At 61.9% G+C, this 57,406-nt stretch carries 50 protein-coding genes (1 of these 50 cut by a window edge); 39 read left to right on the top strand and 11 right to left on the bottom strand.

The window, feature by feature from the left end; translation table 11 throughout:
• On the top strand, positions 1 to 824 hold the 3' portion of the coding sequence (locus tag ACYZGB_RS14910; protein WP_462389395.1) for a M48 family metallopeptidase. 133 nt of this gene lie to the left of the window's left edge; only the last 824 of its 957 coding nucleotides appear in the window; its start codon lies off the left edge, out of view; the stop codon is at positions 822 to 824.
• A 137-nt stretch (positions 825 to 961) separates the two neighbouring features.
• Positions 962 to 1,384, top strand: coding sequence for a rhodanese-like domain-containing protein (locus ACYZGB_RS14905; protein WP_462389333.1), 423 nt, complete (start codon positions 962 to 964; stop codon positions 1,382 to 1,384).
• A 76-nt stretch (positions 1,385 to 1,460) separates the two neighbouring features.
• Here ACYZGB_RS14905 and lysM read toward each other — a convergent pair whose 3' ends face one another.
• Positions 1,461 to 1,949 (bottom strand): peptidoglycan-binding protein LysM, encoded by a 489-nt coding sequence (lysM, locus tag ACYZGB_RS14900; protein WP_462389332.1) that lies wholly within the window; start codon positions 1,947 to 1,949, stop codon positions 1,461 to 1,463.
• A 180-nt stretch (positions 1,950 to 2,129) separates the two neighbouring features.
• Between lysM and ACYZGB_RS14895 the strand changes: the two genes are divergently transcribed.
• Positions 2,130 to 2,897: a type III pantothenate kinase gene (locus tag ACYZGB_RS14895; RefSeq protein WP_462389331.1), complete on the top strand. Its 768-nt coding sequence runs from the start codon at positions 2,130 to 2,132 to the stop codon at positions 2,895 to 2,897.
• An 88-nt stretch (positions 2,898 to 2,985) separates the two neighbouring features.
• On the opposite strand, the gene ACYZGB_RS14890 is transcribed toward ACYZGB_RS14895, so the two are convergent.
• From ACYZGB_RS14890 to ACYZGB_RS14880, 3 genes are all read right to left on the bottom strand, one after another.
• Entirely contained in the window at positions 2,986 to 3,759 is a 774-nt protein-coding gene (locus ACYZGB_RS14890) for a tetratricopeptide repeat protein (RefSeq protein ID WP_462389329.1), read from the bottom strand.
• A 52-nt stretch (positions 3,760 to 3,811) separates the two neighbouring features.
• Entirely contained in the window at positions 3,812 to 4,474 is a 663-nt protein-coding gene (locus tag ACYZGB_RS14885) for a TetR/AcrR family transcriptional regulator (RefSeq protein ID WP_462389327.1), read from the bottom strand.
• A gap of 237 nt (positions 4,475 to 4,711) precedes the next feature.
• Positions 4,712 to 5,308 carry a phasin family protein gene (locus ACYZGB_RS14880; RefSeq protein ID WP_462389325.1) on the bottom strand — a complete coding sequence of 199 codons (597 nt, stop codon included), beginning with the start codon at positions 5,306 to 5,308 and terminating at the stop codon, positions 4,712 to 4,714.
• Between the two features lie 229 nt (positions 5,309 to 5,537).
• Between ACYZGB_RS14880 and ACYZGB_RS14875 the strand changes: the two genes are divergently transcribed.
• The 20 genes from ACYZGB_RS14875 (at position 5,538) to ACYZGB_RS14780 (ending at position 27,407) form a co-directional block, all read left to right on the top strand.
• A complete protein-coding gene (locus ACYZGB_RS14875) occupies positions 5,538 to 7,526 on the top strand; it encodes an SDR family oxidoreductase (protein ID WP_462389324.1) in 1,989 nt (662 codons plus the stop codon).
• Between the two features lie 111 nt (positions 7,527 to 7,637).
• Positions 7,638 to 8,726, top strand: coding sequence for a dTDP-glucose 4,6-dehydratase (rfbB, locus tag ACYZGB_RS14870; RefSeq protein WP_462389322.1), 1,089 nt, complete (start codon positions 7,638 to 7,640; stop codon positions 8,724 to 8,726).
• On the top strand, positions 8,723 to 9,613 hold the full coding sequence (gene rfbD, locus ACYZGB_RS14865; RefSeq protein ID WP_462389321.1) for a dTDP-4-dehydrorhamnose reductase: 891 nt from the start codon (positions 8,723 to 8,725) through the stop codon (positions 9,611 to 9,613). The genes rfbB and rfbD overlap by 4 nt, the downstream gene beginning before the upstream one ends.
• A gap of 13 nt (positions 9,614 to 9,626) precedes the next feature.
• Positions 9,627 to 10,511: a glucose-1-phosphate thymidylyltransferase RfbA gene (rfbA, locus tag ACYZGB_RS14860; protein ID WP_462389319.1), complete on the top strand. Its 885-nt coding sequence runs from the start codon at positions 9,627 to 9,629 to the stop codon at positions 10,509 to 10,511.
• Positions 10,512 to 10,517: 6 nt separating this feature from the next.
• Entirely contained in the window at positions 10,518 to 11,063 is a 546-nt protein-coding gene (gene rfbC, locus ACYZGB_RS14855; RefSeq protein ID WP_462389317.1) for a dTDP-4-dehydrorhamnose 3,5-epimerase, read from the top strand.
• A complete protein-coding gene (locus ACYZGB_RS14850) occupies positions 11,060 to 12,238 on the top strand; it encodes a DUF1972 domain-containing protein (RefSeq protein WP_462389315.1) in 1,179 nt (392 codons plus the stop codon). Before rfbC ends, ACYZGB_RS14850 begins: the two co-directional genes overlap by 4 nt.
• Entirely contained in the window at positions 12,207 to 13,205 is a 999-nt protein-coding gene (locus ACYZGB_RS14845) for a glycosyltransferase family 2 protein (RefSeq protein WP_462389313.1), read from the top strand. Before ACYZGB_RS14850 ends, ACYZGB_RS14845 begins: the two co-directional genes overlap by 32 nt.
• Before the next feature lie 38 nt (positions 13,206 to 13,243).
• The gene (locus tag ACYZGB_RS14840) at positions 13,244 to 14,971 is read left to right on the top strand and encodes a GspE/PulE family protein (protein ID WP_462389311.1); all 1,728 of its coding nucleotides are present in this window, start codon (positions 13,244 to 13,246) and stop codon (positions 14,969 to 14,971) included.
• Positions 14,964 to 16,214, top strand: coding sequence for a type II secretion system F family protein (locus ACYZGB_RS14835; protein ID WP_462389309.1), 1,251 nt, complete (start codon positions 14,964 to 14,966; stop codon positions 16,212 to 16,214). Before ACYZGB_RS14840 ends, ACYZGB_RS14835 begins: the two co-directional genes overlap by 8 nt.
• Positions 16,215 to 16,242: 28 nt before the next feature.
• Entirely contained in the window at positions 16,243 to 16,665 is a 423-nt protein-coding gene (gene gspG, locus ACYZGB_RS14830) for a type II secretion system major pseudopilin GspG (protein WP_462389394.1), read from the top strand.
• A gap of 24 nt (positions 16,666 to 16,689) precedes the next feature.
• Positions 16,690 to 17,139 carry a GspH/FimT family pseudopilin gene (locus tag ACYZGB_RS14825; protein WP_462389307.1) on the top strand — a complete coding sequence of 150 codons (450 nt, stop codon included), beginning with the start codon at positions 16,690 to 16,692 and terminating at the stop codon, positions 17,137 to 17,139.
• Positions 17,136 to 17,546, top strand: a complete 411-nt coding sequence (locus tag ACYZGB_RS14820) for a type II secretion system protein (protein ID WP_462389306.1) — start codon at positions 17,136 to 17,138, stop codon at positions 17,544 to 17,546. Before ACYZGB_RS14825 ends, ACYZGB_RS14820 begins: the two co-directional genes overlap by 4 nt.
• Positions 17,543 to 18,217, top strand: a complete 675-nt coding sequence (locus ACYZGB_RS14815; RefSeq protein ID WP_462389305.1) for a prepilin-type N-terminal cleavage/methylation domain-containing protein — start codon at positions 17,543 to 17,545, stop codon at positions 18,215 to 18,217. The genes ACYZGB_RS14820 and ACYZGB_RS14815 overlap by 4 nt, the downstream gene beginning before the upstream one ends.
• On the top strand, positions 18,217 to 19,083 hold the full coding sequence (locus ACYZGB_RS14810) for a type II secretion system minor pseudopilin (protein WP_462389304.1): 867 nt from the start codon (positions 18,217 to 18,219) through the stop codon (positions 19,081 to 19,083). The genes ACYZGB_RS14815 and ACYZGB_RS14810 overlap by 1 nt, the downstream gene beginning before the upstream one ends.
• Before the next feature lie 5 nt (positions 19,084 to 19,088).
• Positions 19,089 to 20,291: a PilN domain-containing protein gene (locus tag ACYZGB_RS14805; protein WP_462389303.1), complete on the top strand. Its 1,203-nt coding sequence runs from the start codon at positions 19,089 to 19,091 to the stop codon at positions 20,289 to 20,291.
• A 3-nt stretch (positions 20,292 to 20,294) separates the two neighbouring features.
• A complete protein-coding gene (gspM, locus tag ACYZGB_RS14800; RefSeq protein ID WP_462389301.1) occupies positions 20,295 to 20,873 on the top strand; it encodes a type II secretion system protein GspM in 579 nt (192 codons plus the stop codon).
• An 807-nt stretch (positions 20,874 to 21,680) separates the two neighbouring features.
• Positions 21,681 to 23,954, top strand: coding sequence for a type II secretion system secretin GspD (gene gspD, locus ACYZGB_RS14795; RefSeq protein WP_462389299.1), 2,274 nt, complete (start codon positions 21,681 to 21,683; stop codon positions 23,952 to 23,954).
• A gap of 24 nt (positions 23,955 to 23,978) precedes the next feature.
• Positions 23,979 to 24,398, top strand: a complete 420-nt coding sequence (locus ACYZGB_RS14790; protein WP_462389298.1) for a hypothetical protein — start codon at positions 23,979 to 23,981, stop codon at positions 24,396 to 24,398.
• An 80-nt stretch (positions 24,399 to 24,478) separates the two neighbouring features.
• Complete coding sequence (locus tag ACYZGB_RS14785) at positions 24,479 to 25,312, top strand: sterol desaturase family protein (RefSeq protein ID WP_462389393.1); 834 nt, start codon at positions 24,479 to 24,481, stop codon at positions 25,310 to 25,312.
• 259 nt (positions 25,313 to 25,571) lie between these two features.
• Entirely contained in the window at positions 25,572 to 27,407 is a 1,836-nt protein-coding gene (locus ACYZGB_RS14780; protein WP_462389297.1) for an ArnT family glycosyltransferase, read from the top strand.
• A 32-nt stretch (positions 27,408 to 27,439) separates the two neighbouring features.
• Here ACYZGB_RS14780 and ACYZGB_RS14775 read toward each other — a convergent pair whose 3' ends face one another.
• From ACYZGB_RS14775 to ACYZGB_RS14745, 7 genes are all read right to left on the bottom strand, one after another.
• Positions 27,440 to 28,117: a lysophospholipid acyltransferase family protein gene (locus ACYZGB_RS14775; RefSeq protein WP_462389295.1), complete on the bottom strand. Its 678-nt coding sequence runs from the start codon at positions 28,115 to 28,117 to the stop codon at positions 27,440 to 27,442.
• 239 nt (positions 28,118 to 28,356) lie between these two features.
• A complete protein-coding gene (locus ACYZGB_RS14770) occupies positions 28,357 to 29,631 on the bottom strand; it encodes an ABC transporter ATP-binding protein (RefSeq protein WP_462389293.1) in 1,275 nt (424 codons plus the stop codon).
• A complete protein-coding gene (locus ACYZGB_RS14765) occupies positions 29,632 to 30,432 on the bottom strand; it encodes an ABC transporter permease (RefSeq protein ID WP_462389291.1) in 801 nt (266 codons plus the stop codon).
• A gap of 76 nt (positions 30,433 to 30,508) precedes the next feature.
• The gene (locus ACYZGB_RS14760) at positions 30,509 to 31,471 is read right to left on the bottom strand and encodes a peptidylprolyl isomerase (RefSeq protein ID WP_462389290.1); all 963 of its coding nucleotides are present in this window, start codon (positions 31,469 to 31,471) and stop codon (positions 30,509 to 30,511) included.
• A 95-nt stretch (positions 31,472 to 31,566) separates the two neighbouring features.
• Positions 31,567 to 33,177 carry a cell surface protein gene (locus tag ACYZGB_RS14755; RefSeq protein ID WP_462389288.1) on the bottom strand — a complete coding sequence of 537 codons (1,611 nt, stop codon included), beginning with the start codon at positions 33,175 to 33,177 and terminating at the stop codon, positions 31,567 to 31,569.
• 282 nt (positions 33,178 to 33,459) lie between these two features.
• Complete coding sequence (locus tag ACYZGB_RS14750) at positions 33,460 to 35,331, bottom strand: glycosyltransferase (protein WP_462389286.1); 1,872 nt, start codon at positions 35,329 to 35,331, stop codon at positions 33,460 to 33,462.
• Positions 35,332 to 35,488: 157 nt separating this feature from the next.
• Entirely contained in the window at positions 35,489 to 39,142 is a 3,654-nt protein-coding gene (locus ACYZGB_RS14745; protein WP_462389285.1) for a methyltransferase domain-containing protein, read from the bottom strand.
• A 156-nt stretch (positions 39,143 to 39,298) separates the two neighbouring features.
• On the opposite strand from ACYZGB_RS14745, the gene ACYZGB_RS14740 reads away from it, so the two are divergent.
• The 16 genes from ACYZGB_RS14740 to ACYZGB_RS14665 form a co-directional block, all read left to right on the top strand.
• Complete coding sequence (locus ACYZGB_RS14740; protein ID WP_462389284.1) at positions 39,299 to 40,402, top strand: glycosyltransferase family 4 protein; 1,104 nt, start codon at positions 39,299 to 39,301, stop codon at positions 40,400 to 40,402.
• Entirely contained in the window at positions 40,402 to 42,261 is a 1,860-nt protein-coding gene (locus ACYZGB_RS14735) for a hypothetical protein (protein ID WP_462389283.1), read from the top strand. Before ACYZGB_RS14740 ends, ACYZGB_RS14735 begins: the two co-directional genes overlap by 1 nt.
• Before the next feature lie 65 nt (positions 42,262 to 42,326).
• Positions 42,327 to 43,217 (top strand): acetylglutamate kinase, encoded by an 891-nt coding sequence (gene argB, locus ACYZGB_RS14730; protein WP_094288851.1) that lies wholly within the window; start codon positions 42,327 to 42,329, stop codon positions 43,215 to 43,217.
• A gap of 37 nt (positions 43,218 to 43,254) precedes the next feature.
• Positions 43,255 to 43,947, top strand: coding sequence for a response regulator transcription factor (locus tag ACYZGB_RS14725; protein ID WP_462389282.1), 693 nt, complete (start codon positions 43,255 to 43,257; stop codon positions 43,945 to 43,947).
• Between the two features lie 85 nt (positions 43,948 to 44,032).
• Positions 44,033 to 45,484 carry an ATP-binding protein gene (locus ACYZGB_RS14720; protein WP_462389281.1) on the top strand — a complete coding sequence of 484 codons (1,452 nt, stop codon included), beginning with the start codon at positions 44,033 to 44,035 and terminating at the stop codon, positions 45,482 to 45,484.
• Between the two features lie 231 nt (positions 45,485 to 45,715).
• Positions 45,716 to 46,390 carry a nucleoid occlusion factor SlmA gene (gene slmA, locus ACYZGB_RS14715; RefSeq protein ID WP_462389279.1) on the top strand — a complete coding sequence of 225 codons (675 nt, stop codon included), beginning with the start codon at positions 45,716 to 45,718 and terminating at the stop codon, positions 46,388 to 46,390.
• Between the two features lie 182 nt (positions 46,391 to 46,572).
• Positions 46,573 to 47,316 carry a TetR/AcrR family transcriptional regulator gene (locus ACYZGB_RS14710; RefSeq protein WP_462389277.1) on the top strand — a complete coding sequence of 248 codons (744 nt, stop codon included), beginning with the start codon at positions 46,573 to 46,575 and terminating at the stop codon, positions 47,314 to 47,316.
• A gap of 5 nt (positions 47,317 to 47,321) precedes the next feature.
• Positions 47,322 to 49,118 (top strand): acyl-CoA dehydrogenase C-terminal domain-containing protein, encoded by a 1,797-nt coding sequence (locus tag ACYZGB_RS14705; protein WP_462389276.1) that lies wholly within the window; start codon positions 47,322 to 47,324, stop codon positions 49,116 to 49,118.
• Between the two features lie 44 nt (positions 49,119 to 49,162).
• Positions 49,163 to 49,600: a DUF2147 domain-containing protein gene (locus ACYZGB_RS14700; RefSeq protein ID WP_462389275.1), complete on the top strand. Its 438-nt coding sequence runs from the start codon at positions 49,163 to 49,165 to the stop codon at positions 49,598 to 49,600.
• A gap of 67 nt (positions 49,601 to 49,667) precedes the next feature.
• Positions 49,668 to 52,070, top strand: a complete 2,403-nt coding sequence (locus tag ACYZGB_RS14695; protein WP_462389273.1) for a 3-hydroxyacyl-CoA dehydrogenase/enoyl-CoA hydratase family protein — start codon at positions 49,668 to 49,670, stop codon at positions 52,068 to 52,070.
• Between the two features lie 32 nt (positions 52,071 to 52,102).
• Entirely contained in the window at positions 52,103 to 52,612 is a 510-nt protein-coding gene (locus tag ACYZGB_RS14690) for a DUF4442 domain-containing protein (protein ID WP_462389272.1), read from the top strand.
• A 12-nt stretch (positions 52,613 to 52,624) separates the two neighbouring features.
• The gene (locus tag ACYZGB_RS14685; protein WP_116748882.1) at positions 52,625 to 53,824 is read left to right on the top strand and encodes an acetyl-CoA C-acyltransferase; all 1,200 of its coding nucleotides are present in this window, start codon (positions 52,625 to 52,627) and stop codon (positions 53,822 to 53,824) included.
• A gap of 282 nt (positions 53,825 to 54,106) precedes the next feature.
• Positions 54,107 to 54,988 carry an alpha/beta hydrolase family protein gene (locus tag ACYZGB_RS14680; RefSeq protein ID WP_462389271.1) on the top strand — a complete coding sequence of 294 codons (882 nt, stop codon included), beginning with the start codon at positions 54,107 to 54,109 and terminating at the stop codon, positions 54,986 to 54,988.
• A gap of 30 nt (positions 54,989 to 55,018) precedes the next feature.
• Positions 55,019 to 55,867: an acyl-CoA thioesterase gene (locus ACYZGB_RS14675; RefSeq protein WP_462389270.1), complete on the top strand. Its 849-nt coding sequence runs from the start codon at positions 55,019 to 55,021 to the stop codon at positions 55,865 to 55,867.
• Between the two features lie 68 nt (positions 55,868 to 55,935).
• Positions 55,936 to 56,712: an enoyl-CoA hydratase gene (locus tag ACYZGB_RS14670; protein ID WP_462389268.1), complete on the top strand. Its 777-nt coding sequence runs from the start codon at positions 55,936 to 55,938 to the stop codon at positions 56,710 to 56,712.
• Between the two features lie 282 nt (positions 56,713 to 56,994).
• Positions 56,995 to 57,406: helix-turn-helix domain-containing protein (locus tag ACYZGB_RS14665; RefSeq protein ID WP_462389266.1), on the top strand; the 412-nt coding region annotated here is incomplete at its 3' end.

Here is a 57,406-nt window from a genome sequence, read left to right as displayed (position 1 = left end):
TGATAGCTCCTGAAAAGATAGTAACTAGCCCTGCAGCGCCAGCCGTGCCGCTGCCTTCTCTGCTGTCCCCCGCCGAATTTCGCCACCCCCAGGCCAACCGCGAGCTGCTGCTGGGCGATGCCGTGGTGGCCTACGCACTGCAGCGCGCGCGGCGGCGCAGCATCGGCTTCACGGTGGGGGCCGATGGGCTGTCGGTGCGTGCGCCGAGCTGGGTCACGCTGGGCGCGGTGGATTCTGCGCTGCGCGAAAAATCCGACTGGATCCTGCGCAAGCTGGGCGAGGCGCGCGAGCGCCAGCAGCGCATGGAGGGCGGCCGCATCGTCTGGGCCGACGGCGCCGTGCTGCCTTATCTGGGCGAGCCACTGACGGTGGTGCTGGACCCGAGCCACGGCTTTGCAGGCAAAGGCGGGGCACTGGTGGTGGCGGCAGGGCAGGGCGACAGCCTGCACATCGGCCTGCCCCACAGCGCCAGCCCCGCGCAGATCCGCGACGCCGTGCAGGCCTGGCTCATGCGCGACGCGCGCCGCCACTTCACCGAGCGGCTGGATCACTTTGCCCCGCTCTTGGGCGTGCGCTGGGCCAGCCTGCGGCTGTCCAGCGCCAACACCCGCTGGGGCAGCGCCAAGGCCGATGGCTCCATCCGCCTGAACTGGCGCCTGCTGCACTACCGCCCGGCCATCATCGACTACGTGGTGGCACACGAGCTGGCCCACCTGCGCGTGATGGACCACAGCCCCCGCTTCTGGGACACCGTGGCCACCGTGATGCCGGACTATGCGCAGCTGCGCAGCCGTTTGCGCGACGAACCCGCCCCTTTATGGTGAACCCCCCTGAGTCGCCTGCGGCGCCTTCCCCCGAGGGGGACGACGCCATCGCTGCGGGGCGGCCCTTGCTCGGCGTCCCTCGCACTGGCCGCGCTTGATTCAAACGTTTTGCCCAATGCCTTGAAAGGATCGACACCATGACAACCACGCTCCCCCCTGTTTCCCCCGCCGACGGCTATGCCGGTGATGTGACCCCCCAGCAGGCCTGGCAGTGGGTGCAAAACGGCCAGGCCGTGCTGGTGGACGTGCGCAGCGACGCCGAGCGCGAGTGGGTAGGCCGGGTGCCTGGCGCCGCCGCCGTGGCCTGGAAGCAGTGGCCCGGCATGGCCATGAATGCGGACTTTGATGCGCAGATGCGCGCCGCCGTGCCTGCGGGAATGCCGGCCGTGCTGCTGTGCCGCAGCGGGGTGCGCTCCATTGCCGCCGCGCGCCGCGCCACCGAGCTGGGGATCACCGCGTACAACATCCTCGAAGGCTTCGAGGGCGACGCCGATGCGCAGGGCCAGCGCGGCAAGCGGGGTGGATGGCGCTTTCACGGTCTGCCGTGGAAGCAGGGCTGATTCACTATCAAAAAAAGAGCTGCTAGCGCTTGATAAACAAGCGCTAGCAGCTCTTTTGGCTTGTAATCCTGGGGGCTTACTTGGCCAGGGGCGGGATGCGCAGCTTCTGGCCGGGGTAGATCTTGTCGGGGTGGCTCAGCATGGGCTTGTTGGCCTCGAAGATCACGGGGTATTTGTTGGCATCGCCGTAGAACTTCTTGGCGATCGCGCTGAGCGTGTCGCCGCGCACCACGTCGTGGTACTGGGCTTCAGGCTCGGGGTTGGTGACATCCATCAGGTTCTCGACGCTGGTCACGCTGGCCACATTGCCGCAGCACAGGGTGACTTTCTCCTTGGCGGCCTGTGTGGGGGCGGTGCCCTTCACGGTGACCTTGCCTTCGGGGCCCTGGAAGGCCACCTGCACGTTGCTGGCGCCCAGGTTCTGGGCGGCGATGTAGGTCTCGATGGCCTTGCCCGCCTTGGCGTTGAGTTCATCCTGCGTGGGGGCGGCGGCGGTGGCAGCCTGCGCTTCTTTGCCGCCAAACAGCTTTTCGCCGGCTTCCTTGATGAAACTGAAAAGACCCATGTCGTACCTCCTGATGTTGCAGAAAAAGGAAGGACCACTGTAGCGGCAATGGGCGGCTGCGTCGTGTCGGACATGGGCGCGACACGATTTTTCACAATTTGGGGACGGGCAGGCGTGGTGCAGCTGGGGGCTGTCGCCCTTGGGCAGGGGCACATCGCAAAACTCGGGATAATCCGCCGCATGACTTTTCTGGCCATCGACGTCGGTAACACCCGTCTCAAATGGGCGTTGTACGACGCTCCCCGCACTGGGGCTGCGCTGATGGCGCATGGCGCCGAGTTCCTCGACCACATCGACCGCCTCGCTGAAGGCAGCTGGGCATCGCTGCCGCATCCCACGCGCATGCTGGGCTGTGTGGTGGCGGGCGATGCCGTCAAGCGCCGGGTGCAGGAGCAAATGGAACTGTGGGACGTGGCGCCTTCCTGGGTCGTGTCATCCGCGCAGGAGGCGGGTCTCACCAACGGCTACGACCACCCCTCACGCCTGGGCTCGGACCGCTGGGTGGCCATGATAGGCGCGCGCCACCATGTGCTGGCCCAGGGTCCCGCGCGGCCGTTGATCGTGGTGATGGTGGGTACGGCCGTCACGGTCGAGTGCATCGACGCCGAAGGCCGCTTCATGGGCGGCCTCATCCTGCCCGGCCACGGCATCATGCTGCGCGCGCTGGAAACCGGCACCGCCGGGCTGCATGTGCCCACGGGCGAGGTACGCCCGTTCCCCACCAACACCAGCGACGCACTGACCAGCGGCGGCACCTATGCCATTGCCGGAGCGGTGGAGCGCATGTACCAGCACCTGCTGCAACACTGCGGCCAGGAGCCCGCGTGCATCATGACCGGCGGCGCGGGCTGGAAGATGGCGCCCAGCATGACCCGGCCTTTCGAGCTGGTGGACAACCTGATCTTTGACGGCCTGCTGGAGATTGCCGCGCGGCGGTTTGGGGGCTGAGGCTTCAAGCCTGCCCGCGCAGGCTGGGTCGGTCCCGCAGAGCTGCTGCCTCCTGCGGCTGCACCGAGGCGCGAAGCGCCTCAGGGGGTTACTCTTCTAGTTCCGCCCGTGCCATTTCCACATCCAGCCGCTCCATGGCGTCCATGGGCTCTGCGGCGGCGGCCTTTTCGTAGAGCGCGGTGGCTTCCTTCATCTTCTTGTCGCCTTCCAGCATCACGAGTGCGTTGGCGTACTCGATCATGGCAATGGCCGAGCCCGGGTTGAGCTTGAGAGCCTCCTGGAACAGCTTGAGGCCCGCGTCCTTCTTGGCGCCATAGGTCATGCCGCCAATCAGCGAGCCCACCTTGTCGATCACCTCGGCGTGGAAGGCACCCAGCGCAATGCGTGCGTCGGCGTGCTTGGGGGACAGCGCAATGGCCTTTTCCAGCGACTCCTTCACCTTGCCGCCCAGGCCTTGCGCCAGCGCCTTGGCCACGCTGATGCCCTGGCTGTAGCGGCCCAGCGCATAGGCATGCCAGTACCAGGCGTTGGCGTCGTTCGGGTCCTCTCCCGCCTGGGCCTCGGCACGCTCTGCCACCTGGGTGAACAGGTCCAGGCGCGTCTTTTCCTTGGGTTCCAGGTAGTTGGCGTAGATGGACGTGGCCTTGTTGGCCACGGTGATGCCCGCGCCACCGGCGGCCAGGCCTGCGGCGGCGGCCTTTTCAAAGTCGCCGTTGTGGAACAGTGCCCAGGCTTCCAGCACGGCGGTGTCCTTGGGGCAGGGTTCGGCGTCGCCGCCATGCAGCCGGGCCCAGTGCTTCTTGACGCTTGCGGCGTCAAAGCGGTAGTCGCCCGCGTGGGGGAAGGGGGTCCATTTGGCCATGGTGTGTCTCCGGAAGTTCTTGTTGGTGGATGTCTGTGGCGGGTGGGCGGTATCAGCCTGGCGCTGCTGCATAAGCGCCAACCAGCTGCAGCAGGTGGGCCCGCTGGCCGCTTTCGAGGTAGGGCATGAGCAGGTTCAGCACATGGTGGGCACCACGCAGCAACGCGGCCTGGGCGCTTTCGGGCTCTAGCGCGCGGCGCGGGTCGCGCACGTATTCAAAGCTGAGCCAGTAGGTCAGTACCACCACCATGCTGGTGGCGGTGGCCTCCAGCTCGCGCGAGTCGATGTGCAGGGCTTCGGCGCGGCCCATGCCATCGAGCATGGCGCGCACGGCGCGGGTCTTGTTCTTGAGGATGGCCTGGAAGTGGGTCTCCAGGCGCCGGTTCTTGGACAGCAGGTCGTTGAGATCGCGGTACAGAAAGCGGTACTGCCAGATCAGCTCGAACAGCGAGTGCATGAAGAACCAGGCGTCCTCCACATTGCGCACGCCATCTGCTGCGGCCAGCAGCTCAGTGAGCGAGCCTTCGTAGCGATCAAACAGCGCGTTGATCAGCTCGTCCTTGGCGGGGTAGTGGTAGTAGAGATTGCCAGGGCTGATGCGCAACTCGGCCGAAATCAGGGTGGTGGAGACGTTGGGTTCGCCGAACCGGTTGAACAGGTCCAGCGTGACTTCCAGAATGCGTTCTGCGGTGCGGCGTGGCGCTTTCTTCACCATGTGTGCAGGCCCTTCGCGTCGTTGTGCTTCGTTGTTTCGGTGTCTCTGATGCCTACTCTAACCCACGCAGTCATGCTGCAGTGCGGCATGCCGTCTTGCGGCAAACCCATGCTGCAGTTGCTTTTAACGCACTTCATGGGTTTCAGCAAAAAAAGAAAAGCGGCCAGCGCGCTGTTGCGCGTGGGCCGCTTTCAGCGGGCGGACTGCTGCCCGCCTGCGCCAGTCAGTGGTGAGCGATCAGCTGGCCGATGGGGTGCTGGCGCCAGTGTCGGCTGCGGCACGGGCTGCGGGCTTCTTGGCCGCAGCCTTCTTGGCAGGGGCCTTGGCGGCTGGCTTGGCCGCAGCCTTGGCAGGGGCTGCCTTCTTGACTGCGGGGGCCTTCTTGGCAGGGGCCTTGGCGGCTGGCTTGGCTGCAGCCTTGGCGGGTGCGGCCTTGCTGCCCTTGGCCAGTGCGTCCACGCGAGCGCTCAGGGCTTCCAGGTCGCGGGCCGAGGGCACGCCCAGCTTGGCCAGGGCCTTGGCCACGCGGTCTTCGAAGATGTTTTCGAGCTTGTCCCACTGGCCCTGGGCCTTGGAGCCGATGTCGCTGGCCATCGTGGTCACGCGGCTGGTGGCTTCGGTGATCTTCTCTTCGGCCACGGCCTGGGTCTTGCGCTGGATGGTCAGGCCTTCCTTGACCAGGGCTTCAAACACCTTGCCGCCTTCTTCCTGTGCCTTGGAGAAGGCGCCCAGACCTGCCAGCCAGATTTGCTGTGCGGAGTCCTTGACGGTGCTGGACAGTTGAGCGTTGCTCTTTTTCTTGTCAGCGCTGAGTTTCTGCAGTTTCTTGACCATAAGGCCTCCGTGGTGCGGTTGGTTGGGGTTGCCGGGGGCGATTTTGCCTTCGACGCATGGCCGCACTGTACGCCGCACGGTGCGCAAGGTGTAGGCGCGCGCTCCTAAAAATGTAGAGCGTGCCATCTAGCGGGGGCGTTCGCTGGCCGCCTAGTATCGGCGCGGGTTTCTGCTGAATCGGGGTGCGCAGGCCTTGCGCAAGAATGAAGCTATCTCATAGGAGTTTTCCATGCAGTATTTCGTGACGGGGGCAACGGGGTTCATTGGCAAGCGGCTTGTAAAAAAGCTGCTGGAGCGCAAGGGCGCTGTGGTCCACTTCCTGATTCGCAAGGAGAGTGCTGACAAGGTCGCCGACCTGCGCAGCTTTTGGGGCGTAGGGCCCACGCGTGCGATTCCCGTGTTTGGCGACCTCACTGCCAAGAAGCTGGGCGTGGCGGCGGAAGACGTCAAGAAGCTCAAGGGCCAGATCGACCACTTCTACCACCTGGCCGCTGTGTACGATCTGGGTGCGGACGAGGAAACCCAGGTGGCCGTGAACATCGAGGGCACGCGCAATACCGTGGACCTGGCCAAGGCCATCGATGCGGGGCACTTCCACCATGTTTCCTCCATCGCAGCCGCAGGCCTGTACGAAGGCGTGTTCCGTGAGGACATGTTTGAGGAGGCCGAGGGCCTGGACCACCCGTACTTCCAGACCAAGCACGAGAGCGAGAAGATCGTGCGCCAGGACTGCAAGGTGCCCTGGACGGTGTACCGCCCCGCTATGGTGGTGGGCGACAGCACCACCGGCGAGATGGACAAGATCGACGGGCCCTACTACTTCTTCAAACTCATCCAGCGCCTGCGCCAGCTGCTGCCGCCCTGGATGCCCACCGTGGGCCTGGAGGGCGGGCGCGTGAACATCGTGCCAGTGGACTTTGTGGTCAATGCGCTCAACGTCATCAGCCACCAGGCGTCCATCGCCAAAAAATGTTTTCACCTGGTGGACCCGGTGGGCTACCGCGTGGGCGACGTGCTCGACATCTTCAGCCGCGCGGCCCATGCGCCGCGCATGAACCTGTTCATCAACGCTGCGCTGCTGGGTTTCATTCCCAAGGGCATCAAGAAAAGCCTGATGGCCATGGCCCCCGTGCGCCGGGTGCGCAACGCTGTCATGAAGGACCTGGGCCTGCCCGAGGACATGCTCACCTTCGTGAACTACCCCACGCGCTTTGACTGCCGCGAAACCATGGCAGTGCTCAAGGGCTCGGGCGTGGCTTGCCCCAACCTCAAGGACTACGCCTGGCGCCTGTGGGACTACTGGGAGCGCAACCTGGACCCCGAGCTGTTCATCGACCGCAGCCTCAAGGGCACGGTGGCGGGCAAGGTGGTGCTGATCACGGGCGGCTCATCCGGCATTGGCCTGGCCGCCGCACACAAGTTTGCCGAAGCGGGCGCCACCACCATCATCTGCGGGCGCGACCAGGACAAGCTCGATGAAGCCTGTGCCGAAGCCAAGGCCAAGGGTTACCAGTTCATCGCCTATTCGGCCGACATTGCCGACATGGCCGACTGCGACCGTTTTGTGCAGCTGCTCATCGACAACCATGGCGGCGTGGATTTCCTCATCAACAACGCGGGCCGTTCCATCCGCCGCGCCATCGAATCGAGCTACGACCGCTTCCACGACTACGAGCGCACCATGCAGCTCAACTATTTCGGCTGCCTGCGCGTGACCATGGGCTTTCTGCCCGGCATGGTGGAAAAGCGCAAGGGCCATGTGGTCAACATCAGCTCCATCGGCGTGCTGACCAACGCGCCGCGTTTTTCGGCCTACGTGGCCAGCAAGGCGGCGCTGGACGCGTGGACGCGCTGTGCATCGAGCGAGTTTGCCGACCAGGGCATCACCTTCACCACCATCAACATGCCGCTGGTGCGCACGCCCATGATTGCGCCCACCAAGATCTACAACAACGTGCCCACACTGAGCCCCGAGGAGGCGGCGGACATGATTGCCCAGGCCTGCATCTTCAAACCGGTGCGCATCGCCACCCGCCTGGGCATCACCGGGCAGCTGCTGCATGCGCTGGTGCCGCGCGTGGCGCAGATCACCATGAATACCAGCTTTCGCATGTTCCCGGATTCCAACGCCGCCAAGGGTGGTGGCAAGGACGCCAAGCCGCAGCTCTCGGCCGAGGCGGTGGCGCTGCAGCAGATGATGCGTGGTATTCACTTTTGATGACCATCCGGCCCGCGCAGAAACCCCCGCGTTGAACTCTGTTACCGGGGGGCCGGGCAGGGTGGGATAATCGTAGGTTCTGCCGAGCTGGCATTTCACACAGCCCTCCCTATGATTCTGGTTACCGGCGGCGCAGGTTTCATTGGCGCCAACTTCGTTCTTGACTGGCTCGCTGCCACCAGCGAGCCCGTGGTCAACCTCGACAAGCTCACCTACGCGGGCAACCTGCACAACCTGGACAGCGTGCAGGGTGACGCGCGCCACATCTTCGTGCAGGGCGACATCGGCGACACCGCCCTGGTGGCCCGCCTGTTGGCCGAGCACAAGCCCCGCGCCGTGGTCAACTTTGCGGCCGAATCGCATGTGGACCGCTCCATCCACGGGCCTGAGGACTTCATCCAGACCAACATCTTCGGCTCGTTCCGCCTGCTCGAAGCCGTGCGTGCCTACTGGAGCGCACTGCCCGAGGGCGAACGTGCCGCCTTCCGCTTCCTGCACGTCTCCACCGACGAGGTCTACGGATCGCTGGCACCCACCGACCCGGCCTTCGCCGAGACGCGCGGCTTTGAGCCCAACAGCCCCTACAGCGCCAGCAAGGCCGCCAGCGACCACCTGGTGCGCGCCTGGCACCACACCTACGGCCTGCCGGTGCTGACCACCAACTGCAGCAACAACTACGGGCCGTACCACTTCCCCGAAAAGCTGATCCCGCTGATGATCGTCAACGCCCTGGCCGGCAAGAGCCTGCCGGTGTATGGCGACGGCATGCAGGTGCGCGACTGGCTGTACGTGAAGGACCATTGCAGTGCCATCCGCCGCGTGCTGGAGGCCGGCGCCCCCGGTGAAACGTACAACGTGGGCGGCTGGAATGAGAAGCCCAACATCGAGATCGTGAACATGGTCTGCAGCCTGCTCGACGAGCTGCGCCCCCGCGCCGACGGCCAGAGCTACCGCACGCAGATCACCTACGTGAAGGACCGCCCCGGCCACGACCGCCGCTACGCCATCGACGCGCGCAAGATCGAACGCGAGCTGGGCTGGAAGCCTGCCGAGACCTTCGACACCGGCATCCGCAAGACCGTGCAGTGGTACCTGGACCATGCGGACTGGGTGGCCAACGTGCAGACCGGCGCGTACCGCGACTGGGTGGAGACCCAGTACGAGCAGCAGCCCGCAGCCGTGGCGGACGCTCGCGCATGAACATCCTGCTCTTCGGCAAGGGCGGCCAGGTCGGTTGGGAGCTGCAGCGCAGCCTGTCGGTGCTGGGCAACGTGACCGCGCTGGACCACGACAGCACGGAGCACTGTGGTGACTTTGCCAATCCTGCCGGAGTGGCAGAGACGGTGCGCGCCCTTCGCCCCGATGTGATCGTCAACGCCGCCGCCCACACCGCCGTGGACAAGGCCGAGAGCGAGGCCGACTTCGCCCGCACGCTGAACGCCACCACCCCCGGCGCCATCGCTCAGGAGGCGGCCAAGCTGGGCGCCTGGCTGGTGCACTACAGCACCGACTACGTGTTCGACGGCAGTGGCAACCGGCCCTGGGTGGAGACCGACACGCCCGCCCCGCTGAGTGTGTACGGCCGCACCAAGCTCGAAGGCGAGCGGCTGATCGCCCAATCCGGTGCCAAGCACCTGATCCTGCGCACCAGCTGGGTCTACGCCGCACGCGGCGGCAACTTTGCCAAGACCATGCTGCGCCTGGCGCAGGAGCGCGAACGCCTGACGGTGATCGATGACCAGTGGGGCGCCCCGACCGGCGCCGATCTGCTGGCCGATGTGACGGCCCACGCCATCCGTTATCTGCAGCAGCACCCCGAGCACGCGGGTCTGTACCACTGCGTCGCTGCCGGTGAAACGACCTGGAATTTTTATGCAAAATACGTGCTGTCGCGCGCCAGTATTGAAAATTCAGCTATTAAAATTATAGCAAACGAGGTGGCGCCCGTGCCCACCAGTGCTTTCCCGACCCCGGCGGCCCGCCCGCACAACTCGCGCCTGAACACGGCCAAGCTGCAGACTACCTTTGGCCTGCAGATGCCGCACTGGCAGGCCGGTGTGGCCCGCATGCTGGCTGAAATTCTCTGAACGGCACCCACACATGACGCAACGCAAAGGCATCATCTTGGCCGGAGGCTCCGGCACCCGGCTGCACCCTGCCACCCTGGCCATCAGCAAGCAACTGCTGCCGGTGTACGACAAGCCCATGATCTATTACCCGCTGAGCACCTTGATGCTGGCGGGCATCCGCGACATCCTCATCATCAGCACCCCGCAGGACACGCCACGTTTTGCGCAGCTGCTGGGCGATGGTAGCCAGTGGGGGCTGAACCTGCAGTACGCGGTGCAACCCAGCCCGGACGGCCTGGCGCAGGCGTTCGTGATCGGCGAGGCGTTTCTGGATGGCGCCCCTAGCGCATTGGTGCTGGGCGACAACATCTTCTACGGCCACGACTTCCATGAGCTGCTGGGCAATGCCCGGCAGCGCACAGAGGGTGCCAGCGTGTTTGCCTACCATGTGCAAGACCCTGAGCGCTATGGTGTGGCCGAGTTTGATGACCAGGGCAAGGTGCTGTCGCTGGAGGAAAAACCCAAGCAGCCCAAGAGTAGCTATGCGGTCACGGGCCTGTATTTCTACGACGGCCAGGTGGTTCAGATGGCCAAGGACCTCAAGCCTTCGCCACGCGGAGAACTGGAAATCACCGATCTGAACCGGCTGTACCTGGAGCAGGGGCAGCTGAATGTCGAGATCATGGGGCGCGGCTATGCCTGGCTGGACACCGGCACGCATGAAAGCCTGCTCGAAGCGGGCCAGTTCATTGCCACGCTGGAGCATCGCCAGGGGCTCAAGATCGCTTGCCCCGAGGAAATTTCCTGGCGGTCCGGCTGGATCGACAGCGAGCAGCTGGCCCGCCTGGCACAACCCCTGTCCAAGAACGGCTATGGCCAGTACCTGCAGCGCCTGCTGAACGACAAAGTCTATTGATCCGCCATGCAAGCTATCCGGCAATCCATTCCCGATGTCGTGCTGATCGAACCCAAGGTGTTCGGGGACAGCCGAGGTTTTTTCTACGAGAGCTTCAACCAGCAAGCCTTCCAGGCGGCCACGGGTGTGCAGTGTGACTTTGTGCAGGACAACCACAGCCGCAGCAGCCAGGGCGTGTTGCGCGGCCTGCATTACCAGCTACCGCCCCGGGCACAGGGCAAACTGGTGCGCGTGGTGCGTGGGGCGGTGTTCGATGTGGCGGTTGACATCCGCAAGGGCTCGCCCACTTTTGGCCAATGGGTGGGGGCGCTGCTGACGGAAGACAACCACCGCCAGCTCTGGGTGCCTCCAGGCTTGGCCCATGGATTTCTGGTGCTCTCCGAGTCGGCCGACTTCCTCTACAAGACCACGGATTACTACAGCCCCGAGCACGAGCGCTGCATCCGCTGGGATGACCCGCAGCTGGCCATTGCCTGGCCCTCTGTGGAGGCGGCCATCCAGCTGTCGGCGAAGGACCAGGCCGGGCGCTGGCTGGCCGAGGCAGACCTTTGAGCGCTACTGCGGTGCGGGCGACCAAGGCATGCGGCGCCGATGGGGCTCCCGCCACGCTTCGGATCGCCATTCTGGGCGCGCGGGGCATCCCCGCAAGCTACGGCGGGTTTGAGACGTTTGCCGAACAGCTGGCAACCCGCCTGGCATCGCGTGGGCACCAGGTCACGGTCTATGCGGAATGCGGCGATCAGCCGGTTGCCGACACCGTCTACCAGGGGGTGCGGGTCCGCTCGCGGCGTCGGCCCCGCTGGGGGGCGGCATCGGTGCTGGCCTACGACTGTTCCTGCCTGTGGGATGCGCGCCGTGGATACGACCTGGTCTACATGCTGGGCTACGGTGCCGCATGGGCCTGCTGGTGGCCCCGGGTGTTCGGGGTGCCCGTCTGGATCAACGTCGATGGGCTGGAATGGGCCCGCAGCAAGTGGGGTTGGGGCGCCCGCACTTACCTGCGCTGTATGGAGTGGATGTCCACCAAGGTGGCCACGCGCTTAATTGCAGACGCCGAGGCCATCGCCCAACGGTTCCGCCAGAACTACCCGTCGGGTGCTCCGACCAGTTTTGTTGCTTATGGCGCTGAGCTGGTTCCGGCCGAAGCGGCCGACCCCTCGGTGCTTGCCAACTGGGGCCTGCAAGCCCACCGCTACATGCTGGTGGTGGCCCGGCCGGAGCCGGAGAACCATATTCTGGAGATCGTCCAAGGGCATCTGCTGCATGGGGGCGACTGGCCGTTGGTGGTGGTGGGGGACGTATCTGGCGCCACGCCATACCAGAAGCAACTGAAGGCGCTGGCCAGCGAGCGGGTGCGGTTTTTGGGGGGCATCTACGATGTCGCCCAGCTCCAGAGCCTGCGCGTGCATGCGGCCTGCTACCTGCACGGCCACTCGGTGGGGGGGACCAACCCCTCATTGCTGGAGGCATTGGCCTGTGGAAACTGGGTCATCGCGCATGACAACCAGTTCAATAGCGAGGTAGCCCGGGACGCCGCCGATTATTTTCGTACGTCGCAGCAACTGGCTGCTTGCTTGCAGGACTGGTTCCATCGCACGCACGAAGAGCGGCAGAAGCGCGCTGAGCTTGCTCGGCAAGTCGTGCAATCGTTCTATGACTGGGAGCAAATCACTGATGCCTACGAATCGCTCATGTATGAGCAGTGCGCCCGTCATCATGAGAGTTGAGGCGCAGCATACGTTGGGAGGCGGAGAGCCTTTGGTTGATGTTCTATTGGCTACCTACAACGGCGCTCGGCACGTTGAAGCGCAACTGGAGTCTTTAGCCGCTCAAACCTATCCCAATATACGGATACTGGTGAGTGACGATGGATCGAGCGACGCAACTGTCTCTGTCGTCCAGGCATTTGCTCGGCGAATGACGGCGGGTCGGGTCCAATGGGTGTCCAACCCTCATCCTGGTCGAGGAGTGGCACGCAATTTCGAGGCACTCATGGATGCTTCGGCGAAGGATGGGGTCGCGCGCTGGATAGCTTTCTGTGATCAGGATGACGTCTGGCTACCTCATAAAGTTGAGAGTCTTGTTCAAGCTATGACAGAGCTTGAACGCGATGACAGCATGTTTCCGTGTCTCGTGCATTCCGATTTACGTGTTGTTGATGAGAGCCTTCGCACTGTTGCTGCCTCGTTTATTCGGCAGCAGCGCATCAATGTCTCTTCTATGGCGCTGCCCGTTTTGCTTGGTGTCAACCACGTCACTGGCTGCGCCACGATGGTGAATCAGGCTCTATTGAACCTAGCATTGCCTCTGCCCCCCCGGGTTGTGATGCATGACTGGTGGTGTGCTTTGCTGAGTTGCCAGGGGCGACGGCATTTTCTGACTGATCCGCTTGTTTTGTACCGCCAGCATGGAGGCAACCAAGTGGGGGCAAGAAGTAGAGCGATCAGTGACAGACTTCTGCGGGTAGTGCGCGATGGTCCTCGAACCATGGCTCGAATCCGATGGCTGGGGCTGGAGACTCTGGCCCAAGCCCAGGCACTGCAGGAGCGACTACATGAGCGTGGCTTGAACGATCTGCAGGTCCGTGACTACTTGCATTGGCGGAGATTGCCTGTCTGGAGGCGTCTCGCGGGCTATGGCAAGTACTACAAGGGGCCAATGTTGGACAATTTTTGCCGTCTATTTCTGTGGTAGCGGCACAATGGCGGCGCAACGTGTTTCCAGAGAATCTCATGACCATATCGATATTGGATGTGCAAACCTCATCGCAAAGAGGGGTGCATGAAGAGCGCACGCGGCTGGGAGAGTTGCTGGTGCAAGGCGGTAAGCTCACAGTCCGAGATCTTGAGCGTGCGTTGTCCGCGCAGAGTGAAATGGGGGGCATGCTGGGCCGTGTGTTGGTTCGCCTGGGGCTCGTGTCCGATGGCGACGTGGCGCAGGCTATCTCAAAGCAACTGGGCATATCGTTCGTGTCCGCACAGGAGTTGCCGGATTCCATGCCAGAGGTGGAGGGGTTGTCGCCGGAGTTTTTGCGTGCGCATGCGATCTATCCTCTCCGCGTAGAAGGTTCGGATCTCCATGTTGCTATGGCTGTTCCTCAGGACGCGTTCTTGCTCAAAGCGATGCAGTTGGCGTCCGGATGCAGGATTCAGCCCTACTTGGCGTTGGAGAGCGACATTGAGAAGGTGCTTGCTGAGTCCATTGAAGATGTCTCCGAGGACGGTGATATTTTCGGGGACGGATCTGATGGCATCGATTTCATCGAGCACCTCAAGGATTTGGCGAGTGAGGCGCCCGTTATCCGGCTGGTCAACAGTATCGTGGGTCGTGTGATTGACCTCAGAGCCTCCGATATCCATCTGGAGCCATTTGATGATGGGCTCCACGTCCGTTACCGTGTTGACGGAGTGATTCATCACGGTGAGCTTGTGCCGCCGCGGCTCTCAGCCGCTGTCAGCTCTCGCGTGAAGTTACTTGCGCATTTGGACATCGCAGAGCGTCGTCTTCCGCAAGACGGTAGGATCAAGACGCGTGTAAAAGGACGAGAACTGGATCTTCGCGTCTCCACTGTACCTACGGTGTACGGTGAAAGCGTGGTCATGCGCGTACTTGATCGTGCCAGCGTGCGTCTGAACCTCGAGACCATGGGCTTTGAGCAAGACACGCTTTCGCGATTCAATGAATTGCTGGTCAGGCCCCATGGCATTTTGCTGGTCACCGGTCCTACAGGCTCGGGAAAGACAACCACTCTTTACGCTGCGTTGTCCAAAATCGATTCCGATGCCAATAAAATTATTACTGTAGAAGATCCGGTCGAGTATCAACTCGAAGGCATCAATCAGATACAGGTCCATCCCCAAATCAATCTGACTTTCGCCAACGCCCTGCGCTCCATACTGCGCCAGGATCCAGACATCATCATGATTGGCGAAATGCGTGACGGCGAGACCGCGCAGATAGCCGTCCAATCTGCCCTTACTGGTCACTTGGTCCTCTCTACGCTGCATACCAACACGGCATCGGGTGCCGTGATTCGCATGCAAGACATGGGCGTCGAGAGTTACCTCATTACCTCGTCTGTAAACGGTGTACTCGCTCAGCGGCTAGTGCGTTCTTTGTGCAGCCATTGCAAAGAGCCTTACGAACCTGGCATGCAGGTGCGTGAGCAGACGGGGCTCGCTCGCTTCGCTGACCCTGGGCGTCCGATCTATCGTGCTGTTGGTTGTGTTGAGTGCCGCCAGAGCGGTTATCGAGGGCGTATTGGTATTCACGAACTGTTCGTGCTGGATGAGACGATGCGTCGTGCCATCATCGACGGCGCTGATGCGAACGTGCTGCACTCACTTGCCTCGCAGGGCGGCATGCTCAGTCTGTATGAGGATGGGCTGCGCAAGGTTGCCGCAGGCGTCACCACGCTCGACGAAGTAGCGCGTGTAACGCAGGACCAGACCGATGCCTGATTTCGTTTGGAGAGCCGCCACGGCGGCGGGCAGCATTGAGCAAGGTTGTTTGTCCGCATCCAATAGTACTGCGGCGCTTAAGCGGTTGCGAGAACAAGGGCTCACGCCATTGGCGCTAGATAATGCGGCCGACACAGGCGCTGCCACTGCTTTTGGGGTGCAGGCTGTCGGCATCTCTTCGCAGCCTAGGAGCCGTCAAGAGAAAGGGCCTGTCAATGCTGCGGATGTCATGGCGTTCACATCTGAGTTGGCCATCATGCTACGAGCCGGTTTGGCGCTAGACAACGCTTTGCGCGTGTTGATTGATATGAGTCACAAGCCTAGCGTGATGGGGTTGGTGCAGGGTATTCTGGATGCTGTGAAGGGCGGAACACCCCTGAGCCGTGCTCTGGCGGCTCACCGCGCCTTATTTGGTGACTTTTACATCAACATGGTGCGCTCGGGTGAGGTCAGCGGTCAGATGTCTTCCGTGCTTGACCGCCTTGTCGAGCACATGGAGCGTCAGCGCGCCCTCCGCGAAAGTGTCATCTCTGCCACGATCTATCCCGCCATACTGTTGGGCGTGGCCGTGCTATCTCTCATCGTGATGCTCGGATTCGTGGTGCCACAGTTTGAGAAGCTTTTTTCCGAAATGGGCGATGCCCTGCCGTTACCCACCCGTATCGTCATGATCATGGGCCAGAGCTTTCGACACTACGGCCTGCTCATCGGGGTGGTGGCGGTTCTTGGTGTGTTGTTGTTGTCGCGTTGGCTGAATTCTCCTGCGGGTCGGCAGTGGTGGCAGTCGCGTTTGCTCAGGCTTCCTCTTGTGGGGCGGCTGGCGTTAAAGTACCAGCTGACACTGTTCTCGCGGTCGCTCGGGACCCTTCTGGGCAATGGCGTGCCCATGCTCACTGCACTGCATATCTCGACGGACACGGTCAGCAATGCTCCTTTGCAGCAGGCGTTGGTCAAGATGGCTCCGATTGTTAAGGAGGGTGGTCGGATGGTGCAGGCTGCCGCAGTTTCCGGGATCTTTGAACCTCTGGCCATCAATCTCATCCGGGTGGGGGAAGAAACTGGTCGCATAGGGCCCATGATGCTGGAGCTGTCAAATATATTGAACCGCGAGGTGGAAATCGGGATCAAGCGTCTGCTGACTTTGGTCGAGCCTGTGCTGATTCTGGTGCTCGGGGTACTCATCGCCGGCATCATCGTCTCAATCCTGCTTGGAATCCTCTCAATTAATGACCTCGCCGTATAATTTCTGTTTGCCCAAGGAAGCCATCCTCATGGTGAATGTTGGTACCCGCCGTCCTGTGCGCGGCTTTACGTTGATTGAATTGCTGGTTGTCCTAGCTATCCTTACATTGCTGGCAGGTTTGGTTGGGCCGCGGGTACTGGGCCAATTCGGAGGGGCTAAGGCCAAAACTGCCGCCATACAAATTGCGGATATCGATAAGTCCCTTGAGTTGTTCAAGCTCGATGTGGGACGCTATCCGACCACTGAAGAGGGGCTGGATGCGCTCGTTAAGAAGCCTGGTAGTGCCAATGGTTGGAACGGACCCTACCTCAGAGGCGGAGTCCCTTCTGACCCTTGGAGCCATCCGTACCGTTATGCGAGTTCTGGTGGGAAAATTGAGATTCTTTCGTTGGGCGCTGATGGCGCGCCAGGGGGGGATGGCGAAAACGCAGATGTTCGCAATGCCCAGTGAGGTAGGCAGCTTTCAGCCTGCTGTATGCGTTGTATTCGCGGTTTCACTCTGGTAGAGCTTTTGGTTGTGCTTGCCATATCGGCGTTGCTGGTGGGTTTGGTGCCGATGGCTTTTGATCGGTTGCGTGATTCGGCCAACTATCGCGATGCCTTGCGCAGCATCATGATGGACATGCGTGCGGCACGGCAGCAGGCGCTTGTTTCCCGTGTCGAGACCTCTTTTGTCGTCGATCTTGAGCATCGCAGCTATCGTGTTGACGGGCAGCAAGCGCGGCTCATACCCGAGCCTCTGGAGATTCGGGTCACCATGGCGGGTGAGGAGGCGAACAGTCGCGAAGGTGCCGGCATCCGCTTCTTCCCCGGTGGTGGGGCTACCGGGGGGAGCGTAGACATACTGCGCCCGTCTGGAGAGGGGGCTCGGTTGCGCGTTGACTGGTTATCTGGTCGAGTTGCGTTGGAAACATTGACTCCATGACCCGTGCTCAATGCTGCGGGCGACAAGGCGGCATGTCTCTGCTGGAGTTGTTGGTTGCCTTGTCAATTATGGCGATGGCAATAGGGGTGCTGTACCGTGCGCTTGGAGCCAGTGTTCAAAATGCCGGTATGCTGCAAGAGCAGCAAAAAGCCTTGATGCTTGGCCAATCTTTGTTGGCGGCTAAAGACGCGATTGCAGAGACGGGCTGGAATGAGTCGGGTGAATCGGCTGGTTTCGAATGGCAGGTGCGTACATCGCCTGTTGGTGGTGCCCAGCCAGGTATCACGCCACTGCACTCGGTGGTGATTTACGTACGGTGGGGTGATGGTGGGCGAATCCGCTTTATCGAACTGCAGACCTTGCGGCCCCAGCGCAGCCCCGTTGTTGCAGTGGAGGGGGGGCGATGAGGCCTTTGCATCTAAATCGCCCCCGTGTTTCTCACGGTTTTACGCTGTTGGAGTTGTTGGTCAGTATGGCATTGCTGTCCCTTGTGATGGCGGGCATGCTTTCCGTCATCAATTCCATGGCCCAGGCTCAGGATCGTGTGGAGCAGCGTTTAAATGCCACTGACGAACTGCGCGTGACGGCTGCGTTTGTTGAAAAAGCGCTTGGTCGCATTTCCGCTCGTCGCTCACCGCAAGCCTTGGCTCCAGACGCCTCTCCCTATCAGTTTGTTGCAAAACCACAGGAGCTTACCTGGGTCGGGGTCATGCCGGCTCGATTTGGCGCAGGGGGGCGTAGCTATTTTCGGCTCGCGCTGGAAAACGGGTTGAGTGGCTCGGCCTTGGTGCTTCGTTTTGCACCATGGAGCGGTGTCGGGGGGGAGCCCGATTGGGGCTCTGCAGAGTCGTTTGAGGTGGCTCAAGCAGTCACTTCATTTGCCATGGCTTATGAAGATGCGTGGCAGGTTGCCCCGCAATGGGTGGGCACATGGCATCGCAAGGACAGCATACCCGCGCGCGTGCGTATCGAACTGAATACGCGGTCAGGTGAGTGGCCCGTATGGATCGTACCTCTTCGTCAGTTGCCAGCCAGCCAGATCGGCGCGAATCGCTTCACTCTCGGGGGGCGTGATTAATGGGAAAAGCCGAATGGAAGCGAGGCGCAGTCCAGGAAGGCATCGCTCTGGTGGCTGTGCTCTGGATTGTGGCGGCTCTCAGCGTGGCCGTTACGGGTATTGTGTACGCTATTCGAGCCGAGACACGGACCATGTCAGCGGCACGTGGCTTGATCGAGGCGCAGGTGTCGGGCGAGGCTGCGATTATGCTTGCCTTGCAGGAAGTGACCTCTCCGCAAGCCGGGCCGCGCCAGCCGTGGCGGACCCTTCAAGTGTCTTATGGCGGGAGGGTGATTTCTGTCGAGTTCAATGCGTTGAACGGTTTTGTAGATATCAACCGGGCCGCGCCTGAATTGTTGACCGCGCTTCTTGCGACTGCTGGCGGGCGGGATGTTCAAGATGCCGCGAAGTTGGCGCAATCCATTGTGATGGAGCGTCAAAAGCCCGATGCTTTGGGGCGTGCTCAGGGGTTTGAGGACGCGTCGGATCTGATGCGCGTGCCTGGGGTTGATTACAACCTCTATGCTAGACTTCGCGCCCTTGTGACTGCCGATGTGCAGGGCTCAGGCAAGGTGAACCCCCGGGCCGCACCGCTGGAGGTGCTGACAATGCTAGCAGAAGGGAATGTGGCGCGCGCCCAGTCCATGGTCAGTGCCCGTCGCCAGAGTGGTGGCGCGGGCATGGACGTCACGGTTTTGCGTGGCGAATTTATCGACTCTGGAATCAGTTCCCGCTATCGCGTTCAGGCATTGGTCCCAATGGCTGATGGCTCTCAAGGCGTAGTTCAGCTTCATGTAGATGTCAGCCCGGATATGCGGGCGGGATTGCCGTGGCGCATATTCAACGCTGAAACTTGGATGCTCGCATCATCTCCTAAGGGCATATAGGCCTTATGTCCACTCAGACTTCCCCTTTTGAGCTTTTCGGCTTTGACGTACGTGATCTTGTGCGTCAATTCGGTGCTTCGTGGCGAGCAGTGGCGAAAACACGCCTATTCGCATGGTTGACACCTGTTCTGCCGGTACGTGTGTTGCGTGCAGATGGCAGTGTGGTGTTGTGGAAGGGGCGATTACTTGGGGCCGGTAAGGGCGCTGAGACTGCCGAGTTTGGGGCTGTTGAAATTCCCGAAGAATTGGTGCTCCGCAAGCTGCAGCGGATGCCGGGTTTGCCGGACGCTGCCATAGCCCAAGCAGTGGAACTCGAAGTGCGTGCGACCAGTCCTTTTGCGATGGATGACACGGTGTGGGGGGGGCGCGCGCTCTTGGACAAAGCGTCGGGCAAAAACCTTGTCGAAGTCATTCTTGCCTCTCGGCGGCAAATCGCTCGATACCTCGACGAACGGCAGAGCGATGTAGGGTTGCGATCTGGCAGAAGGGCCGAGGCCTGGGTTTTTGCAACTGATGGTAACCCCATTATTGTCCGTGGCTGGGGGGAGCAAAGCCGCGCGCAGGAGGTCGTTCGGCAACGTCGTGTTGCCTTTGCGTTTGTATTCTTTGCTATGGTGATATTAGGTGCGATGGCTACTACGCCCTCATTGCAACTGCGAGCCCGATCCCTTGATGCGATTGCAGCTTTTGAAAGCATGCAGCACGAGACCAAGCAGGCTGCAGTTCAACGTGAAGCCTTTACGCATTCTGTCGAGCGGCTGGAGGTGGTGCGCGGCGTACTGACGGAGCGTATCGACTTGCTGCAACTCATGACGGTACTGACGAAGGTGCTGCCCGACGATACTTATCTCCAAAACATGCAAACCCAAGGTTTGAAAGTGAGCATTCAGGGGCTTACAGGAAATGCTGCTACGCTGATGCAAACTCTTGGCTCGGTGCCGGGCTTCCGTGAGGTGCGCGCTCCCACGGCCGCAACGCGTGCGCTGGCGCCGAATGCGGAAAATTTCCGTATTGAAATACAGCTGGACCCTGCAGTGTTCTCTGTAGCCGTCAACCCAGCCAGTGTTGCCCTTCCTGCTCAGCCGCCGCTTGCTACGCCGCCTGTAACCCCTCCCTCGGTTTCGTCCGTGTCGAATGATTCTGTGGGGGCGTCAACCACGGCTCCGACCAGTGCTGAGACGCCTCGCAAGAGCCGTTTCACCCGGTGACGAATGTCCGCTCACTTTGGCAAATTCATGCAGCAGTACTTGCGTTCACAAATCGTTATTCCCTTGGTGACCGTAGCGTGTCTTCTGGCCGTTTGCTTGGCTGCGGGTACGTACGTTTACCAAAAGCACCAATGGGTGCAAACTCGGCTGGCCGATTTTATTGGGCCTCGATATGCGCGACTGGCTGGTCTGAAGGCCGGGGGCGATGCGCTCTCGGCCGCTGCACTGCGTGCGCGCGAACTAGAGGCGCTTTATGTTCACGACGGTAGCCAGGATGCCAATCAGACTGGCAATGAGGTGCAGCAGCGAGTACGCAGCCTGCTCACTGCCGCCGGCATGAGCATCTCTAGCAGTCAAGTGCTTCCGGCTAAAACTGAGGCGGAAATGGAGCGAATTCCTCTTTCGGTGCGTGCCGAAGGCGACATCACTTCCCTACAAGGCGCACTGATAGGACTGGCGGAACAGCGTCCAGCAGTGATCATTGACCAAATCAGTATTCAGAGCCAGGACACGCCGGATCGTGGGGTTCAGCGCTTGTCGGTGCAGTTCGGATTTCTCATCCTGCGACGGTTGCAGTCATGAAAAATCCAGTGATCGGCATGCTCATCGCTGCCAATGTTTTGCTTGCGCTGGCGCTGACTGCGATGTGGGTAGACCCTCAGGGGCAAGTGCGTCATACCCATTGGGTACGCCCAGACCCCATACAGTCAGACTACATGCAAATGCTGCCGGGTTTACCCAGCCGGGAGCCGGTGCGTACCGATGTATTCCTGGCCCTGCTTGAGCGTCCCATTTTTTCCAGCACTCGCCGTCCACCGCCGCCACCGCCTCCACCCGTTCCGGCGCCTCCTCCAGACCTTCTGGCAAACGCGCAGATAGTGGGCGTTTTTTCCGGCGGAAGCGAATCTGGCGGCGCGATCGTACGCATTGATGGAAAGGGGCGCAGGATCCGCTTGGGTGAATCGATAAACGGTTGGCAGCTGACCTCTGTGAAAGAGCGAAGCGCGGTATTCACCAACGGAGGTCAGACGCGGGAAATGCTATTGGTCCGTTCCAAGGTATATTCTGCTGGAGTTGACATGCCGCCATCCGGCGGTAACCGTGCACTCGTCAATATTGATCCTCAGGCGCAAGTGCCTGAAGCTACGCCCGTCGCAACGCCGACGGAGCAACCCGCAGCAGAACCCGCCTCGGCATCTGCGCCTGCATCCGCCGCCGCTCGGCGTCGTCCCCGTTTTGGCCCGTGACCCGGAACCACATGAGTTTATGATCCTCAGCAAGCACATTCTTCCTTTGGCGCTGGCCGCCGCGTGCCAAGCGTCGCTGGCTCAGAGCGCTACGTCCCCAGAGCAGCCTCCGCGTGATGGACAGCCATCAGTAGAAGCGGAGATGCTGGGCACAAATGGCGAGCCACGCATCATGCGCGGCAATGATCGAGTCATCGCTCCCATGAAGGCCGCGTCTCCCTTGGGAGGTGCACCTATTAGCTTCAATTTTGAAGATGCACCTATCGCGGAGGTCGTGCGCACCATCCTTGGCGACTTGCTTAAAGTTGACTATGTAATTTACCCGCCCATCGGCGGGACGGTCACTCTAGCCACGCGTACCCCAGTGGCTCCCGACAAAGCTGTTTTTCTATTGGAGAGCGCTCTGGCCGTCAATGGACTTGCGCTGGTCGGAGATACGCGGGGTAGCTACCACGTAGGCAGAGCAGAGGCTCTTAGAAGTATCAGTTCTGGTATCCGACAGGCAGGGCCGGTGGCCATGCCCCCTGGCACGGGTCCCATCATCGTCCCCCTGCAATACATCGGTGCAGCTGAGATGGCTACCATCCTGCGGCCCATGATGCCGCCGGAAAGCTTGGTGCGTGTCGATAGCCTGCGCAATTTGCTGGTTCTCGCTGGAACCCGTTCGCAGGCGGAAGGCTGGTTGGACATCGTCAACACTTTTGATGTGGATTTGCTCAAGGGCATGTCTGTCGGTGTGTTTCCGCTCAAGTACGCTTCCGTAAGCGAAGTCGAGGCTGCATTGCGGCTCATCGGCAGTGCCGGAACATCTGCAGCTGGCAGTGCGGCAGCGCGGCCGGGCACGCCTGCCGCAGCAACCCCCACTACCCGATCCACAACTGGCACTGCGACATCGGCTAACAATTCCGCAGCGGTCGGGCTTGGAGAGAACAATCCCTTGTTTGGTGCTTTGCGCGTGCTGCCCATTGAGCGCATCAATAGCATTTTGGTTGTTACGCCCAAGGCTGCATATCTCGACGAAGCGCGCCGCTGGATTGAACGCTTCGACCGGCCTAGTGACGGTGGGGCCGAACCCCAGCTCTACATTTACCGGGTGCAAAACGGTAGTGCACGCCATTTGGCAGGTGTTTTGCAGGGCATTTTTGGTGGTGCGGCGGTAGGTGGGGCATCTGCTAACAGTGGAGTCTCCCCTGGACTGACTCCCGTGACGGGCGCAACATCTGGCTACTCATTTGCTGCGGGTGGGATGACTGGCAACAATGCTTTTCAGAACAGTGCAGGTGCCCGCAGTTCGGGGTTGCTGGGGGGCAGCACATTTGGCAATGGACTGGGGGCGGGTGCTAACACCTCGGCCTTTGGCGCCAGGGCTCAGCAGGGTACTGCTGGTGCAGGCCAGCAGGTTCAACCGATTACTGCGGCTATCGGCAACATCCGCGTTATGTCCGACGACCTCAACAACAGCATTCTGATCTGGGGTACGCGTGGTGAGTTTGAAAAAATAGAAACAACCTTGAAGCGGTTGGATACGCCGCCCACACAGGTGCTCATTGAGGCCTCCATCATTGAAGTCACCCTGAACGACAACCTCAACTATGGCTTGCAATGGGCTTTCGATGGTGGTGTTGGCAACAACTACCAAGGGGCCGGGCAAATCAGCTCAGGATCGGGTGCTGTTACGTCGGGGACCGGCAGCCTTGGTACCGCCATGGCGCAAGGCTTTACCTACTCGTTAGTCAACTCTGCGGGCAAAATCCGCATGGCGCTCAACGCCTTGTCCCGGAAGACCACAATCAAGATGATTTCCAACCCATCGCTAATGGTGCTGGACAATCACTTGGCCATGATGACTGTAGGCAACCAGGTGCCTGTGCTCTCCAGCACCACCGATTGGCTCAACAGCTCAAATGCTACGACGAGTACCGTGCAATACCGTGACACTGGCGTCAGCCTGGCGGTCACCCCTTCGGTGAATTCCGGCAATCTTGTGTCCATGCAGATTGATCAGACCGTGACAGACGTGTCTGATACAACTAGCACGAGTGCCAATAATCAACCCACTTTTATGCAACGTCAGATCAGCAGCAAAGTCGCCGTCCGCTCTGGGGAGGCGATTGTGCTGGGTGGACTGATCAAAGACAACGAAACACGAGGCAAAAATGGAGTGCCCTTGCTCCAGGACCTGCCGCTGGTGGGCAATCTGTTTGGCACCAATTCGCGTGCAGGTGCACGTACGGAACTATTGGTAGTCATCACGCCCAAAGTCGTACGCAGTGACATCGACGTGCGAGAGGTCAGCGAAGACCTGCGTGATCGCATGAAAGGGCTGCTGTCCATTGAGGGTGTTTCCCCGAGGGCAGACGGTACCCCTGCCTCTCAGGCGCCTGCTATTCCTGCTGCAGCCCCGTCTCCCCGGTAACTTGTTCTTCTATTTATCAAAGCCATGAAAAGTCATTTTATCAAATCCCTTGCATCTGTTGGAGCACTGACTGCAGTGGCAGTCCTTGCGGGCTGCGCCGCTATCACCCCGGCTACGCCAGAAGCCACGGTTCAAAAGCGTGCACAAGCGCGTGTCAATCTGATGCAAGCACGCGAGTTCACCAAAGCGTATTCCTACCTCGCACCGTCCTACAGAGCGCTCAACGATGCAGACGTTTACAGCAAGAGCTTTGGCAGCAGTGCATCTTGGGTAGAGCCCAAGGTTAACCAAGTGAAATGCCCTGACAGCGACCGCTGCTTGGTATCGGTCACTGTAGGTGTCCAAGTGGTAGCGCCCGGCTTTGGCACCAAACCTCTGCCATCTACCATGTGGGAAACATGGGTGCTCGAGGATGGTCAGTGGTGGTTTCACAAGTACAACTGAAGTGATTAAAGCATTAAATGCTATATATTTAATAGCATTTAATGCAGGCCTAGCGGGCGGAAACAGCATATTTGCGTGTGATGGACTTCTTCTTAAACCTTTGGGGCCATCTGCGCGCAGTGCTGGCGGGCCTTGTTCCCTGGTGGCCCGTGTTGGTTGGGGCAATGGCGGTGGAAGTGTTGAGGCCTGGCAGAAGACTGCATTGGCCTACCGTTATTGCTAATAGCGTCTATATCCCGCTAGGTTTAGCCGTTGGTGGTACCGTGCTCGGCTATGTGCTGCCAACCCTTGATGCGCAGGTTCCACCCGACGTTCTGCGGTTGCGGCAATGGGCTGATACGCCGATCAAGCAGGTCGCGCTGTGGCTGCTTTACCTCACTTGTTTCGATTTTCTGTATTACTGGTTGCACAGAGCGCAGCACCGTATTCCGTGGCTTTGGCGATACCACATGGTGCACCACTCAGATGTGAACGTCTCTGCAAGCAGTGTGGGGCGCCATCACTGGCTTGAAGAGGGCTTTCGCTACTTCATAGTGACTGCGCCATTGGTTGTCTTGATGGGGGGCGCGCATGGCGCACCGGTGTGGGTTCTGGGCTTCATTGTGCTCAATGGGATACTCATGCACTGGAATGTCTCTTTCCGATTTGGAATGTTGGAGCGTTTGGTGATTACGCCTGCATACCATCGGTTGCACCACTCCATCGAAGAGAGGCACTACGACACCAACTTTGGAGTCTTCACCCAGTTGTGGGATCGCGTATTCGGTACGCGCCAGCTTCCGGCGCGCGATGACTATCCCGAAACAGGTATCGTGGGGCTTGGCAGCACGCGCAGCTGGGCCCTGTTGGCTCCGTGGCCGATATTGCTGGTCAGAAAAAACGCAGAGCCGACGAGCGGGCACAAAAACTTCTAGTGCGCTGGGTTGGGAATTTTTTTCATAGAGATGCCGAGAGCCCCAGCCATGCTGCGGTGCAAATTCTCGCAATAGCTGTGGCGCGTGTTGCGTTTCAGCCTTGAGTCAAGCGGGTTCCCATTTTCCTCGCATAACCCCAGGGGCAGGATATCCGCTGTTTTGCATCGGCATTTTGATAACACTTTCGATTGGACTAGCTCGGGTGACCAGGCATTTGCGACCCCTTATCCCCGCTGACCGTGATCGTCTCTTCGATGTGATGGCTTTGGTCATCATGGTGTTGTTAGCGGGCATTCTTCTGTTTTTCTACGATGTCACGCTCCATGGAGCAGACCAGATCCGTGACATGGAAGTTGCCCGTAATTTGGTGCGCAGCCACGTCTGGCCTGTGGATAGCCCGCCTATGTTTGGTGAGCAAGTCCGTTTGCCACCGGCCTTCTACTACCTGCTCGCCCTGCCGCTGTGGGTTCATGACAGCGAAGGTGCTGTTTTTATTGCCTTCGCGCTGCTTTTTATTCTTTCCGTTGGCTTCCTTTGGCGAGAGATATCCCGAAGTTTTGGCCCGCGCTACGGATTGGCATACGTTGTTTTTGCCTTCCCGGTTTTTGCCTCGGTCCATGCCCATAGCGCCTGGAACCCTGCCTTGGCGATGACATTGAGCAATGTGTGGCTTGCATTGTTCATACGGGCTATCGAATCGCACAACACGGCATGGCTGGCGCTTCCTTGCGTGGTATTTGTGCTCCTGCAAGTGCATCCCTCCGCTGCACCTCTTTTGTTGGGACTGGGGATATACGTGGTCGTGCACCACAAGGTGCTGACTGACAAAGTGACCTTGCTCGCTGTGGCGGGCATCATCGGCCTCACAGCTTTGTGGGTCGTCCACTCTGACGCAGTTTCTCAATGGGTATCTCTCCAGCCCCAGGGGGCGGCTGGGGGGCGTACAAGCTCCGGAGAACTGTTCACCCGCCTGCTGGATATTGGCAAGTGGAGAGACGCATTGCTGATGCCTTACGGCATCGTCAGAGGCATACAGCCGACCATAACCGGTTTGGCCCAGCTGACGGGCGCTCACCTGCTCGCAATGCTGGTGGGGGTTATTTTGGGGTGCGGCGCAGCGATTGCCAGCCGCACATTTCTTTGGGTTCTCCTATCCACCGTCCTCTGGTTTGTTGCCGCCATGGCGGTGTTGGCCCAGGGCTCCTTTTGGCATTTGTACGTCATCTATCCTTGGCTGGTTGTACTGGCGGCAATAGGTTGGGGGCGCTGGAGCGAGCGGTCGAAACTGTCGCCGCGCATGTTTCTGGGTGTGGGAGCGGGTGTGGCGGTGCTTGCCCTAGCGGGGCACCTGGTGCTGTACGTGCAATTTGCCAACAAAGGGAACTACGACCTGAGTCTGTCCCGGGCATTCTTCCCCCGCGCGTGGGCGCTGGCGGAATACAAGGTACCCGCCTACACCTACAGATACCTCCACGAAGCCCGTGATGCCCTTGTTTCCCATGGCCTCTGCAGCGGGCAAGTGGCAGGGATGCGTACCATGGTGTTGCAAGAGATGAATCTTCGGGCTTTCGAAGTCGCTTGCGAGGAGCGCAATACGAAGGCGGCCCAGGGTTACTTTTTTGCACACGATGATGACCGTGCAGATTTCGAATTCACTGCGAACCTGCAGCCGCTGCAAAGGGTAGGTGGCAGTGCAATCTACGCGGTGGATCCAGTACGCATTGGCGTTGGCGGTCGAACCGTGATCGCGATGCGAACCGACCGTCGCGTCAACTACATGACCTATGCGCCTGCACGCCTTGAAGAGGGGCTGGTAGTAGCCGTTCCTCCCCACGACGACGCCGTGCTTTTGCGTGTCGGACTGCGCTGCTTGAAGGAGCACCCCGTGATGCAGGCCTTCGATTGGCGTCTGCAACTCGCAGGCGGTGAGGCTTCGCACCCGGCGGTGAAATCCCGCCAGCACAAATACTTGGGGTCTATCTTCTACGACCTGGAGTGGCGACTTCAGCCGGGGCAGTCGGGTGCCGCGTTGTCTTCAGTTGCCGGCCCGCTCGAATGCGATGTATCGGCTATTGCACGCCGCGTAGAGGGGTGACAAGACTGCGCTCGCGGATCTGGAAAAACGGCTCACTGCGCGTGGAAGAAACGCGGCGCCTCGCCCCAGAAATGCCAGAACGCGTTGTTCTGTGCCAGTGAGTCATCCAGATGCTGAAAGACCATTTGTGCGAGTTCCTGTGCATCGCTTCCTGGCGCAGGCAGTGCGAGCTGAGCGATTTTCAGCAACCGTTTGCCCGTATGTGTGTCGAAGCCGGTCACGTACACCGTCACAGGCGCTTGCATGTCCACCGCCAGCCGCAGCAGACCCTTGGGCACGCGCACGGGCATGCCGCACAGGGTTACCAACGCGCTGGAGTCCACCTGGTCGGCAGGCACATCCACTGCAGCAAACACCTGCTCATGGCGCCTGAGTGCCTGCACCACGGGGCGCAGGCTGCCCGACACCACCAGCGGTGCGCGGCCCAGTGCCTGGCCAACGCTGCGGGTGCGAGCGATGGCATAGCGCCGTAGCACAGACCTCCCTGCGAACGGGGTTCCTTCCATCGCGGCCACCAAGGCATGGGCCTGCAGGCCCTGGGCCCCGACATGCCGCAAAGCCCACATCCCCGCTCCCCAGTGGAACGTGACGCACACGCCCGCCCGGGCAGGGTCGGGCCATTGCCCCTGCACGTCCATGTGGCGCTGCATGAAGGTGTTGGATCGGGTCAAGGCCAGGTAGTGGTCGGCGTGGTCTACCAGTGTGACCAAGCGGCGCGTTGCTAGCCAGTGGGGTTCGCCACCCGGTGAAACCTGCCCCAGCCTTTGGGCTTGGGCCAGGGCCTGCAGGCAAGCACCCCGGTAAAGCCACTGAACGCGCGCCAGACGTTTGAAAAGCCAGAAACACCAGCGCCAGGGAAGTATGGCGGCCAGCCCGGGGACTAGCACGAGTTCGATCAAATCGCGCAGTTCGGTGCGCAGCCGTTGATGGAAGGTCGAGCGCACCGGCGTCAGCTCCACACGTGCGGCAGGTGCACCAGGCCAGGCGTTGACTTGGCAAACACATGCTGAAATCGGGTGCAATCCTTCCACTCGTCATACACAACTAGCCCCATGGCATCAAACAGGTACACGCTCACGCTGTACTGGCCCGTGTGCAACGGCAGGTCGGTAAAAGTAACGGTGGCTACCCAGGCGCCACTCTCGTCCTGAATGGCGCTGGCGCCATCCACGTGGGTGCCCGCCGTGGTGATGCCAACACCGCCGCCCGCCTGTTCCAGCATCACCCCGATGTTGGGGCACTCGCCCGCAGGCGCATGGGCTCGCACCGTGATGCGCAGGTGCGGTGAAGCCAGTCGGCCGCACGGGGCGTCTGGCTGCTCCACCACATCTGGCAAGTCCACCGCCTCAATGTGCGCATGGGCTGGCCGCGCCTTGTTTTGCGGGGGCGTCAACTCTGCTGCCGCCGCGTCGGGAGCCTCTGCAGGGCTTTGTGGAACCTGGGTTGGCGTTTGTTGCCGGGCCCGCACATGCGCTTCGTACGAGGCAATCACCTCTGGCGCTGGTCCCAGCGCGCGAGGATTGCCTTCGTGCAGCCACAGTGCGGTGTCGCACAGGCGCTGTACGTGGTAAAGACTGTGCGAGCAAAAGAGAATGGTGCAGCCGTTGTTGCGGAACGCCTCAATGCGCTCAACACATTTTTTCTGGAAATGCTGGTCGCCCACCGCCAGGGCCTCATCAATGATGAGCAAGCTGGGCTCGATGGCAGTCACCAAGGCAAAAGCAAGGCGCACCACCATGCCAGAAGAGTAAGTCTTGATCGGGCGATCGATGGCTTCCTGCAGTTCGGAAAAGGCAATGATCTCCGGCTCCAGTCGATGCATTTGCTGCGTCGTGATGCCAATCAAACTCCCGCCAAAGTACAAGTTCTCGCGCCCTGTGAAATCAGGGTGAAATCCTGCGCCCAATTCCAGAATCGCCGTGACCCGGCCCTTGCGCTGGATGTGGCCTTCAGAAGGCTGCATCGTTCCTGCCAACAGCTTGAGCAAGGAACTCTTTCCCGCGCCGTTGTCACCGATCAGCCCCAGGCACTCCCCCCGCTTGAGTTCCAGCGAAACACCGCGCAAAGCCCAATGGCTTGTGAAATTGCGGCGGTTGCTCAGCAAGGCCCACAGCCTTTGCTGAGGGGATTGGAATACCCGGTACTCCTTGCCCAAATCGTTGACTTTCAGCGTCGTCGAGCGGGCGGCCGCGAAATCATTGTGCAAAGCCGAAGGCAGCAGCATCTACAGCCAATCCGTTAATTGATCCAGGCTGCGGCGCAGCAGCAAATTCAGCAGCAACGCCCCCAGCGCCAACCAGGCTGCAATGCCAACCCAGACCGACATCGCGGGCCAAGCGCCCAGGAGCAAGATCGACTGATATCCGCTGACCCAGGCTGTCATGGGGTTGAGCCACAGCACCCATGCCCAGCCCTCGGGGAACTGGCTGGCCGGAAACAACACAGGGGACAAGAAAACCCCCAGAGAAAGCGCGAATCCCACAAATTGCATGGTGTCGCGCAGTGCAGCCGCCAAGATGGCCAGCGTGGCCCCCCACAACACACACAGCAGAACCTGCAAGAGCATCAGCACCGGGAAGGCGAGCGTGGCAGGCCCAAAGCGGTGCAAAGGGGCATATGCCAGCAGCAGCAGCAGCAGCAGCGGGCCAAAAACCACGCTGCTGGCCGCTACGGCCCTGGCAGGGAACAGCATCGGTGGCAACGCATTTTTTTGCAGCACAGGGCCAGATTCCAACAGGCTGGCCATGCCGCGTGAGAGTGCGTCGGCAAATGCCATCCACGGCAACATGCCTGCAATGAGGTAGGTGCCAGCGGCATGGTTGGCGGCGCCAGCACCCATGCGAATGGCGAACACAACGTCAAACACCAGGTAGTAGGCCGCCACCGTGAGCAGTGGCTGCGCATAGGCCCAGACCGCACCCAGCGCAGTGCCCGCATAGCGGGCTGCAATTTCGCGCTGCGTCAATACCCAGCACAAAGCGCGCGCACGCCACAGGGCGGCAGCTTGCTGGATCAGGATGGGCATGCGGAATGCGAGGACAAACAAAAACCTGGCTGGCTGTGCGTGGGCTGGCGCATCATTGCCAGCCCGCGTAAGCGCTTCACTTGGTCGTTGTAGGCGTAGGGGCCGCGGCTGGAGCGGCGGCCTTGGGCAGCGCGGCTTCTGCTTGCTTTTCGCGGGCAACGAATGCGTCTAGCGCTGTGGGGTTGCCCTGCGCCAGGCTCCGCAGGCGCTCCAGTTCTGCCTCGCGCACCTTGCCGCGTTGTTTGGCGGCGATAGAGGCCACGAGCTCATCACGCACTTCCTCGTACGACTTGGCCATTGCGGGGCGGCGGCCATCCAGGCGAATGATGTGGTAGCCGAATTGGGTCTTGATCACCGGGCTCAGGTCACCCGGCTGCTGCAGGGGCTTGAGGGCCTCGTCGAACTCCGGCACCATGCGGCCTGCCGGAAACCAATCCAGGCTCCCTCCGCGCAGGGCGCTGCCCGGGTCGCCCGAATGTTTGCGGGCCAGTTCTTCAAACCGCGCGCCTGCTTTGAGTTCGGCCAAAAGTTCTTGTGCCTTGGTCTTGGCAGCGTCGTCGCTGCCCTTGACGAGGATATGGCTGGCCAAGGTTTGCGCGGGGCTGTTAAAGCGCTCCTTGTCACCTCGGTATTCGGTACGGGCCTGGGCCTCCAGCAACTCGGCGCGGCTGACTGCGGCTTCTTCGAGATTGAGGAGTCGGGCGTTGGCCAGGATGGTCTCGCGGTACTGTTGTATTTGCCGCTTCACTTCGGGCTGTTCGCCCACTTTCTGGCGCTCTGCGTCGGCAGCCAGGGCCTTGCGCAGGTAGACGGTGTCCAGCCACTGCTTCATCTGCTCTGGGTCTGCCAACAATTGTGCGCGGAGGTTGGGCACCAGGGCGCGTAGATCGGCTTGCACCTGCTCTTGTGTGATGACCACACCGGCCCCTTGGAGCAACACGGGGTTGGCTTCAGTGGCATGGCCAGCAATGGCCGCGCTCAGGGTACTGGCGCACAACAAAGCAGAACGCAGGATTTGGGCAGTGGAAAACTTCATCATCGTGAAAACAAGGAACAAGAGTAAAGCTGTAGCACTGAAATAAAAAAGGCGGGGAAAGTTCCCCGCCTTTTATACAAAGTTAACTAACCCGAAGATTAGCGAACCGTACGGTGCGTCCAGGCGCCGCCCAGGTTGGCGCCGGTCACCTTGGATGCCGAGTAGCCGATGATTGGCAGGCCGGCAGCAACAGCACCAGGGGTGTTCACACGCATCCAGCCTTCAGCCATGCCGGTGCCCGTGCTCAGGTTGGAGCGCGTCAGCACGCCGCCCACCACGGAGTCGCCGGTGTTGTTGAACGACAGCACGCTCACTTCACCGCACAGCGTCAGGGCCGATGCTGGCGAGATCACGAACGTGGTCTTGGTCAGCTCTTCACGGTTGTAGCCGCGCAGGCTGCCAGGCACCACGCAACCCACGGTCGCAGCGGGCGTGCCAGCGATGTCGTTGGCAGTGTTCAGCTTCGTGTTGACGGGAGCGTAGTGGTCCGTACCCACGGTGAGGCTGGTAGTGCCCGCGACCAGGTCACGGAACACCAGACGGCTTGCGGCAGCGGCAGTATAGTTCACAGCCACGTGGTAGCGGCGGGTAGGTTGCGACAGAATCCAGTCGGTCGAGAAGCCGTTGCCGGTGATGAACTCGTTAGACACCGCAGCCGTAGCCAGGGCAGCCGTCAGGTTCGTGGCCTGTGCGGATGGAGTCACAGCGCCGGTGTAAGGCGTGGACAGATCTGGATAGTCGTACTTGGCCGACAGAACAGCACCACCCAGCAGCAGAGGATCTGCCGACAGGGTTGCAACGTTGGTTGCGTTCGCACCGTTGGCTTGTGCAGCGCTGGTTTGTGGGAACCAGACGATGTTGCCGACGCCATTGGCACCAGCGCCGTTCTCAGCGCGCACGGCCGTAGCGGTGCCAGAGAACGAAGCAAAGCCTGCCACGTTCACAACGGTCCAGTTGGCGAACAGGCCGCCAGTAGGATAGTTGTAGCCGCGGAGGTTGAAGCTGTTGGGGTTAACTGCGTCGAAAGCGACCAAGTCGTTTTCTTGCAAGTCCAGCACAGCGGTTGCGCAGGTAGGCGTGCCAGAGGTGGCGCCGGAGGTGGCGTGCTTGACGGCAGCGAACAGCGGGTTGGCCGTAGCGCCCACTGCGCCGGTAGCAGCGTTCACCAGCGTGGGAGGCACGTCAGCCGTATTCAGGATTTCAATATAACCTTCGCGGGTTTGGGCCTTGTCGGCGTCACGCACGCGGTCGGTCTTGAACTTGCCGCCCAGATCCTTGATGTCTTGCTTGTAGGGCAGGGTGCAGGACGTGTCGCTGGTCACCAGGCGGGAGATGCCCGAGCCGTCTTCGGCAGCAGCCACTTCAGCCGTCCACACGTCGCCAGGCGACAGGTAGATGGTGATGTCAAACACGTCGTCAGAGTTCTGAGCGCCGCGGTAGCGCAGCTTGACAGCCTTGCCGTTCACGTTGTCGGTGTTGACGAGGTTCAACAGCGTCTTGTTGGTGCCTTGCGTGGTGAAGTAAGGCACGGTCAGGATGTGACCCACGCCGGTAACGGTGGGGTTCAGAGCGGTGGCGAGCGGATAAACGCCGCCAGCAGGATTAGCAACAGCATCGCCAGCGCCAACAGCGGTAGGGATGACCACACCTGCGGATGCAGCGCCACCAATCAGGGCAGCAATGCTCAGGGCGAGAACGTTCTTTCTCATGTATGAACTCCAGTTAAAAGTTGAAAGCGCAACTACCAAGATTGATTACGCTAGTGGATGGTAGCACACCCTTTTTATAGGGTAGCGCCCGTGCCCTTGTACATGAAACAATGTTTTAAAAAAACAACATTTCACGGCCTTGCTGCGTTCCTGCAAGGGCGGTTGCTCCTTGTTTGGACTGCCGCTGTAGCGCGGGTTGGGGGCTAGTGTATCTAGCCTGTTGGGGCGAGCAAGTGTTTGTGTGTGCTGTGCTTGCTGGTGGTCTATAAAGTGTGGGTTTTGTCACACGCTGGGGCTTGTGGTGTGCCTCAGCGCTTGTTGGTGGTTGGCTGGCTGGCCTTGGGACTGGTAAATGCGGCGCCGCAGTTGCGCAGAGGTCGGCAGGGGGGCGCGTGGTAGCCAGCAGGTGTGCCTGATTTCAAAGGCGGGGTGAAAATAGGGGTCTCCGGCGGCCAGCCAGTGGCGCCAACGGGCCAGGAAGGCGGCGGAATCCTCAGGGTGGGGGTCGTAGCCTTCGGTTTTGCCGCGCGTAAGGGATTCGTGGTGCAGTAGGGTGGCCTGTGGGCAATACAGTATGCGCCAGCCGCTTTCCAGGGTGCGCAAACACAGGTCCACGTCCCCAAAGCCCACGGCAAGGGTTTCGTCGTAGCCATCGATGGCTTCAAAGGCTTCGCTGCGCATGAGCAGGCAGGCGGCTGTGACGGCCGCCACCTCGTGCGTGGTGATGAGCCGACCTTGGTGGGCGATGTCTACGCGGTCGGGCGGCAGGCGCAGGAATTTGCCGTAGTGCTCGGCAATGCCAAATGCACCCACACAAACGCCAGCGTGCTGGATGGTGGTACGGTCGGGGTAAAGGAGCTGTGCGCCCACCATGCCCACGCCGGGCTGTTGTGCCAAGGCCAGCATGCGCTCCAGCCAGCCTGGCTCAATGGCCTCTATATCGTTGTTGCAGAACAGGTAATGGGTGTAGGGGGTCTTGAGTTGCTGTACCGCCCAATTGTTGATGGAAGAAAAGTTGAACGGACCGGTATAGCGCAACACGGTGGCTTGCGGCGCCAGCGTCGCGAAGTAGGCGACTGAAGCCGGGTCGTCGGATTCGTGGTCAATCAGGACGATGTCGTAGGCCACCGACTGGCCGATGGTGGCGTGCAGGCTTTCCAGGCATTGCTTCACCAGTTCGCCATGGTTCTTGGTGGGGATGATGACGGCCACCCGGTGGTCAGGCTGCAGGGGGTAGCGTGGCGAGAAGAAGTTGAATGACATGCCGGGCTCTATCGTGCCCGCCTGCCCGGTGCGGTCCAGGTGGCGTTGCAGTACCCCGGCAGAGATTTTCATGACCTCGGCGGCCTTGCTGTGGCCTGCAGACGCGGTGTGTGTGCGCCATTGGTACAGGATTTCCGGAATGTGAACGATGGTGCGGGCGCGTTCCGATGCCCGCAGGATGAGGTCGTAGTCTTGCGAGATGGAAAGGGATTCGTCCAGCCCCCCCAGTTCGCGCAGGAGTTGGGTGCGAAAGCCCACCAGATGCACGATGTAAGGATGCTCGCGCAAGTACTCCGGCGAAAAGGCGGGGCGCAAAACGTATTGCAGCACGGTTGCACCATCGGGCGAAACGAGCACTTCGTCCGAATAGGTCATATCGGGGTCGTCCTGATGCACCGATTCGGCTATGCGGAACAATGCCTGTGGCTCCAGCAGGTCGTCGTGGTCCAGAAGCACGACAAACGGGGTGGTGCTCATTGCCAACGCCAGGTTGGTGGCATGTGAAACGCCGCGATTGGTGTCACTCAGGTGGAGCTTGATCCGGCTGTCCTTGCGCGCATAGTCCTGCAGAACGCGGCGCACATGCGGGGCCGTGGATGCGTCGTCGGCAATGCACAGCTCCCAGTGGGGGTACCACTGGGCCTGCACCGAGCGCAGCATGTCGTGCAGCATGGGCTCGGGTGTGTTGTACGTGGGCACGAGAATGCCGATGCGTGCAGGTGTCTGCATGGCGGCGATGGCGCTCTCAATGCTGGGGCGGGCTGCGGCGGCGAAGTTTTCGCGGTGTTGTTGCCAGCCGGTTGCAGGGGGGCCTTCGCTCAGTGATGCCAGCAGCGCACCTTTCAGGCCCCGCATGCCGTGGGCGCGCCACGCGGCCAGCAGCTTGCGCATGTTGTGCCGAAAATTGGCTCTGTCTTTGAACAAGTGGCGCAGGCTGTGTGCCAGCAGGCGCAGTTTGCGACGGAGGTCTTGGAATGGTTGGGTCACGGTATCTGTCGAAAGTAGGAAAGCGTAGGCGCGGGCTCTGGTTTCCAAAGCCGGGCGCGAACTAGGGTTGGGCGGGTGCCGACAGCGGGTTGGTGAGGTAGTCCGTGTCATATGACCAGGCGGGCAGATGATCGTCGGCGGTCTGAATGTGCATGCCCGGGGCGGGCGTGGGTGGAACGCCTTGCACATAGTGCCGCTGCCGTAGCTCAAGCATGAACGACAGCCAATCCCCGGGCGCGGTGTCCCAGGGTTGGATCCAGCTCCAGGCGCGACCAGCGAGCCGCTCTGGGAAGGCGCCCAGGTTGGTTGCGATGACGGGTGCGCCTGACTGGAGGCAGGCGCTTAGTGTGTAGCTGTAGGTCTCGGGCCAGCGGGCGGGGAACCAGATCAGGTCAGGCTGCAGGCGTCTTAGCAGGTGAGGCAGGTCGGCGTCGTCGTAGGCGCCGTGCACACTCAGGCTGGAATGGGGCTGCAGTTGCAGGGGGCGGTGGGCGTACCCCAGTAGATGGAACTCAATGGGTGCTTGAATGCGTGCTGCCTCTTGTGCGGCGGCTTCCAGGGTGTTGGCGCCCTTGATCTGGTTGATGGCACCAACCACAAAGACGCGCAAATTGCTGGATGGATGCAGGCTGCGTGGCGCTGGGCTGGGTAGGGGTGTGCGCGGGGTAATGTCAAGGTGTGGCGCGTGGCGGACATTGGCCGTGGGAAAGTAACCTGCCAAGCGTTGTGCTGCATCGCGGCTGGGGGCTAACACGGTGCGGGCATTGTTCAGAAAAATTCTGTGGCGCAGGCGCCAGTCCTGGATGGTTTCGCCAGTGGGTGCGGGGCGGCCTTGCAGGCAATTGATGCACTGCTCAATGCCTTGTTCGCCGCAATACGACTGCGCAGGGTCTACGAGGGCAATTTGTGGGCATGCGTTGTAGTAGTCGTGTGCAGTGAAGTCATAGGCTACGCCGAGTTGCTCCGGTAGCCGCATCAGGTCGGGATTGACGCCCAGGAGGTGGTGGTAGTGGATCTGGCCAATGCCAACTTGGCGTAGCAAATCGACCAATTCATCTGCCTGTTGCAGGCCGTGATAGTCGCGTGCAAAGGACTCCTTCGCATCGTCCCATTCGAGCCGAATGCGGTGGTCGGCCAAGGGGGTTAGCGTGAGGCATATGGCGCGGCCTTCGAAGTGCGTGGACAGCTCGTGCACATGCCGGCGGGTGCCACCGCCAATGCCATGGAGCACGGCCAGAATGCGTGGCAGGGTGCTGCTTTTCAGCCGTGCAACATCGAGCGCTTCGCGGTATAGGCGTGCCGGGTCTGCGGCCACGTGGGCCTGGATGGTGGTCTCGTAGGTGGGGTGCAGTTGGTGCAGGATGGCCTGTGCAGCGGCTTCTCGGGGGCTTTTGGATGTGCCAAAACTAACGCCACCCACGTGGCGCACGTAGGTGGCCATGGCCAGTACGTGGCGCCATCCGTGGCCTGTGGCGCGGATGCAGAAATCGTTTTCTTCCCCATAGCCGGCACCGAAGCGCTGCGCATCAAAAAGCCCTGTCTGGTCTAGGCAGTCGCGGCGGATGTACATGCAAAAGCCAACGGCTGTCGGAATGTCTACGCCAAGGCTGGCGTGGGTGGCTGCGCACAATGCATCCATCGACGCGGTATCGTGGCCTGGCGGTAGTGCGTTGTTTTCGCAGAAACGCGGGTAGCTGCAGATGGTCGCGTTGTTGGACAGAGGGGTGGCTGTGCCGATGTCCGGCTGGCGGTAGGCGGCTTCGCGCAGACGGTCCAGCCAGTTGCCAGCGACTTCCGTGTCGCTGTTGAGTAGCAGAACATCGTGGTCAAGCGCCAAAGCCATGCCACGGTTGACGGTTTGCACGAAACCCAGGTTTGTGGCGTTTTCCAGCAGCGTGATGCGAGGTTCGCGCTGGGCTTGGTCGTGCAGCCATTGGGTCAGTTCGGTGTCTGGGCTGGCGTCGTTGATGACGATGATGCGCGCAGGGGTTTTGAACGTGCTGTGCAGCACCGACTCGAGGCAGCGCTGGGTGTCAGTCACTCCTCGGTATACCGGGATGATGATGTCTACGATCGCAGCTGGTGGGGTGACGACAGGGGTTGTCGAGGATGCCGCAGCTGGGGCGCTCGGGGAGGGCGTTTCTGGCGCAGGAGCCGGAATGCTCGGGCTGGGGTCTGTGGTGGCCTCTGGTGGGTGGAGGGGGGGGACGGCTGGCTCAGTGTTGCCCTTGAGCAGGCGGGCTGCTTTGTGCTTGAGTCGCGCGATGGGCCGGGTGAGGCGAAAAACGCGAGAGTTTTCCAATCCGCGCACGTGCGCTTGCGCTTGCTCCATCTGAAGATTGAGCTGATGGTGCAACTGCTGCAACTGAGCGTGTTCGTGTGACAGTGGAACCAAATGTGCAAGCTGGGCCAGTTCCGCTGAGGCTTGCCGGTGCGCTTGCTGCAATCGGGCCAACGCATGCTCCGCGTGCGCTGACTGCGTTTGCAATTCGTGGGTGCGATGGGCGAGCGCTAGATAGTCGGCTGACATGGGCCAGCCGATTTCCATCTCAAGCGCGCAGCCAGGCGTTTGCAGGCACTGCGCCAATACTTGGGTTGGAATGGGGGGGGCAAACCAGGGGTCATTGCCTGTGAGTAGAAGCAGCGAGGTGCCAGGTGCTGTGGCAAGAGGTGGGGCCCAGCAGATCTGGTGGTGGGGTTGGTCATTCAGCGGTAGGGCTCGAGGTTCGTCCGCCCTCCACTGCCAGCAAACCGTTCCATCAGCCTGCCGTAGATGCAGGCTATGCAGGTGCAGGAAGCCGGGGCGGTCGGCAGGGTCAAGCCGCAGGCTCGGGTTGCCGCTTGCATGGGGCGGTAGTTCAAAACGCAGCGTTTGGCGCGGCATGCCGATATGACCGCTGACAACAAGTTTGCGCGCTTCGTCGTACTGGCCGTTTTCGCCCCAGTACATTTGTGCTGTGAATGTCGCATGCTCGTCGTGTGGGGCTTGCTCGTCGCTTGGGCGCTGTGCAGTCTCGGCGCTGGCAGCAGGGCGCACAACGCCAATGAATTGGTAGCTCAATGCGTCGGGCAGCGAGAGCAAATAGCGGGCGACTGCGGGGGGCAGGCTGTCTGGCGTTCGTTCAAATTCTGAATCCCATAGCTCGCGCCGAATCGCCTGGAGGGTATCGATCGACCAGCCGTTCTCTTGCAAAAAGCGATGCAGGGAGCGCCGCGTGAAGAACCTTAGGTGGGTTTTGTCCAACAAGCCTTCGGCGCGGTAGCGGAACTCGCCATGCATCAGATCCAATGTCAGGCCAGCATAGGCGGCATTGGGCACTGAAATCAGGAGCCGCCCCTTTGGCGAGAGCAGTGCGCGGCATGCTTGAAGGATTCGCTCGGGGTTGCGCAGGTGCTCTAGAACGTCGGCGCAAACAATGGCGTCATATTGCTGGCCCGTGAAAAGCTGAGGCAGGTTGACTGTGTCCAGATCTGCCACCTCGACCTTGCGGTAGTGGGGGTGTGCATGCTCGGCTTCTGCGCGGCTGAGTGTTACTCCGTCACAGGTACAGCCGCGCTCAGTGCTAAGGTACTGGCCCAGCGCGCCACTTCCACAGCCAAGATCCAGCACTTTGCCGTCCATGGGGACCAAAGAGGCCAAAACCGATAGCGAAGTTTGCTCGTCCGGCCGAATTTGCCGAAGATAAAAGTGCAGTTCCTCATTGCTTTGGGTCATGCAAGGATTATGACGGCGCTTTTTTGGGCTTCAGCTACGGGGGCTTTGACGCTCGGTTCCTGCCACAATAGAGGGCTTTGCTTGGCAGGTTGACGCCGCGCCGTGTTGAAGAACCCTTACATATCGGCTGGCGCAGGCCGATAGGATCGGCGTGCCATGATTTTGATTTCTCTCGTAGCCTTTTTGATTTCGGCGCTCGTAGCTGGTGCCGTTGTCCGCTGGGGGCATGCCCACACGCGCACCTATGGCCATCACATGCCCCAACGGTTTCACGCTGGGCATGTTCCCCGTCTTGGCGGATTGGCTCTATTGGCGGGAGTAGCGATCGGCTGGGGCATGGGGGTGGCACAGTCCATGTTTTTTGGGGATCCTGCTTCTCTGCGCTTGGGGCCTTGGGTGGGGCTTTGGATGGCGGCTTTGATGCCTGCGGTATTGGGCGGTATGGCAGAGGACGCGACGCAGCGTCTGACTGTGCGCTGGCGCCTGGCACTCACCGGATTGACGGGGGTTTTGGCGTTGACGCTTTTGGGCCTGAGCGTACCCCGGTTGGATTTGTCTTGGCTGGATGGCTGGATGGCGTCAGCGCCTTGGTTTGGTTGTGGTATCGCGTTGTTGGCTGTGACGGGGCTGCCTCATGCCTTCAACATCATCGATGGCTACAACGGCCTTGCGGGCGCTGTAGCGCTGGCGGTTTGCCTGGCGTTGGTTCATGTGGCATTACAGGTGGGGGACCGCAGTTTGGCGGTGCTGGTTGCGGCCACAGCGGGCGCCACGATGGGCTTCCTAGTGTGGAACTATCCGCGCGGCTTGCTTTTTGCCGGTGATGGTGGGGCGTACGTATGGGGCGTGGTGATTGCGATCGCCAGTATTTCCCTGGTGCAGCGCAATCCGGCCGTTTCGCCCTGGTTTCCTGTTCTTCTGCTTATCTACCCTGTGTGGGAGACGGTTTTTTCTATCTATAGAAAACTGGTGCGCGGGGTTTCCCCTGGCGTGGCGGATGCATTGCATTTTCACCAGCTAATTTATCGGCGCATTGTGCGTGGTGTTTTTGATGACGATATATCCCGGCGCATGCTGAGTCGTAACAATCGCACTTCGCCCTATCTGTGGGCTTTCACCATGTTGACGGTGGTGCCGGCGGTGCTGGCATGGCAGAACACCGTGCTTCTTGTCGTATTTACGGCCTTGTTTGTGGTTTCTTACGTTGTGGCTTATTTGGCCATCGTGCGCTTCAAGGTGCCCGGGTGGATTCAGGGTTGATGCTGTTTGGGGTCTCGCCTGTCTGGTCCGGCTTTGCGGCGCTGGTTTGGATCGGCGTCTTTCAAACACTTGGCTGGAGTTTGTGGCAAGTGCTCTGGACGGGGGCTCGGAACGACACTCGCTGTTTGACTCAAGACTGCGGCCAGATACCGATGGGTTTGTTGGCGTTGTTTTTCCAGCAAGTGCTGGGCATGGGCGGCGCCATGTTGCTCTTGTTACTGTTGGCGGTCTGTGGTTTGTTCCATTGGCCAGGGATTGCCATGATGGTGGGGGTGACCTTTGGCTTTGCTGCTGTTTTGCGGTATCGCGGGTCTGCGATCAAAACAGTGCGGGTGAACGACCATGCGTTGGTAACCCTCCCTGAGTGGTGCGCTTTGGCGTGTGCAGTGCTGCTGTCGGTGGCGGTTTCGTGGCGCTTTCCGGGGGCATGGGACGATACGTCCTACCATTTACCGTTGGCCCGCTCGATTGTTGAGCATCAGTCGCTGGTGGCCAATGAGTGGCTGCGGTTCCCATATTTTCCCGCTTTTATGCACCTGTTGTTCGCCGGGGGACTGCTGGTGGACGTGTGGCTGGCGCAGTGGCTAGCGACATGGCCCGCGGCGGTGACTCTGCTGGGGTTGATGGGGGCCTCTCGGTGGATTTTCGGTCACGCCGCATGGGGGATATTCGCTTGGGCTTTGTACATCCGTACGCCCGCCTTGGGGCATTCTCTGGGGTTTGCCTATGTGGATGCGGGGTTGGCGTTGTTCTGCATGGCGGCTGTTTTGGGCGTCGCCATTTGGGCACGGTCAAGCGCGCAGGAGCATGGTGCTTGGTTGACGCTGGCTGGACTGTGTGCTGGTTTCGCAGGCGGCATCAAATTTCATGGGCTGGTGGTGGCAGGGGCCTTGGTGTCCGCCGTGTTGCTAGTGTCCTTGATATGGGGGCCGGGGAAGCGGGCTGCGGGGAGCGTGTTGGCGTTCGGTGTGCCCTGCGGGATGGTGGCGGTGTTTTGGTATGTCCGTAGCTATTGGGCGACCGGTGATCCCATTCATCCCGCCGGGGCCTCGATATTTGGGTACTACTTATGGACTGAGCAGGATCTTGCGCTGCAGGTGGCAGAGCAAGCTACGCACGGTCTAGCCAAGCAATGGGTGAACTTTTTGCCTGGTATCTGGCATGCGCATGTACCTTATCTCTACGCCGCTTTCGGTTTGCCATTCCTGCTGACAAGGGACAATCGACGATTTTGGTTTGTTATTGGTTTTGTCGTGTGGACCAATGTTTTGTTCTGGTTTTGGATTAGCCAGGTAGACAGATATCTTGTTCCCGTCTTGCCGCTTGCGGCACTGTTGTGCATGGCGCTGGTGAGGAGCTTGGTGCTGTTGGCTACTTCATCAACTGTGGGGCGTGCACCGACTTACATGGTGATGCGCTTTTTTTGGATGCTTGCACTTGCCTGTGCTGTCTATCTCGCTTACTCGTCGTGGATGCAGTGGTATGGGCGCGGCCCTCTTTCGACGCAACGCGAGGGATTTGTTGAAATCGCGCTGCTGCACAGGGCTGAAGAGATCGCTCCACAGTATGGGGAGCGCGTGCTCAACATGGGCTATGAGAACGCTTTTTTTTACTACAGAGGGCAACTTATTGGCGACTGGTTTGGGCGGGCTGCTTTTCCGCGTATCGCGGACTGCAGCCCCGCGTGTCGGATGCGTCCGCCACTAGAGACTCAGAAGATCATGCAGGATTTAGGCGTGCGCTTGGTCTTGATCCATTCCGGCAAGTTTCCTTTCGATGAGGCGCAATACTCTTCACACTTTGTGTTGCTGGGGAGAAGTGGACCGGGGACCCTGTATGGCATCAGGCCGGCTCCGTAAGCCCCCTCAGATTCTTGGGGCACAATTTGAGCCTCAATTTTTCTTCTTCCGGATGGCACGCCCCCATGACCGACCTTCTTTCGATTGCCCCCCGCGACAAGGCTGAAATCCTGGCCCAGGCGCTGCCTTACATCCGCAAGTTCCATGGCAAGACCATGGTCATCAAGTACGGCGGCAATGCCATGACCGACCCCGCCCTGCAGGCGGACTTTGCCGAAGACGTGGTGCTGCTCAAGCTGGTAGGCATGAACCCCGTGGTGGTGCATGGCGGTGGCCCGCAGATCGAAACGGCCCTGAACCGCCTGGGCAAGAAGGGCGAGTTCATCCAGGGCATGCGCGTGACCGATGCTGAGACCATGGAAGTGGTCGAGTGGGTGCTGGCCGGCGAGGTGCAGCAGGACATCGTGGGCCTGATCAACCAGGCCGGCGGCAAGGCCGTGGGTCTGACGGGGCGCGACGGCGGCATGATCCGTGCGCAGAAGCTCAAGATGGTGGACAACAAGAACCCCGCCATCGAGCACGACGTGGGCCAGGTGGGCGATATCGTCTCCATCGACCCGAGCGTGGTGAAGGCGCTGCAGGACGACGCTTTCATCCCCGTCATCAGCCCCATCGGTTTTGGCGAGAACAACGAGAGCTACAACATCAACGCCGATGTGGTGGCCAGCAAGCTGGCCGAGGTGCTCAAGGCCGAGAAGCTGGTGCTGCTCACCAACACCCCGGGCGTGCTGGACAAGGCGGGCAACCTGCTGACCGACCTGACGGCTCGCCGCATTGACGAACTGTTTGCCGATGGCACGATCTCCGGCGGCATGCTGCCCAAGATCGCCGGGGCGCTGGATGCCGCCAAGGCCGGTGTCAATGCCGTGCACATCATCGATGGCCGGGTGCCGCATGCCATGCTGCTGGAGATCCTGACCGAGCAGGCCTACGGCACGATGATCCGGTCGCACTGATCTCCGGCACTTCTTTTTGATACTTCTGCGGCCTGCCATGCGCTTGCTCTTGGTCGAAGACGATGTGATGGTGGCCAGCGGCATCAAGCTGGGGCTGACCGATGCGGGTTATGCCGTTGACTGGGTCGGCAGCGGTGAGCGTGCCGAAGAGGTGCTGCGCACCGAGTCCTTCGATGCGGCCATCATCGACATTGGCCTACCGGCCATGGATGGCCTGGAGCTGACGCGCCGCCTTCGGCGCCCGGACATGGCCAGCCCCGCCATGCCGGTGCTCATCCTCACAGCGCGCGACGCCTTGCATGATCGGGTTCAGGGGCTGGACCTGGGCGCGGACGACTACATGGTCAAGCCCTTTGAGTTGCCCGAGCTGCTGGCCCGCCTGCGGGCCCTGCTGCGCCGCTCGCAGGCCGCCACCACGGCGGTGCTGAGCTTTGGCCCGCTGGAGCTGGACACCGCCGGTCGCCGTGCAAGCATCCGCAGCGACGGGAGTGAGCAAGTGATCGAGCTGGGTCCGCGCGAGTGGACGGTGCTGGAGTACCTGCTCATCAACGCCCCCAAACCCGCCAGCAAAGACAAGCTTTTGCAGGCCTTGACGGGCTGGGACAAGGAGATCACTCCCAACGCGGTCGAGGTCTATGTCTCCCGCCTGCGCGGCAAGCTGGAGCCCCATGGCGTGGCGTTGCGGTCGATCCGGGGGTTCGGCTACCGGCTGGAACTTCAGAATCCCTGACGGGGCAACGGCCCCAGTTTCCTCTTCTCCACCGCCCGCCATGCTGCTTCGGAACCCTTCCCCCAAGCGGCCCGGTTTGCGCGCCATGACGTCCGACCTGCGGACCCGGCTGCTGCTGATGCTGGTGCTGCCCTTGTGTGCGCTGGCACTGGTGGGGGTCTGGCTGGACTACCGTTCGGCCGACGAGGCGGCCGTCCAGCACGACCAGCGCCTGGTGCGCCTGCTGCCCGCGCTGGCCGATTCAGTACTGGCGCCGCCGTTTCGAGACAACGCTTCGCCCTTGCTGCTGCTGGCTCCGCCGATCGAGGAGTTCTTGCGCCAGAACGTGGGGTTTTCTGCCTACAGCGTGCGCGACACCTCGGGGCGGCTGTTGCTGGGGGACGATTGGGTGCATGGGGCGGTGCCCACCACGCAGGCCCCCGAGTTCCACAGCGTGGAGTTTGGCGGCGTGACCTACCGGGTGGCCGTGCAGCGCGGCCGCACGGGCGCGGGCGAGCTGGTGGTGGCGCTGGCCGATGGCTCCGACCCGCGCCAGAAATGGGCCCAGCAGCTGCTGCTCAGGGTGTTGTTGCCCAATCTGGTGCTGCTGCTGGCGGCCGGTTTTGCGATCCATTGGGCGGTGCGGCAGGCCTTCAAGCCCCTGGTGGGGCTGGCCGAGGCGGTGGAGCGCCGCTCACCGCGCGACCTGAGTCCTATCGACGAAGCCGCCTCGCCCGACGAGGTGCGCCCGCTGGTGCATTCGCTCAATCGCCTGTTTGCCCTGGTCAATGCCCAGGCCGAAGGGCAGCGCCGGTTTGTGGCCGACGCTGCTCACCAGCTGCGCACGCCGCTGGCGGGGTTGCAAGCGCAGGTCGAAGCCTGGGCCATGATGGCCAAGGCGGCAGCTCCACCGCAGGTTTCGTTCCCAGATTTTGATCGAAAAATGCCGTTTGCGCGCGAGGATAGGGCGCAGGGTGCTATCGTTTTAGGAGTTGACCAGATCGAGAAGCTGCGCAACGCCACGCGCCGCACCTCGCAGTTGGCGCACCAGCTGCTGGCGCTGTCCCGTGCCGATGCGCGCAGCCTTGATGCCCAGCCGCCACAGCGGGTGGACCTGAAGGACCTGTGCGAATCCCTGCTGGAGAACTTTCTGGACGCGGCCACCGGCAAGGGACTGGACCTGGGGCTGGACGTGCAACTGGTGCATGTCACCGGCCATGGCTGGCTGCTGCGCGAGTTGCTGTCCAACCTGGTGGACAACGCCATCAAATACACGCCACCGGGTGGCGTCGTCACCATTCGCTGCGGACTGCGCCAGGGCCGCAGTGGCCCACCGCGTGCCTATGTTGAGGTGGAGGATGACGGTCCTGGCGTTCCCGAGGCCGAACGCACCCGGGTGCTGCAACGCTTCTACCGCGTGCCGGGTGCGGGCGGCGAGGGCACGGGCCTGGGGCTGGCCATTGCGGACGAGATCGCGCGTGTGCACCGTGCAGCGCTCACGCTGGGTGCTGGCCCGCAGGGGCGCGGGCTGCTGGTGACGGTCGTGTTCCCCCTGTAGCCACCCTCGCAAGGCGGGGCCACCGGGCCCCGGAGGGCTGTGCGAGAATCATTTCCATACACGATTGACTTGTGCAAACAGGTGGGGCGACAGCGCACCCCTGGTGCTGGTGCCCAGCCTTCCAGTGCCGATGACTGCACCAGCCGTGACGATTCTTCCTGCCTCGCCGCTCCTGCGCATGCCTTGCTGGCAGGTGCTGGGCGCCAGGCCTTACCGGAGCCCCTGTCTCGCATGTCCGAACTCTCGCCCCAGCCCGAGCCCGCGTCCACCGACGACGCAGGGGATGCCCTCGCCGCACGCAAGCGGCCCAAGCCGGGCGAGCGCCGTGTGCAGATCCTGCAGGCGCTGGCCGCCATGCTGGAGCAGCCGGGTGCGGAGCGCATCACCACCGCCGCTCTGGCGGCGCGCCTGTCCGTGAGCGAGGCGGCGCTGTACCGCCACTTCGCGAGCAAGGCGCAGATGTTCGAGGGTCTGATCGACTTCATCGAACAGACCGTGTTCACCCTGGTGGCGCAGATCACGGGCCGCGATGCCGGAGGTGGGGTGCCCGACCCGGCGCAGTCGGCCGAGGTGGGAGCCCGGCAGGCTGCGCGCATCGTGGCGCTGTTGCTGCAGTTTGGCGAGCGCAACCCTGGCATGGTGCGCGTGATGGTGGGCGACGCCCTGGTGTTTGAGCACGAGCGCCTGCAGCAGCGCATGAACCAGTTTTTTGACCGCATCGAATCCACGCTGCGCCAGTGCCTGCGCCCTGCCACGGCGGCATCGGCCACGCCTACGGTGGATGCGCAGGTGGCGGCCAGCGTGCTCACGGCGTTTGCGCTGGGGCGGTTGCAGCGCTATGCCCGCTCGGGTTTCAAGCGCCTGCCGTCGGAACACCTGGATGCCAGCCTGGCGCTGATCTTGTAGAGCACTTCTTGCCCTGGCCCGCCGCTGCGGGCTGAGGCCGGGAGTGGCAGGGCAGGGTGGCCTGCCGCGCGGTGGTACCGCCGCAACGCGCGTTTGGGTGCCCCTCCCTATTTTTTCCAGGGGTTTTGGTCATGCCCTGAAATTGCTGCAGAATAGAACGAACGTTCGTTTTATTTGCAAGCATGCCCGCCACCTCCGAATCCAGCCAGGCCAGCCGCAGCCCGCGTGCCCGCAGCAGCACCGGCCGCGCTCTGCAAAAGGGCCAGCAAACCAAGGCGGCCATTGTCGAGGCGGCGCTGGGCCTGGCCACGCACATCGGGCTCGAAGGCCTGTCCATTGGCGCGCTGGCCGATGTCACGGGCATGAGCAAGTCGGGCGTATTTGCCCATTTTGGCTCGCGCGAAGAACTGCAGATTTCCGTCATCCGTGAGTACCACACCCGCTTCGAGCAGGAGGTGTTCTACCCCGCCATGTCCGCCCCGCGTGGCGTGGGGCGCCTTTCGGCCCTGTTCGACAACTGGATGAAGCGCACCTCCATCGAAATCGACTCGGGCTGCATTTACATCAGCGGCGCCGTCGAATTTGACGACCGCACCGGCCCCGTGCGCGATGCGCTGGCCAGCTCGGTGCTGACCTGGCACGCGGCCATGCGCCGTGCCATCGAGCAGTGCAAGGTTTTGGACGAGCTGCGCGCAGACACCAATGCCGAGCAGATGCTGTTCGAGATCCACGGCCTGATCCTCGCGCTGCACTATGAAGCGCGCTTCCTGCAAACCCCCGGCTCCATGGGCCGGGCGGTGCAGGGCTTTCACAACATCCTGGCGCGCTACAGCGCCACAAAACCTGGCGCCACCGCAGAAGCCGCCCCCGCTGCTGCTGCCAAGCGCCGCAAAGTTTCCAACCAAACCACCACCTCCAAGGAGTAAACCCCATGCCTATGTACACGCCGCCCCTGCGCGACATGCAATTCGTAATGCACGAAGTGCTCAAGGTCAGCGATGAATTCAAGGCCATGCCGCCCCACGCCGAGGTGGATGTGGACACCATCAACGCCGTGCTCGAAGAAGCCGGCAAGTTCGCCGCCGAGGTGACCTTTCCGCTGAACATCAGCGGCGACACCGAAGGCTGTGTGCTCGACAAGGCCACGCACGAAGTCAAGCCCCCGTCGGGCTTCAAGGACGCCTACGCCAAGTACGTCGAAGGCGGCTGGGCTGCGCTGTCGTGCGACCCCGCCTACGGCGGCCAGGGCCTGCCCTTCGTACTGAACCAGTGCCTGTACGAAATGATGAACTCGGCCAACCAGGCCTGGACCATGTACCCCGGCCTGTCGCACGGCGCGTACGAAGCCCTGCACGCCCACGGCACCGAAGAGCAAAAGGCCCTGTACCTGCCCAAGCTGACCAGCGGTGAGTGGACCGGCACCATGTGCCTGACCGAACCCCACTGCGGCACCGACCTGGGCCTGCTGCGCACCAAGGCCGAGCCGCAGGCCGACGGCACCTACAAGATCACCGGCAACAAGATCTTCATCAGCGCCGGCGAGCACGACATGACCGCCAACATCGTGCACCTGGTGCTGGCCCGCTTGCCCGATGCGCCCAAGGGCAGCAAGGGTATCAGCCTGTTCGTGGTTCCCAAGTTCAATGTGAAGGCCGACGGTTCGCTGGGCGAGCGCAACCCCATCTTCTGCACGGGCCTGGAGCACAAGATGGGCATCCACGGCAACGCCACCGCGCAGATCGCCATCGACGGCGCCATCGGCACCATGGTGGGCCAGCCCAACAAGGGCTTGGCCGCCATGTTCGTGATGATGAACGCCGCCCGCCTGGGTGTGGGCAACCAGTCGCTGGGCCTGACAGAAGTGGCTTACCAGAACGCGCTGGCCTACGCCAAGGACCGCATCCAGATGCGCAGCCTGTCGGGCGTGAAGGCCAAGGACAAGGACGCCGATCCCATCATCGTGCACCCCGACGTGCGCAAGATGTTGCTCACCGCCAAGGCCTACGCCGAAGGTGGCCGCGCGCTGCAGATCTTCTGCACGCTGCTGCTGGACAAGGTGCACAGCCACCCCGATGAAAAGGTGCGTGCCGAATCCGAAGAGATGGTGGCGCTGCTCACCCCCATCGTGAAGGCCTTCATCACCGACAACGGCCACATCTCCACCAACGCCTGCATGCAGGTCTTCGGCGGCCACGGCTTCATCAAGGAGTGGGGCATGGAGCAGTACGTGCGCGACAACCGCATCAACATGATCTACGAAGGCACCAACACCATCCAGTCGCTGGACCTGTTGGGCCGCAAGATCCTGGGCAACAACGGCGCCACGCTCAAGAAGCTGGGCAAGCTGATCGGCAAGCTGGTGGAAGAAGAAGGCGTGAACGAGAAGATGGCCGAGTTCATCAACCCGGTGGCCATGCTGGGCGACCAGATGACCAAGTTCACCACCGAGATCGGCTTCAAGGGCATGCAAAACCCCGACGAAGTGGGCGCTGCTGCGGTGGATTACCTGCGCGTGGCCGGCCACCTGGTGTTCGGCTATCTGTTCGCCCGCATGGCCCAGGTCGCCCTGCGCGAGATCGCCGCGGGCAACACCGACCCGTTCTACGGCGCCAAGCTGCAGACGGCGCGCTTCTACTTTGCCAAGCTGTTCCCCGAAACCGTCACGCTGATGCGCACGGCCCGTGCTGGCAGCAAGGTGCTGATGGACACGGATCTGGCCCTGGCCTGATCGGTAGACCTGCGGATTTCAAGCTTTTTTGGCACGGAGCGCCTATGTATAAAGCGGTAGCAGCTATTGTTTTTGTAGCGTCTGCAGTGCCTGCCTGGGCACAGCTCACGCCCGAAGGCTTGTGGCGCAACATCGACGACAAGACCGGCGAAGCCAAGGCCGAAATCCGCATCCGCGACATCGGCGGCGGCGTGCTGAACGGGGCGCTGGAAAAGCGCCTGTCCAAAGACGCCAAGCCCGACGAGGTCTGCGACGAATGCTCGGATGACCGCAAGGGCAAGCCCATCCTGGGCCTGGAGATCATCCGGGGTGCCAAGAAGGCTGACGGCAAGGAGGTGTGGGAAGGCGGCAAGATTCTCGACCCCGAGAACGGCCGCAACTACGCCCTGCGCATGACCCCCGTCGAGGGCGGAAAGAAGCTCGAAGTGCGGGGCTCGATCGGCCCGTTCGGCCGCACGCAAACCTGGATCCGCGTCCAGTAAACCCCATTCCCGTGGCCTTGTGCGACCCCTGCGGTGTTGCGCAACGCCCCAACCAGGAACCCAACCCATGTCCCGATTCCAAGTGAAGAAAGTCGCCGTGCTCGGCGCAGGCGTGATGGGCGCGCAGATTGCCGCCCACCTCGTCAACGTGAAGGTGCCCGTGGTGCTGTTCGACCTGCCCGCCAAGGAAGGTCCCAAGAACGGCATCGTCACCAAGGCTGTCGAAGGCCTGAAGAAGCTCAAGCCCTCCCCCCTGGGCGTGGCCGACGACGCGGCGCTGATCCAGCAGGCCAACTACGAAGAGCACATGCACCTGCTCAAGGAATGCGACCTCGTGATCGAGGCCATTGCCGAGCGCATGGACTGGAAGCTCGACCTGTACACCAAGATTGCTCCCCACGTGGCCAAGCACGCCATCCTGGCGTCCAACACCTCGGGCCTGTCGATCACCAAGCTGTCCGAAGTGCTGCCTGAGAGCATCAAGCCACGCTTCTGCGGCATCCACTTCTTCAACCCCCCGCGCTACATGACGCTGGTGGAGCTGATCAACACCCCCACCACCCAGCCTGAAGTGCTCGACCAGCTCGAAGCCTTTGTCACCAGCGGCCTGGGCAAAGGCGTGGTGCGCGCGCACGACACGCCCAACTTCGTCGCCAACCGCGTGGGCATCGCCGGCATGCTGGCCACGATGAAGGAAGTCGAGAACTTCGGCCTGACCTACGACGTGGTGGACGACCTCACAGGCAAGAAGCTCGGCCGTGCATCGAGCGGTACCTTCCGCACCGCCGACGTGGTGGGCCTGGACACCATGGCCCACGTCATCAAGACGCTGCAGGACAACCTGAGCATTGAGACGGACCCGTTCTACGAAAGCTTTGGCACGCCCGCCGTGCTGAAAAAGCTGCTGGAGCTGGGTAACCTGGGCCAGAAGACCAAGGCAGGCTTCTTCAAGAAGGTCGGCCGCGATGTGATGCGCTTCGAGCTGGAAAGCGAAGAGTACGTGCCCGCCGGCCAGAAGGCCGACGAGGTGTATGCCCGCATGCTCAAGAAGCCCGCCGCCGAACGCCTGCGCCTGCTGCGCAACGCCGAAGGCGCGCCCGGCCAGTTCCTCTGGGCCATCCTGCGCAACAGCTTCCACTACGCTGCCGTGCACTTGGGCACCATCGCCGACAACGCCCGCGATGTGGACCAGGCCATGCGCTGGGGCTTTGGCATGAAGCAGGGCCCCTTCGAGCTGTGGCAGGAAGCCGGTTGGCTCGAAGTCGCGAAGATGATCCAGGAGGACATCGACGCTGGCAAGGCGCTGTGCAAGGCACCGCTGCCCGAGTGGGTCTTCAAGGGCCCCGTGGCCGACGCCGGTGGCGTGCACACCGCGCAAGGCTCGTGGAGTGCATCGCAGAACAAGTTTGTGCCCCGCCGCCAGCTGCCCGTGTACGAGCGCCAGATCTTCCCCGAGGCCCTGCTGGGCGAAACCAGCCTGCCCGACTGGCGCACCGCTGGCACCACCATTGCTGAATCGAAAGCCCTGCGCACCTGGACGCTGGACGGCCAGGTGCTCATCGCCAGCATCAAGAACAAGATGCACGCCATCAGCCCCGAAGTGATGGAAGCGCTGATGGAAGCGCTGGAACTGGCCGAGGCCGAGTACCAGGGCATGGTGATCTGGTCCGGCGACGCGCCTTTCAGCGTGGGTGCGGACCTGGAAGCCACGATGCCCGCGTTCATGGTCGGCGGTGCCGATGCGGTGGAAAGCATCGAGCAGGAACTGCAGAACCTGATGATGCGCATCCGCTATGCGCAGGTGCCTGTCGTTGCAGCCATCCATGGCATGGCGCTGGGCGGTGGCTGCGAACTGGCCGTGTATTCGGCCAAGCGTGTGGCCCACATGGAAAGCTACATCGGCCTGGTCGAAGTGGGTGTGGGCCTGGTGCCCGGCGCCGGTGGCCTGACCTACATCGCCCGCCGTGCGGCCGAGAACATGGCAGCTTCCACATCCAAGGACATCCTGCCCTTCCTGACCGAAGGCTTCACCGCCGCCGCCATGGCCAAGGTGGGTACCAGCGCCATCGAATCGCGCAAGCTGGGCTTCCTGCTGGACAGCGACATCATCGTGCCCCACAAGGACGAGCTGCTGTTCGTGGCCATCAACGAAGCCAAGTCCATGGCTGCGAGCGGATGGCGTGCACCGCACAAGCGCCTGTTCCCCGTGGCGGGCCGCAGCGGTCTGGCCACCATCAAGGCCCAGCTGGTGAACATGCGCGACGGCGGCTTCGTCAGCGCCTACGACTTCAAGATCGGCGCCATGATCGCCGAGGTGGTCTGTGGCGGCGATGTGGATGCTGGCTCGATGGTGAGCGAGGAATACCTGCTCACGCTGGAGCGCAAGGTGTTCTGCCACCTGATCGCCCAGTCCAAGACGCATGAGCGCATCCTGGGCATGTTGTCCACCGGCAAGCCGGTTCGCAACTGATCCGGACGTCGATGGATAACCGGTAGACCGACATGAGCGAACACGCCCCCAACAAATTGCAGCGCTCGCTGATGCGCCTGGACGAGGCCCCCGCCTTCATGCGCGGGTTCGTGCAGAACATCATCCTGCGCCGGGCTGTGCCCTTCACCGGTACGGCCGGGGTGAAGTTCGTGTCGCTCACGCCTGAGCGGGTCGAAGTGCATCTTGCCAACGAGCACCGTGTGCAAAACCACATTGGTGGTGTGCACGCCTCGGCCATGAACCTGCTGGCCGAAACGGCCACCGGCATGGCCGTGGGCATGAACGTGCGCGACGACTGCCTGCCGCTGGCCAAGGAGCTGAGCATGGCGTTCAAGAAGCGCGCCACGGGCGGCCTCAAGGCCGTGGCCACACTCACCGCCGAGCAGCGCGCCGCCATGCGGGCCAGTGACAAAGGCGAGGTGCAGGTGACAGTCACCGTGACCGACGAAGCCGGTGTGGAGCCGGTCGAATGTGTATTTACGTGGGCCTGGGTTCCGTCCAGCCGCCCCCCCAAGAATTGAAGGAGTTTCACCATGGCTCAAAAACAAGTCCAGGACGCCTACATCGTCGCCGCCACGCGCACGCCCATTGGGCGCTCGGGCCGCGGTTATTTCAAGAACACCCGCCCCGACGACCTGCTGGTCGCTGCCATCAAGAGCGCCATGCTGCAGGTGCCCACGCTGGACCCCAAGGCGATTGAAGACGCCATCATTGGCTGCTCTTTCCCTGAAGGCGAGCAGGGCATGAACATGGCCCGCATCGCCGTGGGCCTGGCGTTCGACCACCCCGTGGGCGGCGTGACGGTGAACCGCTTCTGCGCATCGGGCATCACCGCGCTGCAGATGGCCGCCGACCGCATCCGCGTGGGCGAGGCTGACGTGCTGATCGCCGGCGGCGCCGAGTCCATGAGCCTGGTGCCCATGGGCGGCAACAAGCCCTCGTTCAACGCCGAGATTTTTGCCAAGGACGAAAACGTGGGCATCGCCTATGGCATGGGCCTGACCGCCGAAAAGGTGGCCCAGCAGTGGAAGGTGAGCCGCGAAGCGCAAGACGCGTTCGCCCTCGAATCCCACCTGCGCGCCATCAAGGCACAAAAGGCCGGTGAGTTCAGCGACGAAATCACGCCCTTCGAAATCGTGGAACGGTCGCCCAACCTCGCTACCGGCGAAGTGGTGGAAAAGCGCCGCACCGTGAGTCTGGACGAAGGCCCTCGCCCCGACACGTCCCTGGAAGGCCTGGCCAAGCTCAAGCCCGTGTTTGCGGCGCGCGGCAGCGTCACGGCGGGTAACAGCTCGCAGACCAGCGACGGTGCCGGTGCCCTCATCGTGGCCAGCGAAAAGGCGGTGAAGCAGTTTGGCCTGACGCCCCTCGCGCGTTTTGTGAGCTACGCCGCCCGGGGCGTGCCGCCCGAGATCATGGGCATTGGCCCTATCGAGGCGATTCCTGCAGCCCTGCGTTATGCGGGTCTCAAGAGCGATGACATCGGCTGGTATGAGCTGAACGAAGCGTTTGCGGCCCAGTCGCTGGCCGTCATCAATACGCTGGGGCTGAACCCTGCGAACGTGAACCCCATGGGCGGCGCGATTGCGTTGGGGCACCCGCTGGGCGCTACCGGTGCCATCCGTGCGGCGACGGTGGTGCATGCGCTGCGTCGGCACAAGCTGAAGTACGGCATGGTCACGATGTGCGTAGGTACCGGCCAAGGTGCCGCCGGCATCATCGAAGCTTTGTGAGTTAGCTGGCTACTGCGCGGGCCATCTGCGTCGTTGGGCGGTGCTCGGAATCCTCACGTACAGGAAGTACGTTCCGGTTCCTGTGCTCCGTCCGCCTAGCAGCTGATCCCGCTCGCTACGCCCTGGAGGGTGGGGTGTTAAGGCAGGGGAACGGTCGGGGTAAGGCTTGAATCGCTCCCACTCAAACCGCTCGGGCTGAGCTTGTCGAAGCCAGGGTTCTGCCCTCAGCGATAGTTTTCTTTTCAAGCCGACGCAGATCGGTTTCGACACAAGGAGACAGACATGAACAAGCAAACCTTGCAGGTGAACGGGGCAGTGTCATTGGCACTGCGTGTCTACGAACCCGAGGGCGCGCCACGCGCCAGCGTTGTCATCGGCGGCGCGATGGGGGTGCGGCAGTCGTATTACGAGGCCTTTGCGCTGTGGATGGCGCAGCAGGGGTTTCGGGTCACCACCTTCGACTACCGGGGCCACGGCGACTCGCTGCAGGGCGCCATGCGTGATGTGAAGGCGGATCTGTTTGACTGGGCACAGGACTACGAGGCGGTGATCTCTGCTGCCAAGGCCGCGCTGCCGTCGCTGCCGCTGTACTTGCTGGGCCACAGCCTGGGCGCGCAATTGCCAGGGCTGCTCAAGAAGCCCGAACAGGTGGCGGGCCTGCTCAGCGTGGCCGCAGGCAGTGGCTACTGGCGTGACAACGCGCCGCAGCTCAAGCGCATCGTTCCGTATTTCTGGTTGGTGCTGGTGCCGCTGGCCACGCGGCTGTGCGGGTACTTTCCGGGGCGCACGCTCAAGAAGGTGGGCGATCTGCCTGCGGGGGTGATCCTGCAGTGGCGGCGCTGGTGTCTGGACCCGGCCTACAGCGTGGGCGCCGAGGGGCCTGCGGTGGCGCAGAGTTATGGCGCGGTGCGTTTCCCTGTGGTGGCGCTGTCGATGGCCGACGATGAGCTGATGACCTTGCGCGGCACACACAACCTGGTGAATCTGTACGCCAACACCGAGCGCCGCGTCGAGAGCATCACGCCGGCCGACCTGCAGGTGCGGCGCATCGGGCACTTCGGGTTCTTTCGCGACCAGTTTCGCCAGAGCCTGTGGCCGCGTGCGGCGGCTGTGCTGGTGGGCCTGGGCGGTGTGTCCCCTGAAGTCACCGGGACGACGGCCTGATCGCTCATTTGGCGGCACACTCGCAGCATCATGACGACTTCATCCTCACGCCATCACCCCCTGGACGAAGCGCTGCAACTGGCGTCTTCGCCATCGGCTACCGCAGGCCAGTACGAAGGGCAGACCCACCCCGGCTACTGGAACATGGTGGGCCCGTTTGGTGGCATCACCGCCGCCACGCTGCTACGGGCCATCCTGCAGCACCCTGACCGGCTCGGCGACCCGTTGTCGCTCACCGTCAACTACGCGGGCGCACTGACAGCCGGTGCGTTCACCGTGCAGGCAACGCCCGTGCGCACCAACCGCTCTACCCAGCACTGGACGCTGTCGATCCTGCAGGCCGGTGCTGACGGCGCGCAGGTGGTCACCACCACCGCCACGGCCGTCACGGCGGTGCGCCGTGAGACCTGGAGTGTGGGCGATGTGCCCATGCCCGAGGTGCCTCCGCCCGCAGAGCACAAGGCCATCGTGGCGCCCCCGGGCGCAGTCGAGTGGCTCAACCGGTATGAGATGCGCCCCATTGCCGGCTTCATCCCGCGCACCTGGGACGGCAGCGGCGACCACAGCCTTACGCAGTTGTGGATGCGCGATGCGCCGCCCCGGTCGCTCGACTTTATCGCGCTGTCCGCATTGGCCGATGTGTTCTTCCCCCGCGTGTGGCTGCGCCGTGCGCGCCAGGTGCCTGCGGGCACGGTGTCCATCACCGTGTACTTTCACGCCACGGCAGAGCAACTGCAGGCCACGGGCACGGGCTTCCTGCTCGGCCAGGCGCGCGGGCAGGAGTTCCGCAACGGATTCTTTGACCAGACCGTGCAGCTGTGGAATGAGGCTGGCACCATGCTGGCCACCAGCCATCAGATCGTTTACTACAAGGAATAGGAAGTCGGCCCGTTGCTCTGCACGTGCACTCTTTCCTCCATCCACCAGCCCCCGGAACCCTTACCACCATGACCGAAGCCACCCAAGACATCCTTGCCCACACCGAAGCAGGCGTGACCACCATCACCTTCAACCGCGTGGACAAGAAGAATTCCATCACGCGCGGCATGTACGCCGCCATGGCTGATGCGCTCGACGCCGCCAAGGCGGATGCCAGCGTGCGTGTGGTGGTGTTCCAGGGCGACGTGGCGATCTTCAGCGCGGGCAATGACATTGGCGACTTCCTGCAGCAGCCGCCTGCCACGCAGGACTCGCCCGTGTTCCGTTTTCTGCGCGGCATCGCCACCTTCCCCAAGCCCGTGATCGCCTCGGTCTGCGGCCCGGCTGTGGGCATCGGCACAACCATGCTGTTCCATTGCGACCTGGTCTATGCGGGCGACAACGCGGCGTTCTCTATGCCCTTCGTCAATCTGGGCCTGTGCCCCGAGGCCGCATCGAGCCTGCTGGTGCCGCAGATGCTGGGGTACCACCGCGCTGCGGAAGCGCTGCTGCTGGGCGAGCCGTTCATGGCCGAGGCCGCGTTGGAAGTGGGGCTGGTGAATCGTGTGGTGCCGCCCACCGAGTGCAATGGCGTCGCACAGGCGCAGGCGAAGAAGCTGGCTGCCAAGCCGTTGTCGTCGCTCATCGAAACCAAGCGGTTGATGAAGGGTGGGCAGACGGCGAAGGTGCTGGAGGTGATGGCGGAAGAGGGCGAGAGCTTTGGGCGCATGTTGCGCGAGCCGGCAGCGCGGGAAGCGTTCTCGGCGTTTATGGAGAAGCGCCGTCCTGACTTCAGCGCGGTTTGAGTCGTTGGTTCTGAGGGTTTTTTGGCTGCTGGCGCTTCTACACAAAGCGCTGGCAGCTATTGTTTTTATAGTTCGTTCTCGCCCCGTCCGTTTGGGTTGAGCCTGTCGAAGCTTGTTTTGGCGGTGGCTACTGCATGCCCGTGTTGAGTGCGGGAGCCGGGAGTCGCCCGGCATGCGAGTAACTTTCTTTTGCTTCGGCTGTATGGACCGGACACATGGGTAACGGGTGTGCGGAGACATAGGAAACACTTCTCCTTGGCAAACCCTGCCCAGGAGAAACCTATGCCCTGGCAACCGAGAGATCTCATGACCACCAAACGAGAGTTTGTGCAACTGGCACTGCAGGAAGGCGCCAACCGGCGTGAGCTGTGTCGTCGCTTCGGCATTTCTCCCAAGGCGGGCTACGCGCTGCTCAAGCGTTTTGTGAGCGAAGGCGAGAAAGCTTTCACCGAGCGCTCACACCGTCCGCTGCACAGCCCCCGCCAGACCGCAGAGGTTTTGCAATCGGCCGCGCTGGAGCTGCGCAGGCAACACCCAGCCTGGGGCGCGCGCAAGATCTGCCGACGGCTGCAGGATCTGGGCCATGAGCAGGTGCCGGCCCCCAGCACGGTCACGGACCTGTTGCACCGCCATGGGCTGATCGCGCCAGCGGACAACGAGACCCAAGGCGAATGGCAACGTTTCGAGCACGAAC

Source organism: Acidovorax sp. Q11, assembly GCF_054950075.1.
Note: the sequence above shows the minus strand (reverse complement) of the source record. Positions and strands in the feature narration are given on the sequence as shown.

Bases quoted from the DNA above. Each gene is read 5' to 3' on its own strand.
- lysM (WP_462389332.1), bottom strand. From the start codon at position 1,949: ATGGGTCTTTTCAGTTTCATCAAGGAAGCCGGCGAAAAGCTGTTTGGC.
- ACYZGB_RS14725 (WP_462389282.1), top strand. From the start codon at position 43,255: ATGCGCTTGCTCTTGGTCGAAGACGATGTGATGGTGGCCAGCGGCATC.
- ACYZGB_RS14765 (WP_462389291.1), bottom strand. From the start codon at position 30,432: ATGCCCATCCTGATCCAGCAAGCTGCCGCCCTGTGGCGTGCGCGCGCT.
- slmA (WP_462389279.1), top strand. From the start codon at position 45,716: ATGTCCGAACTCTCGCCCCAGCCCGAGCCCGCGTCCACCGACGACGCA.
- ACYZGB_RS14750 (WP_462389286.1), bottom strand. From the start codon at position 35,331: ATGCGCAAGCTGCTGGCCGCGTGGCGCGCCCACGGCATGCGGGGCCTG.
- ACYZGB_RS14745 (WP_462389285.1), bottom strand. From the start codon at position 39,142: ATGACCCAAAGCAATGAGGAACTGCACTTTTATCTTCGGCAAATTCGG.
- gspD (WP_462389299.1), top strand. From the start codon at position 21,681: ATGCTGGGCACAAATGGCGAGCCACGCATCATGCGCGGCAATGATCGA.
- gspM (WP_462389301.1), top strand. From the start codon at position 20,295: ATGTCCGCTCACTTTGGCAAATTCATGCAGCAGTACTTGCGTTCACAA.
- ACYZGB_RS14735 (WP_462389283.1), top strand. From the start codon at position 40,402: ATGCTGTTTGGGGTCTCGCCTGTCTGGTCCGGCTTTGCGGCGCTGGTT.
- ACYZGB_RS14695 (WP_462389273.1), top strand. From the start codon at position 49,668: ATGTCCCGATTCCAAGTGAAGAAAGTCGCCGTGCTCGGCGCAGGCGTG.
- ACYZGB_RS14690 (WP_462389272.1), top strand. From the start codon at position 52,103: ATGAGCGAACACGCCCCCAACAAATTGCAGCGCTCGCTGATGCGCCTG.
- rfbD (WP_462389321.1), top strand. From the start codon at position 8,723: ATGAACATCCTGCTCTTCGGCAAGGGCGGCCAGGTCGGTTGGGAGCTG.
- ACYZGB_RS14810 (WP_462389304.1), top strand. From the start codon at position 18,217: ATGGGAAAAGCCGAATGGAAGCGAGGCGCAGTCCAGGAAGGCATCGCT.
- ACYZGB_RS14785 (WP_462389393.1), top strand. From the start codon at position 24,479: ATGGACTTCTTCTTAAACCTTTGGGGCCATCTGCGCGCAGTGCTGGCG.
- ACYZGB_RS14770 (WP_462389293.1), bottom strand. From the start codon at position 29,631: ATGCTGCTGCCTTCGGCTTTGCACAATGATTTCGCGGCCGCCCGCTCG.
- ACYZGB_RS14700 (WP_462389275.1), top strand. From the start codon at position 49,163: ATGTATAAAGCGGTAGCAGCTATTGTTTTTGTAGCGTCTGCAGTGCCT.
- ACYZGB_RS14825 (WP_462389307.1), top strand. From the start codon at position 16,690: ATGCGTTGTATTCGCGGTTTCACTCTGGTAGAGCTTTTGGTTGTGCTT.
- argB (WP_094288851.1), top strand. From the start codon at position 42,327: ATGACCGACCTTCTTTCGATTGCCCCCCGCGACAAGGCTGAAATCCTG.
- ACYZGB_RS14835 (WP_462389309.1), top strand. From the start codon at position 14,964: ATGCCTGATTTCGTTTGGAGAGCCGCCACGGCGGCGGGCAGCATTGAG.
- ACYZGB_RS14760 (WP_462389290.1), bottom strand. From the start codon at position 31,471: ATGATGAAGTTTTCCACTGCCCAAATCCTGCGTTCTGCTTTGTTGTGC.
- ACYZGB_RS14820 (WP_462389306.1), top strand. From the start codon at position 17,136: ATGACCCGTGCTCAATGCTGCGGGCGACAAGGCGGCATGTCTCTGCTG.
- ACYZGB_RS14890 (WP_462389329.1), bottom strand. From the start codon at position 3,759: ATGGCCAAATGGACCCCCTTCCCCCACGCGGGCGACTACCGCTTTGAC.
- ACYZGB_RS14805 (WP_462389303.1), top strand. From the start codon at position 19,089: ATGTCCACTCAGACTTCCCCTTTTGAGCTTTTCGGCTTTGACGTACGT.
- ACYZGB_RS14670 (WP_462389268.1), top strand. From the start codon at position 55,936: ATGACCGAAGCCACCCAAGACATCCTTGCCCACACCGAAGCAGGCGTG.
- ACYZGB_RS14710 (WP_462389277.1), top strand. From the start codon at position 46,573: ATGCCCGCCACCTCCGAATCCAGCCAGGCCAGCCGCAGCCCGCGTGCC.
- rfbB (WP_462389322.1), top strand. From the start codon at position 7,638: ATGATTCTGGTTACCGGCGGCGCAGGTTTCATTGGCGCCAACTTCGTT.
- ACYZGB_RS14845 (WP_462389313.1), top strand. From the start codon at position 12,207: ATGAGCAGTGCGCCCGTCATCATGAGAGTTGAGGCGCAGCATACGTTG.
- ACYZGB_RS14885 (WP_462389327.1), bottom strand. From the start codon at position 4,474: ATGGTGAAGAAAGCGCCACGCCGCACCGCAGAACGCATTCTGGAAGTC.
- ACYZGB_RS14680 (WP_462389271.1), top strand. From the start codon at position 54,107: ATGAACAAGCAAACCTTGCAGGTGAACGGGGCAGTGTCATTGGCACTG.
- ACYZGB_RS14815 (WP_462389305.1), top strand. From the start codon at position 17,543: ATGAGGCCTTTGCATCTAAATCGCCCCCGTGTTTCTCACGGTTTTACG.
- ACYZGB_RS14755 (WP_462389288.1), bottom strand. From the start codon at position 33,177: ATGAGAAAGAACGTTCTCGCCCTGAGCATTGCTGCCCTGATTGGTGGC.
- ACYZGB_RS14740 (WP_462389284.1), top strand. From the start codon at position 39,299: ATGATTTTGATTTCTCTCGTAGCCTTTTTGATTTCGGCGCTCGTAGCT.
- ACYZGB_RS14895 (WP_462389331.1), top strand. From the start codon at position 2,130: ATGACTTTTCTGGCCATCGACGTCGGTAACACCCGTCTCAAATGGGCG.
- ACYZGB_RS14780 (WP_462389297.1), top strand. From the start codon at position 25,572: ATGGCTTTGGTCATCATGGTGTTGTTAGCGGGCATTCTTCTGTTTTTC.
- ACYZGB_RS14905 (WP_462389333.1), top strand. From the start codon at position 962: ATGACAACCACGCTCCCCCCTGTTTCCCCCGCCGACGGCTATGCCGGT.
- rfbA (WP_462389319.1), top strand. From the start codon at position 9,627: ATGACGCAACGCAAAGGCATCATCTTGGCCGGAGGCTCCGGCACCCGG.
- ACYZGB_RS14880 (WP_462389325.1), bottom strand. From the start codon at position 5,308: ATGGTCAAGAAACTGCAGAAACTCAGCGCTGACAAGAAAAAGAGCAAC.
- rfbC (WP_462389317.1), top strand. From the start codon at position 10,518: ATGCAAGCTATCCGGCAATCCATTCCCGATGTCGTGCTGATCGAACCC.
- ACYZGB_RS14720 (WP_462389281.1), top strand. From the start codon at position 44,033: ATGACGTCCGACCTGCGGACCCGGCTGCTGCTGATGCTGGTGCTGCCC.
- ACYZGB_RS14790 (WP_462389298.1), top strand. From the start codon at position 23,979: ATGAAAAGTCATTTTATCAAATCCCTTGCATCTGTTGGAGCACTGACT.
- gspG (WP_462389394.1), top strand. From the start codon at position 16,243: ATGGTGAATGTTGGTACCCGCCGTCCTGTGCGCGGCTTTACGTTGATT.
- ACYZGB_RS14875 (WP_462389324.1), top strand. From the start codon at position 5,538: ATGCAGTATTTCGTGACGGGGGCAACGGGGTTCATTGGCAAGCGGCTT.
- ACYZGB_RS14705 (WP_462389276.1), top strand. From the start codon at position 47,322: ATGCCTATGTACACGCCGCCCCTGCGCGACATGCAATTCGTAATGCAC.
- ACYZGB_RS14675 (WP_462389270.1), top strand. From the start codon at position 55,019: ATGACGACTTCATCCTCACGCCATCACCCCCTGGACGAAGCGCTGCAA.
- ACYZGB_RS14840 (WP_462389311.1), top strand. From the start codon at position 13,244: ATGACCATATCGATATTGGATGTGCAAACCTCATCGCAAAGAGGGGTG.
- ACYZGB_RS14685 (WP_116748882.1), top strand. From the start codon at position 52,625: ATGGCTCAAAAACAAGTCCAGGACGCCTACATCGTCGCCGCCACGCGC.